57 protein-coding genes and 1 riboswitch (2 of these 58 cut by a window edge) are annotated in these 55,670 nt (G+C 72.5%); of the genes, 25 read left to right on the plus strand and 32 right to left on the minus strand.

Features of this window, described 5'->3' with window-relative positions; all coding sequences use genetic code 11:
• The 5 genes from IF46_RS0113710 to IF46_RS0113735 form a co-directional block, all read left to right on the plus strand.
• Window positions 1-38, plus strand: partial view of a hypothetical protein gene (locus tag IF46_RS0113710; RefSeq protein ID WP_157562985.1) — the 3' portion only. The gene continues 271 nt to the left of window position 1, outside the view; 38 of the gene's 309 nt are visible here — the last part of the coding sequence; the start codon falls outside the window, past its left edge; the stop codon is at window positions 36-38.
• Between the two features lie 38 nt (window positions 39-76).
• Entirely contained in the window at window positions 77-268 is a 192-nt protein-coding gene (locus tag IF46_RS0113715; RefSeq protein WP_030488711.1) for a hypothetical protein, read from the plus strand.
• Between the two features lie 152 nt (window positions 269-420).
• A complete protein-coding gene (locus IF46_RS33790; RefSeq protein ID WP_084597901.1) occupies window positions 421-1,638 on the plus strand; it encodes an Imm21 family immunity protein in 1,218 nt (405 codons plus the stop codon).
• 53 nt (window positions 1,639-1,691) lie between these two features.
• Complete coding sequence (locus IF46_RS0113730; RefSeq protein ID WP_030488713.1) at window positions 1,692-1,967, plus strand: type II toxin-antitoxin system Phd/YefM family antitoxin; 276 nt, start codon at window positions 1,692-1,694, stop codon at window positions 1,965-1,967.
• Window positions 1,964-2,221, plus strand: a complete 258-nt coding sequence (locus IF46_RS0113735; protein WP_030488714.1) for a Txe/YoeB family addiction module toxin — start codon at window positions 1,964-1,966, stop codon at window positions 2,219-2,221. The genes IF46_RS0113730 and IF46_RS0113735 overlap by 4 nt, the downstream gene beginning before the upstream one ends.
• Here IF46_RS0113735 and IF46_RS0113740 read toward each other — a convergent pair.
• From IF46_RS0113740 to IF46_RS0113750, 3 genes are all read right to left on the minus strand, one after another.
• Window positions 2,187-3,413, minus strand: a complete 1,227-nt coding sequence (locus IF46_RS0113740; protein ID WP_051723896.1) for an NAD(P)/FAD-dependent oxidoreductase — start codon at window positions 3,411-3,413, stop codon at window positions 2,187-2,189. The genes IF46_RS0113735 and IF46_RS0113740 overlap by 35 nt on opposite strands.
• 82 nt (window positions 3,414-3,495) lie before the next feature.
• Window positions 3,496-4,440, minus strand: a complete 945-nt coding sequence (locus tag IF46_RS0113745) for an RNA polymerase sigma-70 factor (protein WP_030488716.1) — start codon at window positions 4,438-4,440, stop codon at window positions 3,496-3,498.
• Window positions 4,441-4,527: 87 nt separating this feature from the next.
• Window positions 4,528-5,004, minus strand: coding sequence for a GNAT family N-acetyltransferase (locus IF46_RS0113750; protein WP_030488717.1), 477 nt, complete (start codon window positions 5,002-5,004; stop codon window positions 4,528-4,530).
• A gap of 214 nt (window positions 5,005-5,218) precedes the next feature.
• Here IF46_RS0113750 and IF46_RS0113755 point away from each other — a divergent pair, with 214 nt between their 5' ends.
• The 3 genes from IF46_RS0113755 (at window position 5,219) to IF46_RS0113765 (ending at window position 9,843) form a co-directional block, all read left to right on the plus strand.
• Entirely contained in the window at window positions 5,219-8,041 is a 2,823-nt protein-coding gene (locus IF46_RS0113755) for a S8 family serine peptidase (RefSeq protein ID WP_084597902.1), read from the plus strand.
• Window positions 8,042-8,536: 495 nt separating this feature from the next.
• Window positions 8,537-8,806 (plus strand): hypothetical protein, encoded by a 270-nt coding sequence (locus tag IF46_RS0113760; RefSeq protein WP_030488719.1) that lies wholly within the window; start codon window positions 8,537-8,539, stop codon window positions 8,804-8,806.
• Window positions 8,806-9,843 (plus strand): hypothetical protein, encoded by a 1,038-nt coding sequence (locus IF46_RS0113765; RefSeq protein ID WP_030488720.1) that lies wholly within the window; start codon window positions 8,806-8,808, stop codon window positions 9,841-9,843. The genes IF46_RS0113760 and IF46_RS0113765 overlap by 1 nt, the downstream gene beginning before the upstream one ends.
• Before the next feature lie 94 nt (window positions 9,844-9,937).
• Here the strand turns inward: IF46_RS0113765 and IF46_RS0113770 are convergent, their stop codons facing one another.
• A complete protein-coding gene (locus IF46_RS0113770) occupies window positions 9,938-10,360 on the minus strand; it encodes a hypothetical protein (protein WP_030488721.1) in 423 nt (140 codons plus the stop codon).
• A gap of 161 nt (window positions 10,361-10,521) precedes the next feature.
• Here IF46_RS0113770 and IF46_RS0113775 point away from each other — a divergent pair, with 161 nt between their 5' ends.
• Window positions 10,522-11,232: a hypothetical protein gene (locus IF46_RS0113775; protein WP_157562990.1), complete on the plus strand. Its 711-nt coding sequence runs from the start codon at window positions 10,522-10,524 to the stop codon at window positions 11,230-11,232.
• Window positions 11,229-12,497 carry an FAD-binding protein gene (locus IF46_RS0113780; RefSeq protein ID WP_051723898.1) on the plus strand — a complete coding sequence of 423 codons (1,269 nt, stop codon included), beginning with the start codon at window positions 11,229-11,231 and terminating at the stop codon, window positions 12,495-12,497. Before IF46_RS0113775 ends, IF46_RS0113780 begins: the two co-directional genes overlap by 4 nt.
• On the opposite strand, the gene IF46_RS0113785 is transcribed toward IF46_RS0113780, so the two are convergent.
• Both IF46_RS0113785 and IF46_RS0113790 read right to left on the minus strand, forming a co-directional pair.
• Window positions 12,482-13,627 carry a site-2 protease family protein gene (locus IF46_RS0113785; protein ID WP_030488724.1) on the minus strand — a complete coding sequence of 382 codons (1,146 nt, stop codon included), beginning with the start codon at window positions 13,625-13,627 and terminating at the stop codon, window positions 12,482-12,484. The genes IF46_RS0113780 and IF46_RS0113785 overlap by 16 nt on opposite strands.
• A gap of 181 nt (window positions 13,628-13,808) precedes the next feature.
• A complete protein-coding gene (locus tag IF46_RS0113790; protein ID WP_030488725.1) occupies window positions 13,809-14,663 on the minus strand; it encodes an alpha/beta hydrolase in 855 nt (284 codons plus the stop codon).
• 282 nt (window positions 14,664-14,945) lie between these two features.
• On the opposite strand from IF46_RS0113790, the gene IF46_RS0113795 reads away from it, so the two are divergent.
• From IF46_RS0113795 to IF46_RS0113810, 4 genes are read left to right on the plus strand one after another with little or no spacing between them, the layout of a single operon-like run.
• Window positions 14,946-15,845 (plus strand): ABC transporter ATP-binding protein, encoded by a 900-nt coding sequence (locus IF46_RS0113795; protein ID WP_030488726.1) that lies wholly within the window; start codon window positions 14,946-14,948, stop codon window positions 15,843-15,845.
• A 2-nt stretch (window positions 15,846-15,847) separates the two neighbouring features.
• The gene (locus IF46_RS0113800; RefSeq protein WP_030488727.1) at window positions 15,848-16,597 is read left to right on the plus strand and encodes an ABC transporter permease; all 750 of its coding nucleotides are present in this window, start codon (window positions 15,848-15,850) and stop codon (window positions 16,595-16,597) included.
• Between the two features lie 26 nt (window positions 16,598-16,623).
• Window positions 16,624-17,754, plus strand: coding sequence for a sensor histidine kinase (locus IF46_RS0113805; RefSeq protein ID WP_030488728.1), 1,131 nt, complete (start codon window positions 16,624-16,626; stop codon window positions 17,752-17,754).
• Window positions 17,751-18,383 carry a response regulator gene (locus IF46_RS0113810; protein WP_030488729.1) on the plus strand — a complete coding sequence of 211 codons (633 nt, stop codon included), beginning with the start codon at window positions 17,751-17,753 and terminating at the stop codon, window positions 18,381-18,383. Before IF46_RS0113805 ends, IF46_RS0113810 begins: the two co-directional genes overlap by 4 nt.
• 16 nt (window positions 18,384-18,399) lie before the next feature.
• Here IF46_RS0113810 and IF46_RS0113815 read toward each other — a convergent pair whose 3' ends face one another.
• The gene (locus tag IF46_RS0113815; RefSeq protein ID WP_030488730.1) at window positions 18,400-19,311 is read right to left on the minus strand and encodes a L,D-transpeptidase; all 912 of its coding nucleotides are present in this window, start codon (window positions 19,309-19,311) and stop codon (window positions 18,400-18,402) included.
• A 177-nt stretch (window positions 19,312-19,488) separates the two neighbouring features.
• On the opposite strand from IF46_RS0113815, the gene IF46_RS0113820 reads away from it, so the two are divergent.
• The 4 genes from IF46_RS0113820 to IF46_RS0113835 are packed head-to-tail and all read left to right on the plus strand — an operon-like array spanning window position 19,489 to window position 24,078.
• A complete protein-coding gene (locus tag IF46_RS0113820) occupies window positions 19,489-21,075 on the plus strand; it encodes a ferric reductase-like transmembrane domain-containing protein (protein WP_232234034.1) in 1,587 nt (528 codons plus the stop codon).
• Entirely contained in the window at window positions 21,075-22,538 is a 1,464-nt protein-coding gene (locus IF46_RS0113825) for an NADH-quinone oxidoreductase subunit NuoF family protein (RefSeq protein ID WP_030488732.1), read from the plus strand. The genes IF46_RS0113820 and IF46_RS0113825 overlap by 1 nt, the downstream gene beginning before the upstream one ends.
• Before the next feature lie 53 nt (window positions 22,539-22,591).
• A complete protein-coding gene (locus tag IF46_RS0113830; protein ID WP_157562993.1) occupies window positions 22,592-23,218 on the plus strand; it encodes a redoxin family protein in 627 nt (208 codons plus the stop codon).
• Window positions 23,215-24,078 (plus strand): cytochrome c biogenesis CcdA family protein, encoded by an 864-nt coding sequence (locus IF46_RS0113835; protein ID WP_030488734.1) that lies wholly within the window; start codon window positions 23,215-23,217, stop codon window positions 24,076-24,078. The genes IF46_RS0113830 and IF46_RS0113835 overlap by 4 nt, the downstream gene beginning before the upstream one ends.
• On the opposite strand, the gene serS is transcribed toward IF46_RS0113835, so the two are convergent.
• The 5 genes from serS to IF46_RS0113860 form a co-directional block, all read right to left on the minus strand.
• A complete protein-coding gene (gene serS, locus IF46_RS0113840) occupies window positions 24,075-25,358 on the minus strand; it encodes a serine--tRNA ligase (RefSeq protein WP_030488735.1) in 1,284 nt (427 codons plus the stop codon). The genes IF46_RS0113835 and serS overlap by 4 nt on opposite strands.
• Window positions 25,359-25,454: 96 nt before the next feature.
• Window positions 25,455-26,519: a MerR family transcriptional regulator gene (locus tag IF46_RS0113845; RefSeq protein ID WP_030488736.1), complete on the minus strand. Its 1,065-nt coding sequence runs from the start codon at window positions 26,517-26,519 to the stop codon at window positions 25,455-25,457.
• A 43-nt stretch (window positions 26,520-26,562) separates the two neighbouring features.
• On the minus strand, window positions 26,563-27,744 hold the full coding sequence (locus tag IF46_RS0113850) for a saccharopine dehydrogenase family protein (RefSeq protein WP_030488737.1): 1,182 nt from the start codon (window positions 27,742-27,744) through the stop codon (window positions 26,563-26,565).
• A 49-nt stretch (window positions 27,745-27,793) separates the two neighbouring features.
• Window positions 27,794-28,942 (minus strand): alcohol dehydrogenase catalytic domain-containing protein, encoded by a 1,149-nt coding sequence (locus IF46_RS0113855; protein ID WP_030488738.1) that lies wholly within the window; start codon window positions 28,940-28,942, stop codon window positions 27,794-27,796.
• Window positions 28,939-29,340 carry a hypothetical protein gene (locus IF46_RS0113860; protein WP_051723912.1) on the minus strand — a complete coding sequence of 134 codons (402 nt, stop codon included), beginning with the start codon at window positions 29,338-29,340 and terminating at the stop codon, window positions 28,939-28,941. The genes IF46_RS0113855 and IF46_RS0113860 overlap by 4 nt, the downstream gene beginning before the upstream one ends.
• Window positions 29,341-29,416: 76 nt before the next feature.
• Here IF46_RS0113860 and IF46_RS0113865 point away from each other — a divergent pair, with 76 nt between their 5' ends.
• Window positions 29,417-32,338, plus strand: coding sequence for a LuxR C-terminal-related transcriptional regulator (locus IF46_RS0113865; protein ID WP_030488740.1), 2,922 nt, complete (start codon window positions 29,417-29,419; stop codon window positions 32,336-32,338).
• A 12-nt stretch (window positions 32,339-32,350) separates the two neighbouring features.
• Here IF46_RS0113865 and IF46_RS0113870 read toward each other — a convergent pair whose 3' ends face one another.
• From IF46_RS0113870 to IF46_RS34385, 5 genes are all read right to left on the minus strand, one after another.
• On the minus strand, window positions 32,351-32,899 hold the full coding sequence (locus IF46_RS0113870) for a DsbA family protein (protein WP_030488741.1): 549 nt from the start codon (window positions 32,897-32,899) through the stop codon (window positions 32,351-32,353).
• Window positions 32,896-33,393 (minus strand): redoxin domain-containing protein, encoded by a 498-nt coding sequence (locus IF46_RS0113875; protein ID WP_030488742.1) that lies wholly within the window; start codon window positions 33,391-33,393, stop codon window positions 32,896-32,898. Before IF46_RS0113875 ends, IF46_RS0113870 begins: the two co-directional genes overlap by 4 nt.
• A gap of 95 nt (window positions 33,394-33,488) precedes the next feature.
• Window positions 33,489-34,175 (minus strand): BON domain-containing protein, encoded by a 687-nt coding sequence (locus IF46_RS0113880; RefSeq protein WP_030488743.1) that lies wholly within the window; start codon window positions 34,173-34,175, stop codon window positions 33,489-33,491.
• Between the two features lie 778 nt (window positions 34,176-34,953).
• Complete coding sequence (locus tag IF46_RS0113885) at window positions 34,954-35,352, minus strand: hypothetical protein (RefSeq protein WP_030488744.1); 399 nt, start codon at window positions 35,350-35,352, stop codon at window positions 34,954-34,956.
• Window positions 35,353-35,504: 152 nt separating this feature from the next.
• Window positions 35,505-35,645, minus strand: coding sequence for a hypothetical protein (locus IF46_RS34385; RefSeq protein ID WP_157562999.1), 141 nt, complete (start codon window positions 35,643-35,645; stop codon window positions 35,505-35,507).
• Between the two features lie 386 nt (window positions 35,646-36,031).
• Here IF46_RS34385 and IF46_RS0113895 point away from each other — a divergent pair, with 386 nt between their 5' ends.
• Window positions 36,032-36,394: an STAS domain-containing protein gene (locus tag IF46_RS0113895; protein ID WP_030330302.1), complete on the plus strand. Its 363-nt coding sequence runs from the start codon at window positions 36,032-36,034 to the stop codon at window positions 36,392-36,394.
• Window positions 36,395-36,410: 16 nt separating this feature from the next.
• On the opposite strand, the gene surE is transcribed toward IF46_RS0113895, so the two are convergent.
• Window positions 36,411-37,238, minus strand: coding sequence for a 5'/3'-nucleotidase SurE (gene surE, locus IF46_RS0113900; RefSeq protein ID WP_030488745.1), 828 nt, complete (start codon window positions 37,236-37,238; stop codon window positions 36,411-36,413).
• On the minus strand, window positions 37,235-38,212 hold the full coding sequence (locus tag IF46_RS0113905; protein WP_030488746.1) for a PfkB family carbohydrate kinase: 978 nt from the start codon (window positions 38,210-38,212) through the stop codon (window positions 37,235-37,237). The genes surE and IF46_RS0113905 overlap by 4 nt, the downstream gene beginning before the upstream one ends.
• Before the next feature lie 189 nt (window positions 38,213-38,401).
• Between IF46_RS0113905 and IF46_RS0113910 the strand changes: the two genes are divergently transcribed.
• The gene (locus tag IF46_RS0113910) at window positions 38,402-38,869 is read left to right on the plus strand and encodes a hypothetical protein (RefSeq protein WP_030488747.1); all 468 of its coding nucleotides are present in this window, start codon (window positions 38,402-38,404) and stop codon (window positions 38,867-38,869) included.
• A gap of 6 nt (window positions 38,870-38,875) precedes the next feature.
• Here the strand turns inward: IF46_RS0113910 and IF46_RS0113915 are convergent, their stop codons facing one another.
• The 5 genes from IF46_RS0113915 to IF46_RS0113935 form a co-directional block, all read right to left on the minus strand.
• Window positions 38,876-39,382, minus strand: a complete 507-nt coding sequence (locus tag IF46_RS0113915) for a hypothetical protein (RefSeq protein WP_051723899.1) — start codon at window positions 39,380-39,382, stop codon at window positions 38,876-38,878.
• A 153-nt stretch (window positions 39,383-39,535) separates the two neighbouring features.
• Window positions 39,536-40,603, minus strand: a complete 1,068-nt coding sequence (locus IF46_RS0113920; protein WP_030488749.1) for a hypothetical protein — start codon at window positions 40,601-40,603, stop codon at window positions 39,536-39,538.
• Between the two features lie 5 nt (window positions 40,604-40,608).
• Window positions 40,609-40,740, minus strand: a riboswitch (cyclic di-AMP (ydaO/yuaA leader).
• A 120-nt stretch (window positions 40,741-40,860) separates the two neighbouring features.
• Window positions 40,861-41,778: a cation diffusion facilitator family transporter gene (locus IF46_RS0113925; RefSeq protein ID WP_030488750.1), complete on the minus strand. Its 918-nt coding sequence runs from the start codon at window positions 41,776-41,778 to the stop codon at window positions 40,861-40,863.
• Between the two features lie 106 nt (window positions 41,779-41,884).
• The gene (locus IF46_RS0113930; protein WP_030488751.1) at window positions 41,885-43,999 is read right to left on the minus strand and encodes a HelD family protein; all 2,115 of its coding nucleotides are present in this window, start codon (window positions 43,997-43,999) and stop codon (window positions 41,885-41,887) included.
• A 108-nt stretch (window positions 44,000-44,107) separates the two neighbouring features.
• Window positions 44,108-45,055: an alpha/beta fold hydrolase gene (locus IF46_RS0113935; RefSeq protein ID WP_030488752.1), complete on the minus strand. Its 948-nt coding sequence runs from the start codon at window positions 45,053-45,055 to the stop codon at window positions 44,108-44,110.
• A gap of 92 nt (window positions 45,056-45,147) precedes the next feature.
• Between IF46_RS0113935 and IF46_RS0113940 the strand changes: the two genes are divergently transcribed.
• On the plus strand, window positions 45,148-45,849 hold the full coding sequence (locus IF46_RS0113940; protein WP_420063564.1) for a carbonic anhydrase: 702 nt from the start codon (window positions 45,148-45,150) through the stop codon (window positions 45,847-45,849).
• A 78-nt stretch (window positions 45,850-45,927) separates the two neighbouring features.
• On the opposite strand, the gene IF46_RS0113945 is transcribed toward IF46_RS0113940, so the two are convergent.
• Entirely contained in the window at window positions 45,928-46,257 is a 330-nt protein-coding gene (locus tag IF46_RS0113945; protein WP_030488754.1) for a hypothetical protein, read from the minus strand.
• Window positions 46,258-46,566: 309 nt separating this feature from the next.
• Here IF46_RS0113945 and IF46_RS0113950 point away from each other — a divergent pair, with 309 nt between their 5' ends.
• The 3 genes from IF46_RS0113950 (at window position 46,567) to IF46_RS0113960 (ending at window position 49,180) form a co-directional block, all read left to right on the plus strand.
• On the plus strand, window positions 46,567-47,058 hold the full coding sequence (locus IF46_RS0113950) for a DUF3145 domain-containing protein (RefSeq protein ID WP_030488755.1): 492 nt from the start codon (window positions 46,567-46,569) through the stop codon (window positions 47,056-47,058).
• A gap of 96 nt (window positions 47,059-47,154) precedes the next feature.
• The gene (locus tag IF46_RS0113955; protein WP_030488756.1) at window positions 47,155-48,891 is read left to right on the plus strand and encodes a glycoside hydrolase family 3 protein; all 1,737 of its coding nucleotides are present in this window, start codon (window positions 47,155-47,157) and stop codon (window positions 48,889-48,891) included.
• Window positions 48,892-48,961: 70 nt separating this feature from the next.
• Entirely contained in the window at window positions 48,962-49,180 is a 219-nt protein-coding gene (locus tag IF46_RS0113960) for a hypothetical protein (RefSeq protein WP_030488757.1), read from the plus strand.
• Between the two features lie 48 nt (window positions 49,181-49,228).
• Here IF46_RS0113960 and fabF read toward each other — a convergent pair whose 3' ends face one another.
• From fabF to IF46_RS0113995, 7 genes are all read right to left on the minus strand, one after another.
• Window positions 49,229-50,455, minus strand: coding sequence for a beta-ketoacyl-ACP synthase II (gene fabF / locus IF46_RS0113965; RefSeq protein WP_030488758.1), 1,227 nt, complete (start codon window positions 50,453-50,455; stop codon window positions 49,229-49,231).
• A gap of 2 nt (window positions 50,456-50,457) precedes the next feature.
• On the minus strand, window positions 50,458-50,697 hold the full coding sequence (locus tag IF46_RS0113970; RefSeq protein ID WP_030330276.1) for an acyl carrier protein: 240 nt from the start codon (window positions 50,695-50,697) through the stop codon (window positions 50,458-50,460).
• 85 nt (window positions 50,698-50,782) lie between these two features.
• Entirely contained in the window at window positions 50,783-51,727 is a 945-nt protein-coding gene (locus IF46_RS0113975) for a beta-ketoacyl-ACP synthase III (RefSeq protein ID WP_030488759.1), read from the minus strand.
• Window positions 51,724-52,650, minus strand: a complete 927-nt coding sequence (locus tag IF46_RS0113980; protein WP_030488760.1) for an ACP S-malonyltransferase — start codon at window positions 52,648-52,650, stop codon at window positions 51,724-51,726. Before IF46_RS0113980 ends, IF46_RS0113975 begins: the two co-directional genes overlap by 4 nt.
• Before the next feature lie 78 nt (window positions 52,651-52,728).
• Entirely contained in the window at window positions 52,729-54,030 is a 1,302-nt protein-coding gene (locus IF46_RS0113985) for a PucR family transcriptional regulator (protein ID WP_269639050.1), read from the minus strand.
• Window positions 54,031-54,069: 39 nt separating this feature from the next.
• The gene (locus IF46_RS0113990; protein ID WP_051723900.1) at window positions 54,070-54,771 is read right to left on the minus strand and encodes a response regulator; all 702 of its coding nucleotides are present in this window, start codon (window positions 54,769-54,771) and stop codon (window positions 54,070-54,072) included.
• Window positions 54,768-55,670: the 3' portion of a sensor histidine kinase gene (locus IF46_RS0113995; protein ID WP_036392076.1), read on the minus strand. Its footprint extends 282 nt past the window's final position; 903 of the gene's 1,185 nt are visible here — the last part of the coding sequence; its start codon lies off the right edge, out of view; it ends in the stop codon at window positions 54,768-54,770. Before IF46_RS0113995 ends, IF46_RS0113990 begins: the two co-directional genes overlap by 4 nt.

The following is a 55,670-nucleotide window of genomic DNA, read 5'->3' on the forward strand; positions in this document are numbered from 1 at the left end:
CCGATGGGGCGTCGATGGGTCAGCAACCAGAGGACTGAGCCCGGCGACCTGCGTGGAATCGTGAAACGCTATTGGCATGGCGAAGATGAGCGAACGGACCTGGTTCCGGATGACTCGGAGGCAGCGAGCGATCTTCGTCGTCGGCGGCTGCGTCGCGTTGGTAGGGCTGGTGCTGGCTCTGACGGTTCACACCGCGCTCGGGTCGATCATCGTGGCGGTCGCCGGGTTGACCATGATCGGTGCCCAGATATTCGCTCCGCCCGGGTAACCACTTGCAAACCCGGATTTGTCCGGTGGGGTTTTGGAGGACCAGCGCGGCGACAGGTTGCGCTTCTGGGTGGCGACCGGGTGACGCGGCGCCGCCATGGCGGTCTCTAGGATCGACGGTCTTGACGGCGAAGACGGCTGCTGGAGCACAAGGTGACGATCGAGGCAGAGCGGCCATACGACCGGCTTGCCGACATTCTCGAGCGGGCCGAAGTCGTACTCGTCGACTTTGATGGTCCGATCTGCCGCCTGTTCGGCAGCAGGGCCGCGCCGCGCGTCGCCGCCGACCTGCGTCGGCTGATCCTCAGCCGGGGCGTCGTTCTGCCCGACGAGCTGCGCGACGGCGACGACCCGTTGGAGCTGTTCCGCGCGACCGCTGTGTTCGCACCCGAGCTGGTCGGCGTCGTCGGTGCGGCCTTGGAGGCGGCGGAGATCGAGGCAGCGGCGTCCGCGGAGACCACGATCGGCGCCTTCGACGTGGTCCGGGTGTGCGTCCTCGGCGGGCGACCCCTCGCCATCGTCAGCAACAACTCCGGCGCCGCCATCGGAGCGTTCCTCGGGCGTCGCGACCGTGCCCGCTACTTCGCCGCCGTCATCGGGCGAGGCGAGCATCCTGGACTGCTGAAGCCCAGCCCGGTGCCGGTTGTGCAGGCCCTGCAGGCGTTGCAGGTCGCACCCGATGCCGCGGTGCTGGTCGGTGACTCGATCGCCGACATCGCAGCCGCCAAAGCGGCCGGCGTCGCCTGTATCGGGTACGCCAACAAGCCCGGCAAGGCCGAACGCCTCGCTGCCGCCGGCGCCGACGCGATCGTGACCGACATGACCGACCTGGCCGGCGTCCTCGCTCGTACGCGTCTGCCGGTCAGTCTGCTGCCGTGGGTCGAATCTGGCGGCGGGCCGCTCATCGTCGTGCCGTCGTCGGCGCTCACCGAGTGGAAGGGCGCGTCGGTCGACGAGCCGGATTCCTGGGGTGACTACGACCGGGCCTGCCGGGTCGACGGTGACGTCGGGGTGGTGGACGTCGGCGACGAGCAGGCGCTCGTGCTGGCCGACGAGCCGGCCTCCACCACCTACCTCCCGGACCGGCGGATCTTCGTGCGGTGGCTCTGCGCCAACTCCGAGGCAGATGTCGTCCGCCTCGTTCCCCGGGCGGTCGAGATCGCTGACTGGGAAGACGCGGGTACGTGGACGACCAGCGGGCCAGCCGAGTTGTTCGACTCCGCCTATCACGGCGGTGGGCTGGAGTACACCACCCACCTCGCTGTGGACCTGGCTCGTGGCACCTACCTGATCCGCACCGCCCACGTCGAACCGGACAACGAGACAGCACTGGTAATGGTTCACCTGGTCGAGCTGCCGTCGTCGGCGTGAACGTCGAACGGTCCGACTGAGGTACAATTTTCTGTACCTATCCGGAGGTGATCATGCGGACTGTGAATTTCACCCAGCTTCGGCAGAACCTGGCAGCCGAACTCGACAGCGTCATCAACGATGCCGAGGAAGTGGTCGTGACCCGCTCAGGTCACGAGCCGGTGGTGATCGTGTCGCTGGCGGAGTACGAGTCGATGAAGGAAACCGAATACCTCCTGCGGAGCCCCAGCAACGCTGCAGCCCTGCGCCGATCGATGGCAGAGCTTGAGGCGGGTGACGCGGTCGAGCGTGACCTGATCGACCCGACCGCCGTGCGAGACGTCGCATGAGGTTGGTCTTCACGGCGACTGCGTGGAGCCAGTACCTCAGCCACACTGACCGTAAGCTGGTCAAACGCATCAACGACCTCATCGCGGACGTGATGCGCAACGGTTACGAGGGCATCGGTAAGCCCGAGCCCCTCCGGGGGGAGCTGTCCGGCTTCTGGTCCCGCCGAATCGATCGTGAACACCGGCTGGTGTACCGGGTCTCCAAGGACGACGTCGAGATCATCGCCTGCCGTTACCACTACGGGGAGAGCTAGCGGCTTCGGAAGCAGTCGCGCGGATCTCCGATCGAGTCACGGCGATGCGGTGGCGGCGGACCGGGTACAGGATCGGGTGCGCGAGGCTCCAGGCCGCGCCGGTGCAGACGAACTCCTTGTAGCGGGCCGCCAGCCTCCCCGTGAGCAGGGATGGCTTGGCCCGGTCGTCGGCCGTCACGTACTGGATGATGCCGTCGCGGCGGCCGAGGCTGATGCACTGGTTGAAGTAGCGCAGCGGCGCCTTGGGGAACTTCGCCCGGCCGGTCAGGCGTGCGGCGATGGCGTCGGCGGCCTGCCAGGCCATCGGGATGCCCGAGGCGCAGGACATCCGCAGCGGCTTGCCGCCCGGTCCTGCGGCGATCGCGGCGTCGCCGACGGCGTACACCTCGGGGTGTGAGACCGACCGCATGGTGGCGTCGACGATGATCTGCCCGGTCTCCGCGACCGCCAGGGTCGTGGCGGCGGCGATGGGGTGCACGGCGAAGCCGGTCGTCCAGACGGTCACCTGGGCAGGGATCTCCCGACCGTCGCGGGTGAGGGCACCGGTTGCCTCGACCCGCGCGATGTCGGCGTGCTCGTGGACGGTGATGCCGAGCCGGTCGCAGACGCCACGCAGGTGCTGCTGCGCCTTGTCGTTGAGCCAGTCGCCGAGACCGCCGCGGGCGGCGAGCGCGACGTCGAGGTCCGGCCGGGCCTCCGCGATCTCGGTGACCGCCTCGAGGCCGGTGAGGCCCCCGCCGACGACGAGGACGGTCCCGCCGGCCGCGAGGTGGGCGAGGCGGTCGCGCAGCCGCAGCGCCGACGGCCGGCCGGCGATGTCGTACGCGTGCTCGGCGACCCCGGGGACGCCATGGTCCGCGGCGGCGCTGCCCAGGGCATAGACGAGCGTGTCGTACGCGATCTCGTCGGTGCCGTGGTCGTCGGCGACCGCGACGGTCCTGCGGTCGGCGTCGACGGCGGTGACCCGGGCCAGTCGAACCTCGACGCCCGTGCCGGCGTAGATGCTGGTCAACGGACGGCGCTTGAGGTCCTTGCCGGCGGCGAGTTCGTGCATGCGGACCCGCTCGACGAAGTCGGCGTCGGCGTTGACGACGGTGATCTCGGTGTCGTCGGCGTGCAGCCGCTTGGCGACGCGACCGGCGACGGTGGCTCCGGCGTAGCCGGCTCCGAGAACGACGATGCGGTGCTTCATGGTGGCACTCCTGTCTCGGTGGTGGTCGCTCCCTGAACCGGACAGCGACGCGATTCCTGACAGGAGTGGGCTATGACCTGGGTCACCAGACGTGGAGTGCGGGCTCCCCGTGCTCGGAGGCCGACCACCTGCGGGTGGCGCGGACGAGCTTGTCCGGGTTGACCTGGCTGTGCAGGGCCGCTACCCCCTCGGGCGTCACCTGCACGGACATGACGCCGACGACCCGGTCGTCGATCACGACCACCACCGCCGGAGCGCCGTTGGCGGCGGCGATGTGCACGGCGGGGCTGCCCCCGACCAGGTCCCGCTTGACGTCGGCGGGCTTGAACAGGCCCCGCAGGAACTTCGCCACGGCCAGCGCGCCGACGATCGGTGTGGTCCGAGCCGGGATCTTGCCGCCACCGTCACCGATGCTCGTCGCGTCGCCGGTCAGCAACTCGACCAGTCGCTGGATCTCGCCGTTCTTGGCCGCCGTGAGGAACTCCGCGACGATCTTCCGGGCGGTCGCCTGGTCGACCTCGGCGCGGGCCCGCTCGGCGGTGACGTGCTGCTTGGCACGTCGGTAGGTCTGCTGACAGTTCGACTCGGTGATGCCGAGGATCTCGGCGATCTCACCGTGCGAGTAGCCGAACGCCTCCCGCAGCACGTACACCGCGCGCTCGTTGGGCGACAAGCGCTCCAGCAGGGTGAGCACCGCCATCGAGACCGACTCGCGTTGCTCGGCGGTGTCGAGCGGGCCGAGCATCCGGTCCCCGGCGAGGACCGGTTCGGGCAGCCAGGTCCCCACGTAGGTCTCTCGCCGGGCCCGCGCCGAGGTCAACTGGTTGAGGCACACGTTGGTGAGGACCTTCGTCAGCCACGCCTCGGGCGTCTCGACGTGCGCCCGGTCGGTGCCCTGCCAGCGCAGAAAGGTGTCCTGGACGGCGTCCTCGGCGTCGCTGGCCGAGCCCAGCAGGCGATAGGCGATCGCCTCCAGGCGGGCCCTGGAGTGCTCGAACAGCTCGACCTCGTCCGGACTGAGCGGCATGGTTCGATAGTCAACCACGCGCGCGACCTCGCCGACCGATCGACGGTGTACGCCGACACAGCCCATCCGGTCACGTAGACCGCGCTCTCAGGGCTGCGCCGTCGACGTCCCGGGCGCTTCCGTCGGGTTCGGGAGCCGGACCATGAACACGTCCACCGGGTCCTCGGATTCCAGCGTGAATCCGTGCCGCTCGTACAGCCGCCGGGCCGGGCTGCCCTGCAAGACGTTCAGCCGGACCAGGGTGCCGTCGCGATCGCAGCGGTCCAGCAGCTCGCGCAGCACGGCCGTGCCGATGCCGCTGCCCTGTAGATGCGGGGCCAGGTAGAAGTGCTCCAGCCAGTGGCCGTCCGCGCCGGGCCGCAGCGCCACGCAGCCGGCGAACGCGCCGCCCACCTCGACAACCCAGGTGTACGCCGGTGCGAACCCGTCCCGCAGGCGCTGCCGGACCCGCTGGTCGTCGTACCGCCCGAGCCGCTCCAGATCGGCCCGCAGCACCACCGCCCGCAACTCGGCCACCGCGTCGACGTCCGCCGTCGAGGCTGGCCGAATCTCCCAGTCCGCCATGATCAATAAGCTATCGCGCGCCGGTCAGACATGAGGCCGTCAAGATCGAGAAACACATAGGACACCCAAGATTGTCTATGATCTTGCGGGCTCGTCAAGATCGCAACAGGGTCCCTTGGCGCCCCGGGTGGGGGACGGATTGCACGTCTCGCTGGCTGCGGCATCCAAGGGCCGGGCGAACGGCGGGTAATCCGAGCATCGTGGAAGGGAAACAATGGAATCCACCCGATGGCCACGTACGCGCAGAGTGGTGACCCTGCTCGCCGCGAGCGTCCTCGTCGCCGGATCCTCGGCGACCTCAGCTCACGCGAACGGACCGGCCGAGCCCCAGGCGCGGGCCCTCGCGCAGATCGCTGAGTTGCAGCGACTCAAGAAGTCCCTGTCGGCGGTTGAACGAAAGCTGGACAGCCGGCTCGCGATCGAGATGCGTAAGCGCAGCAACAGGACGGCAACCGACGCGACGCCGAAGCTGCGAACCGGGGTCCAGATCTCGGCGAACGGCACCACGCCGGTCGTCATCCACGCCGACAAGGTCGACGATGGTCTGCTGCGACGGCTGCGTGGGGTGGGTGCGACCGTGCGCTACCCGTCGCAGCGCACGGACACGGTCTTCGTCGACGCTCCGGTGGCCCAGTTGGACGCCATCGCGTCCTGGTCCGAGGTTGGGCGGGTCACGGTGCCGTCCGGCTTCCAGACCTCCCGTACCGATGCGCCCGGACGCCGGGTGGAGATCGGGCCGGCGGCCAAGAGCGAGACCGCGGAACAGGTCGCCAGCGCGCTGCGCTCCGCCCCGGTGTCGGCCAACGCCGTCGGCCAGGGCGCTGTGGTCTCCGAGGGTGACCGCGCGCATGCCGCCGATACCGCCCGGAGCAAGTACAAGGTCACTGGTGTCGGTGTGAAGGTCTGTGCCATCTCGGACGGGGTGCTGTCACTCAACAACTCCGTCGCCGCAGGTGAGCTGCCGGGCGACGTCGACGTGTTGCCTGGACAGGCCGGCCAAGGCGACGAGGGCACCGCGATGCTGGAGATCATCCACGATCTGGCGCCCTCCGCGAAGCTCGGCTTCGCCACCGCGTACGAGACCGAGGAGAACTTCGCCGACAACATCCTGGCGCTGCGCTTCAGCGCGCGTTGCGACATCATCGTGGATGACATCCTCTACTACCACGAGGCCGCTTTCCAAGATGGGCTGGTCGCCCAGGCGGTCAGCCAGGTGATCGCCGATGGGGCGTTCTACTTCAGCTCGGCCGGCAACGACGGCAACACCATGGACGGCTCCACCGGCAACTACGAGGCCGACTTCGTCGACTCCGGGCGGAGCGTGGCCAAGTTCGTCGGCAAGGCGCACGACTTCAACCCCGGGTCGGGTGTCCAGATCTTCAACCCGCTGTCCGCCAGCAGCACCGGCAAGGCGGTCACGCTCTGGTGGAACGACCCGCTCGGCGCCTCTGCCAACGACTACGACATGTACGTGGTCGACGCCGACGGCAACGTGGTGACGGCCTCGCAGGACACCCAGGACGGCGACGCCGACCCGTTCGAGTTCCTCGGGACCGAGTACGCGGCCGGGCAACGGCTGGCCGTCGTCAAGTTCTCCGGCGAAGACCGGTACTTCCAGCTCAGCGCGTTGCGCGGCCGGTTCGCCGACACGACGGACGGGTTGAAGGCATACACCACGCCGGGTGTGACCCGTGGGCACAGCGCCGTGCAGCAAGCGTTCTCGGTCGCGGCCGCGCCGGCGAGCGTGGCGGCGGGCCAGTCGGAGCCCGGCGACCCGGCCAGCCCGGCCGGCCCGTACCCGCAGACGTTCACCCGCACCTCATCGCTGGAGCGCTTCACCTCCGACGGTCCGCGCCGAATCTTCTTCCAGGCGGACGGGACGCCGGTCACCCCCGGCAACCTCACCTCATCCGGTGGTGAGGTCCGCCAGAAGCCCGACATCGCCGCGGCCGACGGGGTGGCCACCTCCGTCTGGGGATTCCAGCCGTTCTTCGGCACCTCCGCAGCCGCACCGCACGCCGCCGCCATCGCGGCCCTGACGCTGTCCGGCAACCCGGGAATGACAAACGCCGAGCTGCGTACGGCGATGACCCGGACCGCGCTCGATCTTGCCCCGGCCGGCGTGGACGCCCGCTCGGGGCACGGCATGGTCCGGGCCGATCTGCTGCTCAAGGACACCGGGGCGACGCCGCAGCCGCTGGTGCAGGTCGGCAAGCCGATCACGACGCCGAAGTCCGGCGACGGTGACCCGTACCTGGAGCCGGGGGAGAAGGCGACGGTGTCGCTGCCGGCGGTCAACGTCGGCGATGGCAAGGCCACCAGCGTCAGCGTCACCCTCGCCACCGACGATCCGCGTGCCAAGGTGACCGCCCCGCAGCGGTACGGCACTCTCGCACCGGGGGCCAGCAAGTTCATGGGCTTCACGCTGACGCTGGCGAAGGACTATCCGGTGGGTCGACCGGTGACCCTCACCGCCAAGGCCACGTTCGTCGGAGTGCTGTCGCCGACGACGGGAAGCCAGTTGGTGGCGACGGGCCAGGTGTCGACCGAAGACCAGGTCTTCGCGTACGCCGGGCCGCCGGTTGCGATCCCGGACAGTGACCAGACCGGTATCACCGCCACCATTGACGTCACCGGAGTCGGGTCGGCGGCCGACATGACCTTCTCGATCGACGGCACGGAATGTTCCAGGGATCCCGAGTCGACGACCGTGGGCCTCAGTCACCCGTACATCGAGGACGTCACCGCCATCCTCACGGCGCCGAACGGCACCAGCGCGCGACTCTTCACCGGGGTCGGCTTCGGCGGCGCGAACATGTGCCAGGTGGTCTTCGACGACAGTGCCGACCAGCCGATCACCAAGGTGCAGTCGGCCCAGGCGCCGTTCACCGGCAGGTGGCGACCCGTCGCCCCGCTCGCGCCGCTCTACGCCGCACCCGTGGATGGCACGTGGACGCTCTCGATGACCGACACAATCGGCGGCTTGGCGGGGACCCTGCGGGCCTTCTCGCTGCACTTCAAGACGTACGAGGCCTGATCCTGACCACCCGCACCGCCCCGAGGTGCCGCACCTCGGGGCGGTGCGGAACCCGGCCGCCCATACCGGTCGGCCTGCCCTGTCGCAAACCGGACAAGACGGTAAAGCCCCTGGTAGAGCACTCTTAGGGCAGGTGGAGGTAGACGGGTGGCGGGCCACATCCCGATCCTCCGGCCCGGTGGGGACAACATCGTCCCTACCGGTGCCGCCCTCACCCAGCCCGGCCTTGATGCCGCGGCGGTCATGGCATAGCTGCCGTGCCGAGCGCGCACACCACAGGCCACGGCTGCCAACGACACCCTGCGGGCGCCCGCAGCGGTGCCTCCGCCCACCGGGACCAGGACGTCAGCACCGTCGGCAGTCAGGCGACGCCGCCCACCGGCCGTGCCATCCGTCCCCGTGCCCCGCCGGCCTTTCGCACTGTGGACCCCGCCGGGGTCCGGCGTTGCTCGACCGCGCGCCGAGCCCTGGCGACCGAGCCAGAAAGGGCCCGACATGGCCGCTCCCACCGCAACCGCAGCCTTGAACGCATCCGTCTTCGCGCCGGGTGACCAGATGCTGCTGACCGTCACCTACTCGGACGCCGACACCAAACCGTTGACCGTCACCATCGTGGTCACCGACGCGCAGGGCAACAGCAGCGCGCCGGTCAAGGTCACCGCGGTCATCGACCCGCTCACCGTGACCATCAGCGACAACTCCGGGCGTACCTGGACCCGGGTCTCCGACAACGGCTCGGTGGCCGTGTACCGGTCGGTGGCGTGATGCCCCGGGTCACCGTCCAGGTCCGCGACGCCGCCGGCAACACCGCGACGGCAACCGCCGACTACAGCCTGGGCCAAACTGTGCTCGGTGGCTACTACCTGTCCGGCGGCGCCGATCCGAGCGCCGACATGGCCGGCGGCAACTTCCGGTCGCTCACCCAGTACCGCAGTTTCGCCGACGGCTACATCTTCCCCGGCTACAACCGGCCCTGGCTGGTCAACCTGGGTAAGGCCGGGGTGCAGATGAACATGGTCCTGGAGTTGAAGAGCTACGGCGCCCCCAACTACGGGCCGCAGAGCTTCGCGGTGGACGGAGTCAGCTACACCGTGCCGGCGCCGTCGATGACCATCCAGCAGCGACCTGGCACGACCTGGCCGAAGGCGTACGGGTACGGCCAGGTGATCAAAGGGCAGTGCGACGGGCTGTTCGCCCGCGCTCTGTCGCAGTACCGGACGCTCGGTTTCGGGGTGAACATCCAGCTCGCCTCGGAGTTCGACACCGACCACGAGTTCGGCACCACCGAGGACGGCAAGGCGTACAACTGGGCCGAGTCGGACGCACGAGCGGTGCAGGCCGTGAACTACATCCTCACCTGGTTCAAGGCGCGCACGTTGCCGGCCGGGACGACGTTCTCGGTGGGGCTGGGCGGCTTCGACCGGGCCTGCTTCCAGCGCACCCACCCGGAGTCGTTGATGTCCCGACTCGACTACCTCCAGTGGAACGCGTACGCCACCAACGCCAGCCACACCGCGCTGGCCCGGTTTCGCCGCACCAAGGACTGGGCGGTGGCGGATCTCGGCCCGGTGGCGTTGTCCCGGCCCGTGATCATCGCCGAGTGGGGGGTGCGGGTGGCGGAGATCCCGAACCAACCAGCCTGGATCGCCACCGTGCCAGCGGCGATCGCCCAGCTCAACGCCGAGGGTGGGCCACGGATCGTCCGCACCAACTACTTCAACTCCGGGTGGGGCACCCTGACGCCGAAGGCGGCCGGGTTGACCGCGCTCCGCGAGGCGTACGCCAAGCGGCCGTACGTCTGAGTGACGCTGGCGGCCCGGTCGGCACGCCGCCGACCGGGCCGACCGGGGAGGAGCACCTCGCCGTCTACGCCGATCCCCAGCAGGGCGCCACCGGTCAGGCCCGGTGCGCGCCCGTCCGGACCGCGTGCGGGTCGCCCAGCACGGTGTCCAGCCGACCGTCGCGGTCACTGTCCACGTAGGTGATGTCCGGGATTCCGTCACCGTCCACGTCGATCTGGACGACGTCGGCGACACCGTCACCGTCGAGGTCGGTGACCACCTCCACCGAACCGTCCAGGTGGCGGGTCACGATCGACTGTGCGCCGGGCGCACGCGGCGGCGGCCCGGGCGTCGGCACCGGCGTCGGGGCCGGCGCGGGAGCCGGCGTGGGTCGGGGACCAGGCGTGGGCGACGGGTGGCTCGGCAACCCGCCGACCGGCGGCGCGCTGGCCTGCTCGACCCCGGTGCCGGTGGGGTCCAGCTCCTCCTCCGACGGGAAGACGTCGCCCCGTGGGGCCGGATCACGGTAGCTGCTCATGGGCGTAGGGTTCCCCGACGATGACGAGAACAACCGTGCCCGATCGACCGGTGTCCTCGGTGCCCGGTTTGGTGGAAGATGCGGGGACCGTCGCCACGGTCATGAACGGGGGTCCGAGCGTGGAATTGCGCCGGAATCGGGGATCCCGTGCGCTCGCCTCGGTGTGCGTACTCGGTGGGGTGCTCTTGTTGGTCTATCCCAGCGACGGCGCCCTGCTTCGGACGGTCATCGCGGTGGGGGCGATCGCGCTCGGCGCGGTGGCGCTGGTCAGCGCGGTGCGGCCGTTCCGGTTCGGGATTCACGCGGAGGGGCTCAGCATCCGGCGGCCGGGCCTGCGCCGGGAGATCCCGTGGGCCGAGGTGGACGTGCTGGTCCTCGACGAGCCGCCCCGACGCGACGGCTACGCGAAACCGCCGAGGCTGCTGCTGGTGCCGGCGCAGGGCGTGCCGCGTGAGCTGGTGACCGCCCGTCACCCGCTCGACGGCCGCCCGGCCATCGAGTTGCTCGTCCTCGACCAGGTCCGCGAGCAGCCCGAGCAGGTGTCCGCCGCGCTCACCAGCTGTGCCGGAGACCGGTTCGTCGACCTACTCGCTCTGCGTCGCGCCGCCTTCGACGCCCCGGACCTTCCGGTTGGCCTGCGTGGCTACCAGATGGACCGCATCGACCGGTTGATCCGACGCGGCCAGGACGCCCTGATGTCCGGGGACGCGTCGACCCGGCAGGCGGCCCAGGGGGAGATCGAACGCGCCACCGCAGCCGGTCTGCCGATCGCCCAGCGTGGCTACAACACGTTCCAGACGGATACGGTTCTGGGCGCCCTCGTCGCCGCGTTGGCCGACGAGCAGACCACCGATCGGGAGACCGCCACATGACCGCGCAGGGACCGAACGCCACGTCGGCCGAGGTGCCGCGCCGCAACTGGGCCGGCAACGTGCGGTACGCCGCGAAGGCGTTCCACCGGCCCACCTCCGTTGACGAACTACGCCGACTCGTCGCCGGCAGCACCCGGATCCGGGCGGTGGGCAGCGGGCACTCCTTCAACCGTTTCGGCGACACCGACGGTGACCTGGTCAGCCTCGCCGGGCTGCCCCCGGTCGTCGACGTGGACCACGAGCGGGGGCAGGTCACCGTCAGCGGCGCGCTGCGCTACGGCGACATCGCTCGACAGCTACACACCCAGGGGTACGCGCTGGCGAACCTCGCCTCGCTGCCGCACATCTCGGTGGCCGGCGCGGTGGCCACCGCCACCCACGGCTCCGGCCCGGCCCACGGCAACCTGGCCAGCGCGGTAGCCGGCCTGGAGCTGGTCACCGCCGACGGCGAACTGGTCCGGGTCGACCGCGACACCGACACGTTCGCCGGCATGGTGGTCGGGCTCGGCGCGCTCGGCCTGGTCACCCGCGTCACCCTGGACGTCGTACCGACCTTCGAGCTGCGCCAGTACGTACGCCTCGACCTCGACCGGGCCGCGCTGGACGAGGCGCTGGGCTCGGCGTACAGCGTGAGTGTCTTCACCGACTTCCGGACGCCCCGGCTGCGCGAGGTGTGGCGCAAACAGCTGGCGGATCAGCCGCCGCCCTCGGCGGACTGGCTCGGCACCACCGCCGCCGACCAGCCCCGGCACCCGGTGCTCGGGATGTCGCCGGAGAACTGCACCCCGCAACTCGGCGAGCCGGGCCCGTGGCACGAGCGGTTGCCGCACTTCAAGCTCGGCTTCACCCCGAGCAGCGGCGACGAGTTGCAGTCCGAATACCACGTCGCGCGTACGGCGGCGGCCGACGCGCTCGCCGCGCTGGACGACGTGGCGCACCTGATCGCTCCGGTGCTGCTGGTGTCCGAGCTGCGTACCGTGGCGGGCGACGAGTTGTGGCTCAGCCCGAACTACCGGCGGGACAGCTTCGTGCTGCACTTCACCTGGGTCGACGACACCGAGGCGGTGCTGCCGGTGGTGGCCGCGGTGGAGGAGCGCTTGGCGCCCTTCACGCCCCGCCCGCACTGGGGCAAGGTCTTCGTCACCGACCCGGCCGAGCTGGCCGCCCGCTACCCGAGGTACGCCGACTTCGCCGGCCTGCTGACCCACCTGGACCCGACCGGGAAGTTCGGCACCGAACTGCTGGACCACTACCTCCCCCGCTGACCGCCCTGGCCGACCAGGGTGCTGCGTTGGACGGCTCGGCTGATGTCGCTGGGGGAGACGATGCCGGTCAGGTGGCCGTCCTCGCTCACCACCAGGGCTCGGCCGTCGGCGCACTCGGTGAGCCGGGGGAGCAGGTCGTTGAGCTGTTCGTCGGGCTGGGCCAGCACCAGTTGGTCAGCTCGGCAGGCCACCTCGGCCAGCGTGGTCGACGACCGCCGCTCGGCTGGCACGCCCCGCACCCGGTCGACGGTGACCAGGCCGGTCGGTCGGCCGTCCTCGGTCAGCGGCAGCGCCGAATGCCGGTACGCGAAAAGGTAGTGGTCGACGAAGTCCGCGACGGTCATCTCCGCCGAGGCGGTCTGCGGCTGCGCGGTCATCACGTCGCCCACCCGAATTCCGCGCAGCGCGTTGCCGGTGCGGGCCTGCCGCTCCTCCGTCCCGGCCGCGCCGATCAGGAACCAGCCGATCAATGCCAGCCAGAGCCCACCGAAGCCGACCCCGGACAGGAACTGCCACAGCCCCAAGCCGATCAGCAGCACACCCAGCACCCAACCGGCCCGGGCGGCGACCACGGACGCGCGGGTCCGGTCGCCGGTGGCCTTCCAGACCGCGGCGCGCAGCAACCGACCACCGTCCAGGGGTGCGGCCGGCAGCACGTTGAAGACGGCCAGCAGCACGTTGATTCCCGCCAGCCAGGCCACCGCCCCGAACAGCAGACCACCCTGCCCGGCCAGTGCCAGCAGCGCGGCGATCGCGCCGAATAACGCCCCGATCAGCAGGCTGACCAGCGGGCCGACGCCAGCGATCCGCAGCTCCGCGCCGGGGTCACGCGGCTCGCCCCGCAACTCGGCCACCCCGCCGAACAGCCACAGCGTGATGCCGTCGACCGTCAGCCCGTTGCGCTTGGCCACCACCGCGTGCGACACCTCGTGGGCGAGCAGCCCGACGAAGAAGACCACCGCCGCGACCAGCCCGGCGATCGCGTACGCCACGGGAGAGCGGTCGGGGTACGAGCGGGGAAACTGGTTGGCGGCCAACCCCCAGGCGATCAACGCGAAGATGACCAGAACGCTCCAGTTGACGCCGACCGGCACCCCCGCGACCCGGCCAAGCCGGAAACTGGCCCTCATCCCGCCGAGATACCCCGCTAGACCGTGGGCATGCCGAGGATCAGCGCACCGTGTGATCAGTCGGCGGTGCCCGGCGGGACGACCCAGGCACTGGGCGATATCAAGATGGCGGGTTTTTGATATCACGCCTCGCCGAGTCTCGCCCTGCTGCTCGAGGGGATGCGGGAGAACTCGCCGGGGTTCAGCGGCGGGGGGCTCCGCTGGCGATTGTCGCTTCTCGGGGTAGCGCCGCCGCTCTGAGCGCCCAGTCCAGCGCGTAGTCGGCGATCCTCTCCCAGCCGTCCTGCCCGACGGTGAAGTGTGATCGACCGGGGAACTCCTCGTACGCGGTGAGGGCGCGGGACTTCTGGTAGAGGCTGGCGTTGGCGCGGACCACCGACGCCGGCACCACGTGGTCGACCTCGCCGGCCATCAGCAGCAGCGGCGCACGGTTGTCGCGCCCGACGTCGACGCGGGCGGGTGAGCGTGGGTCGAGGTTGGCGAACGCGCCTTCGAAGAGCACCCGCCCGGCACCCGGGACGGCGTAGCGCTGCCAGGCCCGATCGGAGTCCTCGCGGCTCATCGCGTTGCCGAAGGCGTAGGCGAAGTCGTCCTTGGTGAACGGGACGGCCTTGTGCCGGTTGGCTGGGTTGCGCAGGATCGAGAACCCCGAGCGCAGCGTGCTCAGTGGCACCTTGAGCACCCCCTTCACCGCCGCGGGGTGCACTCCGACGGCCGCCGCGCCGAGGCCCCGGTCGACGAGGATCTGGGCGAAGAGGCCACCGAACGAGTGCCCCATGATGATCGGCGGTCGGGGCAGCGCCCGGATGATCCGGTCGTAGTGCGCGACGATGGTGGCGATGCTCTGCTCGGCGATCGGGCTGGGATCGTCGCGCAACTGCTCCACCGACTTATCCATACCGGGCCAGGCGGGGGCGATGACGTGCATACCGCGCTCGGTGTACCGCTGGGCCCAACCCTCCCAGCTACGTGGCGTCATCCAGAGCCCGTGGATCAGCACGACCGTGTCGACCCGGCCCTGCGGCGTGGCACCCATCGCGTCCTCCCGGTGTCGCGGCGTTCGGCCGAGCGGTTACCCGCTGCCGCGCCGGGAATTCCTTCGCCGCTGGCTCGACTCGGCGGGTCGCGCTCGGGGGCGGACGTGGCAGTGAGCGTGATGACTCAGGGGCATCGTGATGACTCAGGGACATCACGCTCGTCGCGGTGTTGGCTCGCAGGGAGGTCACTCTCCGTGGCGCCTGGCCCCTGACAAATGTCACGGCCGGGAGGTGACGGCCGCTCCGGGCATCGGGGTACGCGCCGCCGGAGCATTGTCGACATGACCAGTACCCCTCCGGCTGTCGAGTTGGACGGCCTCACCAAGAGCTTCGGCGCGGTCACCGCGGTCGACGGGTTGAGCCTGCGGGTGCAGCCCGGCGAGGTGGTGGCGTTCCTCGGCCCGAACGGCGCGGGCAAGACCACCACCATCGACATGCTGCTCGGTCTGGCCCGACCGGACGCGGGCACCGTCCGCGTCCTCGGCGGGACTCCGGACGACGCGGTGGCCCGGGGCCGGGTCGCCGCCGTACTCCAGACCGGCGGGCTGCTCAAGGACCTCACCGTGGGCGAGACGGTGCAGATGACGGCCCACTTCTACCGGCACACCCGCCCGGTGGCGGAGGTGCTGGAGCGGGCCGGTATCACCAACATCGCCGACCGGGTGGTCGGGCGCTGCTCGGGCGGTCAGCAGCAGCGGCTGCGCTTCGCGCTGGCCCTGCTGCCCGACCCGGACCTGATGGTGCTCGACGAGCCGACCACCGGCATGGACGTCGAGGGACGGCGGGACTTCTGGCAGTCGCTGCGCCGCGACGCACGGGGCGGACGGACCATCATCTTCGCCACCCACTACCTGGACGAGGCGGACGCGTATGCCGACCGGATCGTGCTGGTCCGGCAGGGGCGCATCGTCGCCGACGGCACCACCGCGGAGATCAAGAACCTGGCCGCCGGCCGTACGGTGCGGGCCACCCTGCCCGGTGCCGACCAGGCCGCGCTCGCCGCGCTGCCCGGCGTTGACACCGTCGAGGTACGCGGGGACAGCGTGCTGGTGCGGACCGCCGACTCGGACGGGATCGCCCGGCACCTGCTCACCCGGACCGCCGCCCGGGACGTCGAGATCACCTCCCGAAACCTCGAGGACGCCTTCCTCGCCCTGACCACCGAGCAGACCGGAGCCTGACGATGACCACCCTGAGCGGGTTCTACCCGGGCGTCCTGCGCATCGAGCTGCGTCGGGTGCTGCGAAACCGCCGTACCCTCGCCTTCACGCTGATCATGCCGGGTGTCTTCTTCCTCATCTTCGGCCTGCCGCAGGGCGGGCAGAGCCTGGACAACGGCCGGCCGGTGACCGCGTACGTCATGATCAGCCTGGCGGTGTACGCGGCCATGGTGGCGACCACCAGCGCGGGTGGCGCGGTCGCCACCGAGCGCGCGTTGGGTTGGAGTCGCCAGTTGCGGCTCACCCCGCTGCGCCCGGCGGCGTACGTGGCCACCAAGCTGGTCACCGCGATGTCCCTCGGCCTGCTCGCGGTCGTCGTCGAGTTCCTGGTGGGCGCCGCCGCCGGGGTTCGCATCCCGGCGTACGTCTGGCTGCTGGCCGGGCTGGCCGCCTGGGTCGGCTCGCTGGTCTTCGCGGCGTTCGGCCTGTTCATCGGCTACCTGGTGCCGGCCGAGAACGTCATGCAGTTCATCGGCCCGATCCTGGCCGTGCTGGCCATGTTCGGCGGGCTGTTCGTCCCGGTCGAGGTGCTGCCGGACGTCCTGCAACAGGTCGCCAAGTTCACCCCGGTGTACGGCATGGGTGTGCTGGCCCGCGCTCCACTGACCGGCGAGGGGGTGAGCCTGGCGGCGGTGGCCAACCTCGTCGCCTGGACGCTGGTCTTCGGCGTCGGCGCGGCCCGGCTGTTCCGCCGGGACACCGCACGGGTCTGAGCGTCCGGGCCGCTAGCGTGAACCCGATGGACCTTCCGACCGGGCAGCCCTGGCCGGTGAGCCGCCGTTGGCGGTTCACCGGCTGGCTGCTGGCCGGCGTGTGGCTGTTCTTCCTCAACGTGCCGCTCGACACCGCGCTGCACCAGCCGGAGCCGTGGCGGCGGGCCGTCGGCGTCGCCACCCTGTCCGCCTTCGGCCTCGGCTACGTGGTGTTGTTCCAGTGGGCACGTCACCTGCGCGAACACCTTCGACCGATCCCGCAACGCCGGGCCGGGATCGCGCTGCTGGGGTTGGTCGTGCTGGGGCTGGCCGGCATCCCGGGCACCGCCGGGGACTGGACGGCCACGCTGGTGTTCGTGGCCGCGTCGGCGGTGTTCCTGCTGTCGGCGACGCAGGCGCTGATCATCGTGGCGCTCTGCGCGCTGATCCCGCTCGTGGGGGCCTGGCTGGTGCCGACCTGGACGCAGGAGAGCACTGTCACGTTCGCGGTGCTGCTCGCCTCGTTCGCCATGTTCGGGGTGTCCCGGTTGGCGCAGCGCAACAGTGAGCTCCGGGCGGCCCAGCAGGAGATCCGCCGGCTCGCGGTCGCCGAGGAGCGGGCCCGCGCCGCCCGCGACCTGCACGACATCCTCGGGCACTCGCTGACCGTGGTGGCGATCAAGGCCGAGTTGGCCGGGCGGCTGATCGAGGTGGACCGGGACCGGGCCGCCGTCGAGATCGCCGAGGTGGAGGCGCTGGCCCGGGCCGCGCTGGCTGACGTACGGCAGACGGTCGGGGCGTACCGGGAGGTCACCCTCGGCGCGGAGCTGGCCGGCGCGCGCTCCGCGCTGGCCGCGGCGGGCATCGCGGCGGACGTGCCGGACCAGGTGCCGGACCTGCCGGAGGAGTGGGACCAATTGTTCGGTTGGGCGGTACGGGAAGGGGTGACAAACGTGGTCCGGCACAGCGGCGCGCGGTGCTGCGTGATCCGGGTACACCCGGATCGGGTCGAGATCAGTGACGACGGTCGTGGTCCGTCCACGCCCGACGCGAGCGGGCACGGGCTGGTTGGCCTGCGGGAGCGGGCGCAGCGGCTGGACGCGGTGGTGACCGTCGGCCGTCGACCGGAGGGCGAGGGCTTCCTGCTGCGGGTGCACGCGCCGGGGGAGGCCCGGTGAGCGGCGGGTCCGCGCCGATCCGGCTGCTGCTCGCCGACGACCAGGCGCTGGTCCGGGGTGCGCTGGCCGCCCTGCTCTCGTTGGAGGAGGACCTGACCGTGGTGGCCGAGGTGGGCCGGGGCGACGAGGTGGTGCCCGAGGCCCGACGCAGCACTCCCGACGTGGCCCTGCTGGACGTGGAGATGCCCGGCCTGGACGGGATCGCCGCCACCGCCGCGCTGCGGGCCGCGCTGCCGACCTGCCGGGTGCTGGTGGTCACCACCTTCGGCCGGCCCGGCTACCTGCGCCGGGCGATGGAGGCCGGTGCGAGCGGCTTCGTGGTCAAGGACACCCCGGCCCGGCAACTCGCCGACGCGGTCCGCCGGGTGCACGCCGGCCTGCGGGTGGTCGACCCGACGCTGGCCGCGGAGACGTTGGCCGCCGGGGTCAGCCCGCTGACCGAGCGGGAGACCGAGGTGCTGCGCACGGCGCGGGGCGGGGGCACGGTCGCGGACCTGGCCAGGGCGCTGCACCTGTCCGAGGGGACGGTACGCAACCACCTGTCGGCGGCGATCGGTAAGACCGGCGCGCGCAACCGGGCCGACGCGCTCCGGGTCGCCGAGCAGAACGGCTGGCTGCTCGGCGAGTGACAGTGCGCGGCGGCGCTCAGGCGGTCGGCGGCGGGGCGGTCAGTTGATCGACCACGACGACGCTGCTGCCGGGGCGTACCTCGGCCAGTAGTTCCCGCTGACCGCTGCGGGTCAGCCGGATGCAGCCGTTCGTGGTGTTCTCGCCCAGCTCGTCGTCGTGGTGCCAGGTATGCACCCCGATGTGCGCGCCGCGCAGCCCGGACGGCACCGACTCCGGGTCGTCGGGCACCGAACCGAGGGCGTAGATGTCCACCCCGCCGTAGACCTCCTCCGGCGGTGGGGTGCGGCCCAGGATGAAGGTCCGCCCGAGTGGGGTTTCCTGCCCCGACTGGCCGAGGCTGACCTCCCAGGAGCGCACCGCCTTGCCGGCCCGGTACCAGGTGAGCCTGTGGACCTTGCGTTCCACCACGATCTGGTCGCGCAGCGGCACGGTCTCGAACCCGCCGGGAGGCAGCCAGGCGAGCTGTCGGTTGGCCGAGGGCAGCAGGACGGCGGTCCAGCCGGCACGCCGCTGGGCGATCGGCATGGTCAGCTCGACACCGCGGATCGTCGGTTCGAGGAAGGCGCGCGGACGACCGCCCGGCGCGTCGTACGCGGCGATCCGTCTGGTCGGGTGCGCGCCATCGGTCAGCGGCGTGACGTCCATGGTGGCTGGATCGGCGGGGAACCCTGCGGGTGCCGGGTCGTAGTCGACCACCGGTAGCCCGTCCGGGGCGGGTGCGGCAGGTGGGACCGACTCCTCCGGGCTCTGGTCCACACTGCTCGGAGTCGGGTCGGCTACCACCACGTTGCGGTCGTCGGGGGCCGTCGAGCTCGGGGTGAGGGCCTGGCCGACCAGCAACGCGGTCACCAGCAGCGCGGGTACGCCGATCGCGGCGGCGACCCAGACACCGCGACGACGGTACGGAGTCTTTCGGTCAAACGGCACGAAACCACTCTATGGTGGCTGGCGCTTCGGGGCCCTCGGTTCAGCGAGACCCGCCGTGCGGCTTAACGCCAACGCACGCCCACGCCCCTCGGTTCGATTTCGGCCCAGAAATTTTTGTCGGGTAGTGATCCGCGCGCGCCGCCGGTCCGTACTGGATGGGGGAGCAGGGGTCGGCCGGTGGTACGCCGCCGCGAGACGATCGAGGAGCAGATGGCCCGGGCACAGCAGGACAAGAAGGCGGCGACCGTCCGGACCAGCGCCAGCAGTCGGGGGGTGCGCACCCGGTCACGGTCGGCGACAGCCCTGCTGATCGCGTCGGTGCTCGCCGCGCTCTGGGCGGCGATCATGCTGACCGGCGCCGGCCAGACGGCGTACGCGTACGGCTTTTTCTTCACCGAGTTCTTCGCCGGGGTGGTCTCCCTGGTGTCGTTGAGCCTCACCGTGATGCTCGGTCTACTCGCCACCGACCGGCTGGTGCTGCGCATCTCGCACCGGGTGCTGATGCAGTCGGCGCACCGGGCCACCGGCGTGCTGGCGGTGGCCGGGCTCGGCTTCCATGTCCTCACCAAGGTCGCCACCGGGCGGGCGGGGGCGACTGACGCGCTGGTGCCGTTCGTCGGCGGCCGGGGGCTCTACGTCGGGCTCGGCACGGTGGCCGCCCTGCTGATGGTCAGCGTGATCTGGACCGGCATCATCCGGGCCCGCTTCGCCGGCGTCGGTCCGAAGTGGCTGTGGCGCACGCTGCACTCCACCGCGTACCTGGCCTGGCCGTTCGCCATCCTGCACGGCCTCAACGCCGGCCGGGCCGCGAACTCCTTGGTGGTGCTCAGCTACCTCGGCTGTGTCCTGCTGGTGGTGCTGGCCCTGCTGGTCCGGTTCTCGGTCACCATCGGTCGGCGCAGCCGCGAGCAGCACCAGGCCGCGGTGCGCAACGCGGCGCTGGTCGGGCGGGCCAATGAGACGAGCCGTGGCCGAGCGCTGCTGGCCGGGCTGACCCGACGCGGCAAAGCCGACGCCGACAAGCGACCCGCCTGGGCGAACACCACCACCGCCACGTGGGCCGCGCCGGCCGCCCGGCGCGACCCCGAACGGTTCACCGTCCCGGTGGTGCCCGAGCCCGGTTCGCTCGTTGAGCCGACCCGGCCCAGTCGACGTCGGCGGGAGGAGGAGCCGGCGGCCCGCCGCGACACCGAACGGTCCTCGCGCAGCCGACGCGCGGAGGAAGAGCTGGAGCCGGTGACCCGGCGGCGCGGCTCGCGTAGCCGGGACGAGGCGGTTCCGACCGGCCGGCGACGCGCCGATGAGCCGGCCACCGAGCGGTCTCGCCGCCGGTCCCGCAGCGAGGACGACGGCAGCCGCTACTCGGCGCCTCCACAGCCGACCCTCGACGAGGCCGAGGAGCCGTGGGACAGCCCGCGCCGCTGGCAGGCCGCCGAGCCGATCTCCGCCGGCCCGGTCTCCGCCGAGCCCATCTCGGCCGGCCCGGTCTCCAGCAGCCCGATCTCGTCGGCGCCGCGCAGCGGCAGCGGCCGGCACAGCGTCGAGGACGACCTGCCCGAGGAGCCGGACTACTGGCGCCCGCCGGCCCGGTATGTGCCGGACGAGGTGGAACCGCCGGTCGACGACACCCCGACCCTTGTCGACCTGGCATCCCGCCGGGCCAAGCGGGCCGCCGGCGAGGGCCGGTCCGCCAAGCGCCGCAAGGCCAGCGCGGACGCGGTCGACGGGGCGTACTGGGCGGGTCTGCGGGGTGAGGCGAAGTGATGCGGACCGCCGTGCCACCGGTCGCCTGCGTGGGCGAGCCCCGGCTGACCGCCGGCTTCGCCGAGTACGGCCGACTCGACCTGCTCGCGCACGAGGAGGTGCACGGGCCGATCGGCCCGATGGAGCCGGCGCAGCTGCTCCGGCTCGCCGAGGGCATGCAGCTCAAGGGCAAGGGCGGGGCGGGTTTCCCGTTCGCCCGCAAACTGCGCGCGGTGCTGGAGTCCTGCGAGCGGCAGGACCTCGCTGCCGTGGTGGTGGTCAACGCCACCGAGGGGGAGCCGGCCAGCTGGAAGGACAAGGTGCTGCTGACCCGAGCCCCGCACCTGATCCTGGACGGCGCGGCGCTGGCCGCGTACGCGCTGGACGCCGACGAGATCGTCATCGGTGTGGCGGACGACGGGGTCGGCCGGGACTCGCTCATGGAGGCTCTCGAAGAGCGCCGGATGCCGGTGCAGACGACAATCGTCACCGTGCCGCACCGGTTCATCTCCGGCGAGGGCGGCGCGCTTGTCAACGGGATCAACGGGTTGCCGCACATCCCGCCCGGCACCAAGAAGCGCTCCAGCGACTCCGGGGTCAGCGGCCTGCCCACCCTGCTGTCCAACGCCGAGACGTACGCCCAGCTCGCCATCGGTGCGCGACTCGGCCCGTACGAGTACGCGGCGCTCGGCACCGACGACGAGCCCGGCACCGTGCTGCTCACCGTGACCGGCGCGGCGGGGCGGCCGGCCGTGGTGGAGTGCACCGCCGGCATGCCGCTGCGCGACGTCCTCGACCTGTGCGAGGTCCCGGAGACCCAGGGCATCCTGATGGGCGGCTACCACGGCAAGTGGATCACCGCGGAGGCGGCGGAGACGGCCGAGGTCTCCCGCAAGGGCCTGGCCGCGGTTGGTGGCACCCTCGGCGCGGGCATCATCGTCCCGCTCGGTGTCGACACCTGTCCGCTCGGTGAGGCCGCCCAGGTGGTGCGCTACCTGGCCGGCGAGTCCGCCGGCCAGTGCGGACCGTGCAAGATGGGCCTGCCGGACCTGGCCCGCGCCGTGGACCTGGCCGTCGCCGGCAGTCAACCCGCGGACGTGGTGCGAGCCGCCGCCGGCGAGGTGAAGGGCCGGGGTGCGTGTAGCCACCCGGACGGCACCGCCCGGTTCGCGCTCTCCGCGATCGAGGTCTTCGCCGACGACCTGCGGCTGCACAGCACCGGCGACGGCTGTGGCCGGCGGGTCAAGGGCGTGATGGGGCTGCCGGGCGCACCCGACGCGAACCCGCAGAAGCTCACCCTGGACTGGTCGCGGTGCGACGGGCACGGCCTGTGCGCGCACGTCGTACCGGACTTCATCCGGCTCGACGCGAACGGATACCCCGCCTTCCCCGCCACCCCCGTGCCGACCTGGTTGCGGGAGGGTGCGCTGAAGGCGGTCAAGGTCTGCCCGGAGCTGGCGCTGCGACTCGCCAAGGCCGAGTAGGGCTCAGGTCCAGGAAGGTCCCTTCCGGACCGGAAACGGAGATGCGGATGGGCATGGCGTGGACAGGGGCCGGGCGACTGTGCCGCGCCGCCACCGCCGGGGCGCTCGTGGTGGCCCTGTTCGGCACTGCCGCCTGCACCGGCACCGCGCCGGGCGGGCCCGCCGCCGGCGGGTCGGCCCCGGCCTCGACCGGTGCGCCGCTCACGCCGACCGGGGCACCGACCGGTGCGCCGCCCACGCCGACTGGCGGGCCGCCCGCCGCCCCGGCGCAGGTCCCGGACGTGCTGCGCTTCACCGGGACCACTCTCGGCGGAACCCGGTTCGACGCGGCGCAGCTCGCCGGCAAGCCGGTGGTGCTGTGGTTCTGGGCGCCGTGGTGCCCCACCTGTGCCAGTCAGGCCTGGACGGTGGCCGAGATCGCACCCCAGTACCGGGACACCGTGCCGATCGTCGGCGTCGCCGGGCTAGGTGAACAGCGGGCCATGAAGGAGTTCGTCACCGAGTTCGACCTCGGCGCGACGCCACAGATCAACGACCGCGCGGGTGCGATCTGGAAGCGGTTCAAGGTGACCGAGCAGAGCATCTTCGTGATCATCGACCGGAACGGCACTCTGGTCTACCAGGGATTCCTGGACGGTGAGGCGCTCACCGCCCGGGTCGCCGCCCTGGCCCGGGCATGAGGGCCACACTGCTGCTCGCGCTGACCGCCGGCATGCTCGGCGCGGTCAACCCGTGCGGCTTCGCGCTGCTGCCCGCGTACCTCTCGCTGTTGGTCGCCGGGAAGTCGGACACCCGCGGCGCGGTCGGCCGCGCGCTCACCGCGGCGGCCGGGCTGACCCTGGGGTACGTGCTGGTCTTCGGCGCGTTCGGCCTGGCGCTCGCGCCGCTGGCCGGCTGGCTGCGCCCCCGGCTGCCGTGGCTGACCGTGGCGCTCGGCGTGCTGCTGGTGGTGGCTGGCTGCTGGCTGCTCGCCGGTCGACGGCTGCCCGCCCCCGGCTGGTCCGCCCGGGCACCCCGGTTGACCCGATCCTGGCCGTCGATGGCGTTGTTCGGCGCGGCGTACGCGCTGGCGTCGCTCGGCTGCGCCATCGCGCCGTTCCTGGCGATCGTGGTGACCAGCCTCCAGGCCGGCACGACCGGCCAGGGGTTGGCGCTGTTCGGCGCGTACGCCCTCGGGATGGGGTTGGTGGTCGCGGTCGCCGCGCTCGGCGTGGCGCTGGTGCGCGACGGCCTGGTGGCCCGGCTGCGGGTCGCCGGCGCGCTGGTGCCCCGCCTCAGTGGCCTGGTGCTGCTGCTCGCCGGCACCTACGTGGCCTGGTACGGCTGGTACGAGCTACGCCTAGCCGCCGGCCGCCGAGACGCCCGCCAAGACCCGGTCATCCAAGCAGCGTCAAAGGTGCAGCACACCATGACCAACGCCCTGGACACGGTCGGCCCAGCGTTGCTGCTGACCGCCCTCGTCCTGCTCGCCGTGCTGGGCGTGTGGATGCGTCGACGGGGGCACGGGGTGGACCCGGCCCCCGTCGAACGACCCGGTTAGCGGGGGGTCAGGCGGTCGGTGCCTAGGCGGTCTTGGAGGACCTCGGGGACCAGGACGCTGCCGTCGGCCTGCTGGTACTGCTCCAGGATGGCCGGGAAGAGCCGGCTGGTGGCCAGCGCCGACCCGTTGAGGGTGTGCACGAACCGGGTCTGCTTGCCGCCCGGCTCGCGGTAGCGGATCGCCGCCCGACGCGCCTGGTAGTCGCCGGCCCAGGAGACCGACGACACCTCCTTGTACTTGCCGGTGCTCGGCATCCACACCTCGATGTCGAGCGTCTTCTTCATCGAGGCGCTGGCGTCACCGGCCGAGAGCAGCGTGCGCTGGTAGTGCAGACCCAGCCCCTCGACCAGACCCTCGGCGTGGGCGAGCATCTCCTCCAGCGCCGCGTCGGCCTGCTCCGGCAGGGTGAACTGGAAGATCTCCACCTTGTTGAACTGGTGCCCCCGCACCGTGCCGCGCTCGTCCGAGTGCGAACCGGCCGACTCCCGCCGGTAGCACGGGGTGTACGCGAAGGCCTTCAGCGGCAGCTTCGGGGTCTCCAGGATCTCGTCCTGGTATGCCCCGAGGATCGCCGTCTCCGACGTGGGCAGCAGGAACTGACCGCGCGGGGCGGACGCTGAATCCAGGTGGTAGACGTCGTCGTAGAACTTGGGGAACTGCCCGGCGGCGAAGCCGGCCGAATCCAACAGCAGGTGCGGCGGGAGCAGGAACTCGTAGCCAGCCTTGATGTGCTGGTCGACGAAGTAGTTGAGCAGCGCCCACTCCAGCCGGGCGCCGATCCCCGTGTAGATCCAGAAGCCGGACCCGCCGAGCTTGACGCCCCGCTCGTAGTCGACCAGGCCCAGCGCGCGGCTCAGCTCCACGTGGTCGCGGACCTTCTCGATCACCGGAGGCGCACCGAAGGTCTTCACGACCTGGTTGGCTTCCTTGCCGCCGGCCACGACGTCGTCGCTGGGCAGGTTGGGCAGCTCACTCATCGCGTCGCGCAGCCGAGCCTGCACCTCGTCCAGCTGAGACTCCAGCTCGGCGAGCTGCTTACGCTCGGCCTCCGGCGCGGCGATCTGCGGCTCCTCGCCGGCCCGCTTCGCCTGCGCGTACGCCCGGGCCTCGGCCTTGCGGCGCTGCCGCTCGGCGTCGATCTCCGTGATCAGGGCGCGGCGTTCCTGGTCGAGCCGCTGGATCTCGTCCAGCGCTCGGGTGACCTCGGCGGGATCCAGACGCTTCGCCAGCGCGGTTGCCACCGCCTCGCGATCCTTCCGGATCAACTCCATGTCGAGCATGCTGCTCCGTACGCCTCCGTCCGGGGTTCACTGGTGAACCATCAGATGTTACCGTCGCGCACGTTTCCACCCCGGGACGGGGAGCGCGAGGGATTTCTACAGCCGGATCGGCATGAGCACGGAGTAGGTGTCCGCGTCGTCCGGTCGTCGTACGGCCAACGGGGCGATCGGCCCGTCCAGCTCCAGCACCAGTTGCGGCGCGCCGGCCGCGTTCAGCGCGTCCAGCAGGTAGCCGCCGTCCACCCCGACCCGCAGCGCGTCGGTGCTCACCTCGGCGGCGGGGAGCAGCCGCAGCCCGCCCTCATCGTCGACGCCGAGCACGGTGACCTCCCGGGTCGTGCCGTCGTGGTGGCAGGCGACAGTGGGGGCCGCCGGGTCGGCAAGCGCGGCGCGCAGCGTCGCCACGTCGACCGGGATCCGGCGTGCCCGGGGACGCTCACCGACGGAGCTGCGCAGCAGCCGGCGGTAGTCCGGGAAGTCGTACGGCAGGGCGGTGCCGGTGAGCGTCCGGTCGGCCACCCGCACCCGCAGGTCCGCGCCGGCCAGGCTCAGCCGTACCGGCCAGGGGTCGGCGGTGTCGAGCAGCGGCCGGAGCTGGTCGACGAGCGCCACCGGCACGAAGACCCGCACCGGCGGCCCGTCGACGTCGGCCCCGGCCCGTGCCAGCGCCAGCCGGAACCGGTCGGTGGCGACGAGCCGGACGCCGTCGGGCTCCACGTCGAACAGCACGCCGGCGAGCATCGGCAGCTCCGGGTCGACGCCGACGGCGAAGCGCACCGCGTCGAGCGCGGCGGCCAGGGCGGCGGGGGAGAGCAGGAGCGTGGTGGCCGCCGGCTGGGCCGGGGACACCAGGGCCCGGAGCCGGTCGACCTCGCGGCGGGCGTCGCTGAGCCCGTCGGCGAGCCGCCGCAGGTGCGCGTCGAGCAGCTGGTGCACCGCGGCCGGCTCGGCGCGCACCGCGGCGGCGATCTCCGGCACCGGCATGCCGATCCGGCGCAGCCCGGCCACCAGCCGGGCCGGGGCGATCTGCTCCGCCGTGTACCAGCGGTAGCCGGTCACCGGGTCGACAAGGGTCGGCGTCAGCACCCCCGCCGAGTCGTAGAAGCGCAGGGCGCTGACGGTCAGGCCACTGGCCCGGGCCAGCTCGCCGATGCTGTGCAGGTCGCTCACGCTGGGCATCCTCCCCCCTCGACCCGGTCGAGGGTCAAGCCGAGCGTTCCAGCACCCGGAAGGTGAGGCCGGCCCGGATGAGCCGGTCGAGCAGCGCGTCACCCATCGCGGCGACCGGAGTCAGCTGCCCGGTGGTCGGCGGCAGCTCGTCGAGCGCCAGGCACAGCGCCGACTCGGCGAGCATCTTCGCCGTCTCGTCGTAGCCCGGGTCACCGCCGGCGACCTCGGTGACCACCCGCTGCCCGCCGCCGGTGCCGACGAACCGCACCCGGAACCAGGACGCCGCCCGCTGCTGCGCGGTGGGCCCCTGCCCGGAGGTGAGCCGGCCGAGCAGCCAGCGTCGGCTGGGTGGCAGCTTCACCAGCCCGATCAGCGCGCCGAGCCCGGCCGCGCCGGCCAGCACGGTGGGCAGCCGCTTCACCGCGGCGAAGTGCCGGTAGCGGAAGTCCGGGCCGTACTCCGGGCGGGCCGCCGCCGAGCGACGGACCACCTGCGGGTCGATTGTCGGCAGCGGCACGGTCCAGATGCCCAGCTCCGCCGAGCGGGCCAGCCGGCCGGGCACCGCCCGGACCCGACGGTCGGTGGGACGCGGCTCGACCGCCCGGCGCTCCCGGGCGGCCTGGCTGGCCTGCGTCGTACGGGAGAACGCGGTGAGCGCCGAATGGTAGGTGCCGGCGGAGAACCGGCCGCCGGCGCGCACGTACCCGTCCACGGTGATCGGGGCGTCGGCGGGCAACTGCTTGACGGTGAACCAGGCGCCCAGGTCGTGCGGGACGGAGTCGAAGCCGCAGGCGTGCACCAGCCGCGCGCCGGTGCGGGTCGCCTCGGCGTGGTGGCGCACGTACATCAGGTCGACGAACTCCGGCTCGCCGGTGATGTCCAGGTAGTCGGTGCCGGCTCGCGCGCACGCCGCGACCAGCGGTTCACCGTGGTGGATGTACGGGCCGACCGTGCTGGCCACCACCCGGGTGCTCTCGGCCACCGCCCGCAGCGAGTCGGCGTCGGTCACGTCGGCGGTGAGCAGCGGCAGCTCGGCCCAGCTCGGGTCGATGGCGGCGAGCCGATCCCGTACGGCGGCGAGGCGCTGCGGATTGCGCCCGGCCAGCGCCCAGCGCAGCCCGGCCGGCGCGTGTCGGGCCAGGTACTCGGCGGTCAGGCCGCCGGTGAACCCGGTCGCCCCGAACAGCACCACGTCGTACGTTCGCTCCCCAGTCATCCTCGGAGTCTGCCATTCGTGGTCACCGATCGCGCTCACGAGTTGGGCGTCACGGCGTGAACACGGCCCGTACGCAGCCGTCGGCCCGGTCCCGGAACAGCGCGTACCCCTGCGGGCCCTGCGCCAACGGCAGTCGGTGGGTGGCCAGGTGTTCGGTGCGCAGCTCGTCGCGGGCCATCCGGTCGAGCAGCATCGGCACGTCCCGCAGATCCGGTCGACGGGCGCCGCGCAGCGTGAGCCGTCGCTCGGTCATCGTGCCCAGCGGGAACGCGTCGACGAACCCGTCCGTCCCGCCGAGCACCACCACCACGCCGCCCTTGCGACATGCGTGCACGGCTTCCCGTAGCGCGTCCGGTCGGTCGGCGTACTGGCCACCGAACCGATCGAGCGCCGACCGGGCCGGCGGCGTGCCGACCGCCACCACGCACACGTCCGGCCCGCGTCCACCGCTGCGGTCGCTCAGCTCCGCCGCGACGTCGGTGCGGCGGTAGTCCAGCGGCTCGGCGCCAGAGTGTCGCTCGGCCATCCGCAGCCGCTCCTCGTGCCGGTCCACGATCAGCACCCGGGCGGCACCGCGCAGCTCGGCGGCTCGGGCGGTCAACTGACCCACCGCCCCGGCGCCCCAGATCGCCACCACGTCGCCGGGGCGCACCGCACCCAACTCGGCGGCCAGCCACCCGGTCGGCGCCGCGTCCGCGGCGAAGACCGCCCGGTCGTCGTCGACCGCGTCCGGCACCCGGAACGCGCTCACATCGGCGTACGGCACCCGCACGTACTCGGCGTGACCGCCCGCGAAGCCGCCCGCCGCGCGGGGCCGACCGAAGCAGCCGCCGTCCGCGCGGGCCCAGTCGGGGTCCGCGCTCGCCGGGTCGGCATGGGCGTTGTCGCAGCAGGAGTGCAGGCCCTGGCGGCAGTACCAGCAGCCACCGCAGGCGACGCTCGCGCCGACGACCACCCGGTCGCCGGCGCGGTGTCGGCGGACAGCGGGGCCGACCTCGACCACCTCGCCCAGAAACTCCGCGCCGAGCACGTCGCCGGCCCGCAGCAGCGGGTGCCGGCCGGCCAGCAGCGGCAGGTCGGCGCCGCAGGTGGCGCTGCGGCGGACCTGGACGATGACGTCACGCTCGTTGCGCAGCTCCGGGTCGGGCACCTCGCGTACCGCTAGCTCGCCGGCGGCCGCCCAGCACAGCGCTCTCACCCGCGGGCCCCGGGACGGTCCAGCGCCGAGCGGTCCGCGCGCAGCACCTCACCGGCCTCCACCCGCTGCTTGACCTGGCGCAGTGTCCGGCGGACCAGCAGACCCGGGTCGTCGCCGACCAGGTGCGCGGCGAGCCCGGTGGGCGGGGTGCGGCCGGCCAGCGGCCGGGCCGCCAGCTCGGTGCCCCGGTCGCCGGGGGCCGGGCGGACCCGCACCTCGACCGCGCCGTCCAGGCGGCGCAGTGGCTCCGGCCAGCGTCCGTCGGGAAGCACCTGCTCCGGGGGTCGGTCGACGGTGACCACCTCCCACCGGGCCGGCGCGGCGGGGTCGCCGTCCGCGCCGGTCGGGCCACCCCACCGGGGTACGCGCAGCAACCGCGCCCGCGCCAGCCGTCGCATCGGTACCACCCGTCCTCCCGGTTCACGTCCCCCGATCGTCGGTCGCGCCCGGGTGAAGCGCGCTCGCCCGGAAGGGGTGAACCGGCCCGCGCCGGGTAACCGCTCGCCGACCGGGGGCGGAACGTGGTGGGGGTGGGGCTGGGTGCCGGAACAGAATCGCGTGCGGGTCGAGCCGGCACCGGGGCCACTGCTGTTGGCGTCCCGGCTGACCCCGGCCGTGCCGCCGGAGCCGGTGGTGGCCCGGCCCCGCCTGCTGCGCCGGTTGGACGAGGGCAGTGCGGGCCCGGTCACCCTGGTGGCCGCCCCCGCCGGCTGGGGCAAGACCACCCTGCTCGCCTCCTGGGTACGGCTGGGCGGCGCTCCACCCGACGTCGAGCCGGGTGCGGTCGTGCCCGACTCCGGCGACCTGTCGGTTTCGTCCGCTGCCGACCCGGTCTCGGCGTGGATGTCGGTGGAGGCCGGCGACGACTCCGACCGCCTCTGGGCGTACCTCGCGGCGGCGCTGCGATCGGCGACCGGGTCGGCGGGCGGGTTGGAGGGCGGGCCGGTGCCCGACCGGCCACCGCGGCCCGACCAGCTGGAGGCGCTGGCCGCCACGCTCGCTGCCGCCGACCGGCCGGTGCTGCTGATCCTGGACGACCTGCACCGGGTCGCCGACCCAGCGGCGCTTACCGGCCTGGAGTTCTTGCTGCGCCATGCCGAGCAGCGGCTCCGCCTGGTGATCGGCGCGCGGGCCGGGCTGCACCTGCCACTGCACCGGCTCCGCCTTGCCGGCGAGCTGACCGAGATCGGCCCGGACGAGCTGGCGTTCACCGACGACGAGGTGGCCGACCTGCTCACCGCGCACGGCGCGGCGCTGCCGGCGACCGCCGTGCACCGGCTACGCGAACGCACCGGCGGCTGGCCGGCCGCGCTGCGCATCGCGGCCCTGGCGGTACGCGGGCAGCCCGACCCGGAGCGCTGGGTGGGGCAGTTCGGTGGTGACCAACCGGAGATCGCCGGTTACCTGCACGAGGAGGTGCTGGCGACGCTCGACCCGGCCCAGCAGGACCTGCTGCGCCGTACCGCCCTCGTCGACAACGTCTGCGCCGACCTGGCCGAGGCGCTGACCGGCCGCGCCGATGCCGGGCAGGCGCTGGCCGACCTGGCCGGGACCGGTGGTCTGCTGCACCGGGAGGACACCCGACCGCCCTGGTACCGCTGCGACTCACTCCTCGCTGACCTGCTCCGCGCCGACCTGGCCCGGCTGCCCGTCGACGAGCTGCGTGAGCTGCACGTCCGGGCCGCCGACTGGTACGCGGGCGACGGCCGACCCGCCGACGCTCTGCGGCACGCGCTGGCCGCCGGCCGGTGGGACCTGGCCGGCGACCTGTTCGTCGCGCACTGGCCCGAGTTGACCCACTACGACCGTGACCCGGTGTACGCCCCGGCACCCGCGCCGCCGCCAGCGGAGGTGATCCGCGCCGACCCGGAGGTGGCGTTGGCCTGCGCCGCCGAGCGCGCGTACGCCGGTGATCTGCCGGCCGCCACCGCCCACCTGCACGCCGCCGCCGGGCACGCCCCGGGCCTGCCGGTGCCGCGCCGGGATCGGTTCCTGCGGTTGGTCGCCGCGCTGGAGCTGACCGTGGCCCGCCTCGCCGACGACCGCGCCGAGGTGCGGGCCGCCGCCGCTCGACTGCTGCGCACCCGCCCGGCGCAAGCCTCACCGACCGGGGCTCCGACCGGGCTGGCCAGCTCCGCCCCGACGGCCGGGGGCGGCGGCGCGGCCGACGATCTGGACCTGCGGGCGTTCACCGGCACCGCGCTGGGGCTTGTCGAGTTGGCCGACGGCCGGTTGCCCACCGGCCGGTTCGTTCGGGCCCGATCGGCGGCTCGGGCGGCCGGCCGGGCCCGCACTGAGCTGGTCGCTGCCAGCCGCGCGGCGCTGCTGCTCGCGGTGCGCGGCGAGCTACGGGCGGCCGAGCAGGCGGCCCGTGACGCGCTCGGCATGCCACCCTGTCGAGGCTGGTCCTGCCGGCTCGACTGCGGCTACGCGTACCTGGCTCTCGCCGTGGTGGCGCTGCTGCGCGACCAGCCTGAGGAGGCCACGACCAATCTCGCCCTCGCCGTCGCGGCGCTCGACGTCGCCGGCGGCTGGGCCGGAAGCCCCGACGCGGGCGACGACTGGCTCGCCGCCGCCTCCAGCGAGCCGGTGGCGGTGGCGGTGGCCGCGCTGTGCCGAGCGCAGCTACGCCGCGACTCGGGTGACCCGGCGGCCGGCCAACGGCTGCTCGTCCGGGCTCGGGAGGCGCTGGCCGACCGGCCGTCCGCCGCCGAGTTGACCGACCTGCTGCGAGCCGCCGAAGCTCAACTGCGGGCCGAGCGGGGCGACCTGGACTCCGCCCGTGACCTGCTGGCCGGCGCCGCCGACGACGGGGCCGACCCGGCGCTCGCGGTGACCTTGGCGAAGGTGCAGCTGCTGGCCGGCGACGCCGCCGCCGCCGAACGGACCCGGCCAGACTGGCAGGCGCCGACCGCCACGGACTGGCCCCTTCCGGTACGCCTGGACGCGGGACTGCTGGCCGCGGTGCTGGCCGAGCGCGCCGGGGACGGACGTCGGGCGGGCCGGATCCTGGAGCAGCTCCTGGACCTGGCCGGCCCGCAGGGCTGCCGAAGGGTCTTCACCCGTGCCGAACCGCCCGTGCGGGACCTGCTCGCCGCGCACCTGGACGCGGGCACCGCGCACTTCGCGCTCGTCGGCGACCTGGTGCGGGGTGCGGGGCAGAGCACAGCCGGGCCGGCTGCCGGGCCGAGGGGCACGCTCGACGAGCCGCTCACCGAGCGGGAGCTGACCATCCTGCGCTACCTGCAGAGCATCCTGTCCAACGTGGAGATCGCCAGCGAGCTGTCCCTCTCGGTCAACACGGTGAAGACCCACGTCCGCAACATCTACCGCAAACTCGACGCGACCCGCCGGCGCGAGGCGGTCCGGCGGGCGCGCGAGTTGCGGCTGCTCTGAGCAGCGTGGCGATCAGGCGTTGGCGGCGGCGTCCGCGGCGGCCAACAGATCGGGCAGGTCGTACCCGCCCTCGTGCCGAACACCGTTCACGAACAGGGTGGGGGTGCCGTTCACCCCGCTCCGGATGCCCCCCACGAAGTCCCGCCGCACCCGGTCCGCGTGCGCACGGTTCTCCACCTCGGCGTTCAACTCGTCCGGCGGCAACCCGACCTGCTCGACACCGAGCGAGAGGTGCACCGGGTCGAGCTGGTCCTGATGCTCGTAGAGCCAGTCGTGCATCTCCCAGAACCGGCCCCGGACGGCGGCGGCCTCGGCCGTCTCGGCGGCGCGTTCGGCGTACGGGTGCACGTTGGCGATCGGGAAGTAGCGGTAGACCAGCCGCACGGTGTCGGCCCGCTGCCGCAGCAACTCGTGCAGGTTCGGGTACGCGGCACCGCAGAACTGGCACTGGAAGTCGCCGTACTCGACGATGGTCACCGCCGCGTCGGCCGGCCCCCGGATGTGGTCCGCGGTGGTCACCGGGTCCCGAAGTCGGGCGGTGACCTGCAGTGGCGTGGTCATCCGGCCATCACCTTCCGATCGGCGGCGAGCTGGTCCAGCGCGTCGAAGATGCCGTCGGCACCGGGGTTGACGTCGGGCGGCGACAGGTAGCTCCAGGTCACCGTCCCCGCCGGGTCGAGCACCACCAGCGCCCGGGCCGCCTCGCCCTGTGGCAGGTACGCGCCGTAGCGGCGAGCCACCTCGCCCTTCGGCTCGAAGTCGGCCAGCAGCGGGAACTCGATGCCCCGGCTCTCGGCGAACGCCCGGTGCGACCAGATGCTGTCGACCGAGATGCCGAGCACCACCGCCTGGTACTGGGCGAATACGGGTGCCGCCGACTGGTAGAGCGACATCTGGTCACCGCAGACCGGGCTCCAGTCGGCGGGGTAGAAGGCGAGCACGACCGGCCGGCCCCGGAACTGCTCAGGCCCGATCAGACCCCCGTCCGGGGTGGCCGGCAGGGTGAAACCGGGTGCGGTACGCCCCGGTTGGATCAGCCCGTTCGGATCACTCATGCCACCAGCCTGCTCCCGGGGTGGGTGAGGCGGGCTCACCCACCCCGGGTGGTTCCGCGCTGGCTGGTTCCGCGCGCTGGCTGGTCCGCGCTGGCTCAGCGCAGCACCGGGGCGACCGCGATGTGGTTCTGCACCTCCCGGATGCCCGGCGCGGACCAGGCCACCTGCTCCACCTCGGCCCGCTCGGGCATCGAGTGCACCAGCCCGGCGAGAATCGCGGTGTCACCGTGCACCCGGACGCTGATCCGTTCGGCGTCGGTCGCTCCGGCCCGGGCGAGGGCGTCGACGATCCGGTCGGCCAGGTTGCGCCCGTCCGGTGCGGAGACCGGCCGGACGGTGATGCCGTTGCTCACCCCGCGTACGCCGGTCAGCCGAGCGACCGCGCGTTCGGCGGCCCGGCGCTGGTACTCCCACTCGACGTCGCCGTGCAGCGTCACCCAGCCGGCCGAGACGGTGACCTGGAGCTTCTCGATGGGCACGAACGCGTCCCACTCCAGCCCGTGGCTGGCCGCAGCGGCCAGGTCAGGGTCGGCGCGCTCGGTGCCGCTGGTGAGCTGAACGGCCACGTCGTTGGCGACTGCCCGGACCGAGGCGACCCGGTGGGCGGCCCGTTCGGCGGCCCACTTCTTCGCGTAGCTGTCCACGCGGCCGGTCAGGGTGACGACGCCCTCGGCGACGGTCACGCCGATCTCGTGCGGCTGCACCCGCGGTTCCCAGGTCAGCTCGTCGAGGACGGCGGACTGGATGTCCTGGTCGGTGCGGTTGATCTCCGCGATGGCCATCTGTCCCTCCTCCGCTGTTGCGATGGCGGACCGGGTGGCTGCGCCCCAGGTCTGGCCGCTGCCGAAGGTCCGCCGTGCTGCGATCCTGCCGCCGCCCGGGGTGAGCCGCCCTCGCCCGGACCGGGTGGGGACGCCGCCGCCAGTCTCGCTCCCGACTCCGCAGCGGTAGATCTTGGAAGAATTCGGCCCCTCCAGGGGCATTTTCCTTCCAAGATCTCTTGGCGTTCACGGCGGTTGAGTGGGCAGGCGTACGGACGAATATCGATGATGGGAGCGCTTCCAAAGCGAGCGACTTTCGGCTACGGTTAGTTGCGTTCCTCGATCGCGGGAGCCGTCGCGTCGGGTGGTGGGGCCAGGGCAGCTCCAACCGTCCCCGTCGTCGTGCTCGTCCCCCGGGCCACGGCGTCAGCCCAGACGATCGACCCCGTCCCCCGGGGTTCCCTCCCGAGAGGAACCGCAGATGCGGAGACTCAGTCCGGCGGCCTCCACCAGCCCCGACGTCCACCTCGGCCACCACGGCCTGCCCCATCGACCGACAAATTCCGAGCACTCCGCCGATAGCCACCCAGGCCTGGATACCAGCACCTGCGCGAGCCGCTGAGCAGGTGATCCGGACGGGACCCCCGGATCACCCACATGCACCGGTCCGCCGGGCCGCCTGAGGGGTCCGGCACCCGGCGGACCGGCCCACCCCCACTCCGATGTGGGCGAAGTGGGGTGCGCGACGAGGCCCCGCTCTACCTCTGGGGTCGAGCGGGGCCTGTGGTGGTGCTGCCGTTTAGACGGCGGGGGAGTTGGGGCGGTCGACGTCGACGAACTCCACGTCGTCGATGGCGGGGTCGTCCCGGCTGCCGGCGGCTCGCGCGGCGGAACCGACGGCCCAGCCGACCGCCGCGCCGACGAGCGCCGCGCCGATCAGGAGCGTCCAGGGCAGTGCCGGCTGGCGGCCGGCGAGCGCGTCGAAGGCCAGTGAGGCACGACGTCGCGCCTCGTCGGCGGCGGATTCCACCAGGTCACCGGCCCCGTCGGCGAGGTCGCTGCTGTTGCGTCGGGCTGAGCGGGCGGTGTCCCGCACACTGTCTCCGGCGGTGCTGACGGCGGAGAGCAGGTGCTCCCAGGCTTGCTCCGCGATCCGCTCCGGCTTGCTGCGGCGGTCCAGCAGGTTGGTTCCGAACATCGTGGTTACCTCCTCGGGTGCCGAAGCCGCCGGCCACTTCGGACTTCGGCGTCTTTCCAGCGCGTCACGGTTTCGCCTATCCCGCAGTGCCCCGCGTCGGCCGGGCGCAAACCCGACCTCGCGGAGCACCTGCAGCTCAGCGCACCGCTGGCTCAGCGCACCACGGTCACGGCGATGCCCCGGGCGAAGTCATCGTCGTCATCATCGTCATCGCCCCCACCACCGAAACCGCAGGCCAGGACGAGGGCGAGCAGAACGCCGACGCCGGCCAGCCCGGCAAGTCGCTTGATCATCGAAGATCCTCTCCGTCATGGGGTGTCCCGGCCGATGCTAGGGCGCGTCGGCAACCGTGGGCATGGGCTCGCACCGGCCGGCGGTGGGCGACACGCCGATGGCGCGCGGGGCCGGCGTACGTCAAGGGCCGGTTGTCGGGTGCACCGGCTTCGGACCGCTACCCTGGTTCGGCGGCGCGTCGGTCACGACTGATCGCCGATGGTCAGATAACAAAAAGTCTTGAGTAATCAGATACTGAAAAGTGCGGATATGGGCGGCTTTGTGGGTCGGGATCCGCGAATTGCTCATCCCGAGGGGTGGCGACCGAGGCCGTCGGAGGAATACTCTCGGTCGCGGCCCGCGTACTGATGAGGCGCCCGGGGGACGGGCGGGTGGAGGTGCTCGCGTGAGCCTGTCGATCGTGAAGTCGGTTCTGTCCGGTGGTGTCGTGGAGATCGCCCCGCGGGGCGAGATCGACGTCGACACAGCGTACGAGGTGCGCGAAGCGATCGCGGAGGTGCTGGCCAAGGGCCGCCCGCTGCGCATCGAACTCAACATGAGGCTGGTCACCTTCATCGACTCGGTCGGCATCAGCGCCATGGTTGCCGGCTTCCAGACCGCCGAGGTCAGCGACGTCAAGCTGGTGGTCACCGAGCCGAGCCGGTTCGTGCACCGGCAGCTCTGGGTGACCGGCCTGCTCGGCCTGTTCGGTGCCCCGGAGCCATACTTCGCTGGTGCTGCCACCCCCGAGGTGCTGCCCGGCGCCTGAGCACGCCCGGCACTCGTCACGGCTGCTCGTCCAGTCCGGTCAGGTCGATGTCGGTCGCCTCGGTGACCGCTCGGATCGCCGTCACCGACGCGTACCCGGCGGCCAGCAACGCCACGTCCGTGCCGGGCTGTGCGGCCTGCCCCGGCTCCTCCAGCGAGGTACGGACAAAACCGTGGCCGGATTCGGCCACCGTCATCTGCACCTGACCGAAGCTGGCCAGCGTGCCCCGACGCACCCCGCGCAGCTGCCCGTGCGGAAGGTCCGGGGCGTTCACGTTGAGCACGCTCTCCATCGGCGCTGAGGTCAACCGGGGGAGCAGGTCCAGGGCAACCCGCGCGGCGGTGCTCCAGTGCCGCTCGGCGTCGCGTACCCGGGCGGCGGCGTCCACCGCGGCGCCACCGCTCGCTGCCGTCGCCTCGCCGGCCGAGAGCACGTCGAGGGAGACCGCCATCGCCCGGCAGCCGTTCGTGGCGGCGGTGAACGCGGCGCCCACGGTCCCGGAGTGCAGCACCGCACGGCCGGCGTTGGCACCCCGGTTGACGCCGGAAAGCACCACCGACGGCGGGGGGCCGAACGCCCCGTGCAGGGCGATCAGCGTGATGAAGCCGGGGGATCCGGCGACCCCGTACGCCGGCACACCCGGCAGGTCCGGCAGCGGGTGGTCGTTGACGACGACCCGCCCGTCGCGTTCTACGGCGCTCATCGCGGCGCTGGTGCCGCTCGCCTCCTCCATCGGCGCGGCGATCACCACGTCCAGGCCCCGCTGCGTGGCCGCCCAGGCCAGCGCCTGGATGCCCGGCGCGGCGATCCCGTCGTCGTTGGTGATCAGCACCCGCAGTGTCATCGCTCGGCTACCCGGTCGGCCAGCTCGTCCGGGGTGGTCCGCTCCTGTTGCCGGCTGTCCGCCGGCACCAACTGGACCCGGTCCACCAGGCCGGTGATCGAGTCCAGCCGCCCGGTGCCCAGGCCGTGCCGGGTCACGTTCAGCGCGCCAGCGGCAGCGCCGGTGCGGATGGCGGTCCGGATGTCTCCACCCTTGGCCACGACGGCCGCCACCCCGGCGGTCATCGAGTCGCCCGCGCCGCGCGGGTCGGCGGCCTCCAGCCGGGGCATCTCGACCTGGAACAGCTCCCCGTCGATGAGCGCCAACGCCGGTTGGTCGGCGCGGCTCACCACCACCGTCTCCGCGCCGCCGGCGTGTAGCTCGTACATGGCCCGGGTCAGCTCCAGGCTGTCGTCGCTGCGGGCGCGGCCGTCGCGGATCAACTCCTCGTGACTCACCTTGAGGAAGAACACCCCGCTCTCCAACACCGCACCGAGGTGATCGCCGGAGAGGTCGACCACCACCCGGCCGCCGTTGGCGCCGAGGTCGGCGGCGAAGCGCCGGTAGAGGTCGGCCGGGACCAGCCACGGCTCGTTCGGCCCACTGAGGATGCTCACCGCGGCCCGCAGGCCCTCACCGAGGGCCAGGTTGTACAGCTCGTCGATCTCGTGGCGGCTCAGCGGTTGCCCGGGTACGTCGGCGATCTCCTGCCGGGAACCCTCCCGGCGATCGTGCACGTACCCGCCGCTGCCGGAGTCTCGGACCACCGCCTTGAGGTCCACGCCCTCGCTGATCAGCAGCGGCTCCAGCACCTGGCCGATCTCGCCACCGAGGGCGGCACAGAGCACCACGTCGACACCGAGGGAGATCACCATCCGGGCCTGCCAGACGCCCTGCCCGCCGGGGTGCAGGTGCAGCTCAGGGTGGTCGTTGGGCTGGTCTAGGGTCACCGTCAGCTGTGGTGTTGGCGCGAAGACCATCACGTGCCCACTCATCGTTCGTCGTCGCCGTTCATGCTGGCCGCCCTCCGGCACCGTCCGGTTAGTACTAACCGACCTTAATGGGACAGATAGGGCCAGGGCATGCCATCGGCCCGGTCCGTCGCGACGCTGGGGGGCCGTCGGGCGTTGCCAGCAAGACATCGGTACGGGACGATCGTGCGACCAACGACGGCAGGAGACGGTGTGCTCAGCAGCGATACCTTCAGCTACACCGTCCAGGCCCGGTGCTCACTCGGCGAGGCGGCGGCGCTGCTCAGCGACCTGACCCGGCAGGGTGAGCTGCACCCGCTGATCGTCCGGGTCCGCCGGGTGCCGCCCCGGCCCGGCGCGCAGGCCAGCTACACGATCAACGACCGGTTGGCAGCAGGCCCCCTGCGCTTCCGGACCACCTACCACGCGGACGTGCTGATCAACGAGCCCGACGAGATCGTCATGGTGGCCCGCCAGTGGCCAGCCACCACGGTGCGCAACCACACCCGGCTGCGCCCTGAGCCGGACGGCCTGGTCCGCATCGACGTCGAGATCACCCTGACCGCGCCGACCCCGCTGTTCCGTTACGCGTTCCGCCAGGCCCGGGCCGCTCACCTCGCCCTCGCCACCCGGCTGGGCGCAGCCCTCGACCGCACCGACAACCCGCCACCCCCCGCCTGACCCGCCTCACCCCACGCCGTCCCGCTCATGGTTCGTGCGGACGGGTCTGGCTGTGCGCCGTCGGCCCCACGGCTTGTACGTGGACAGCACCGTCGCAATGATCATCAGGCTGGTCGACACCGCCGGCGCGATCACCAGGTCGGCGCGCTCCCGTGCGGGCAGGGCGGCACCCACCGCTGCGGCGTGCCGCAGGTTCGGGGTGAGCAGAAACAGCACCAACCCGACCATCACCGTGGTGAGTACGAGCTTGACCAGCACCCAGCGGTGGCGCAGCAGGCCCCACGGGGTGAGCAGCGAACTGGCGACACCGATCAGCCAGACCAGGACGCTCAGCGGCGCGAACAGCACCGTGCCGACCAGCGCCATGACCGGATAGACCACTGCCGGGTCGGCGCCGCGCTGCACGGCGATGCCGAGGGTGAGCAGCACCAGGTCGGCGCCGAGCCAGCCGAGCGAGGTGACGAGGTGCAGGGTGAGCAGCGCCTTGCGGGCGGTGGGTCGGATCCGAGGCATGCCGCGATGCTGCCCGCCGGTCGCTGCCGGGTCGTCCGACCGCCGACGACATCAGGGGTACGCCCGGCGACGTAGGCCGGCCCGGACGAGCGTGATGCCTGTGAGTCATCACGATGACTCACAGGCATCACACGCTCTGGGGAACGGGTGGGGTCAGTAGACCGACAGGTGTACGTGGTTGGTGTGGTCGGTGGACGGGGTGCCGTTCGCCCCGCTGTACGACTTCCACCCGCTGCTGGGCAGCCAGATCTGCCGGTACCAGATCACGTAGAGCACGGCGAGCCGGTCCGCGTTGCGGATGAAGTACGCCGCCAGGTTGTTGCCGTACGTCTTGTCGCCGCCGGTGGCGTTTCCGCCGAAGCCGCCCTTCTGCGCCGCGAAGTCGCAGGCCCGACCCTTCGGGTGTTCACCGGAGCCGCTGGGGCGGTGGCAGGAGACGTAGCGGGTGAAGCCGGCGGCCTTGGCCTGGTTGAGCGCGTGCAGGGTGCGCGGGGTGATGCAGCCGCTGGCCGGTGTGGGGTCGTTGACGCTGCACGACTCCGATGGCCAGGAGCCGTCGGAGTTGCGCGGCGCGGCCTGCGCGTTGACGGCGGAGGTGCCCCGGTTGGAGTCGGTGTCGGCGGTGGTGGTCTGCGGCTTGGGTGTGGTGGCCACGGTCAGGGCCCGTTCGGCCTGCTCCTTGCGTTTGGCCATCACCGCGACCTGCTTGCGTTGCTCGTTGATCTCGCCGTTCAGGGCGACCTGGGTGCGGTTGGCCTGTTCCTTGCTGTTCAGCAGGTCGCGCAGCGCCCGGTCCTCGTTGGCGGCCACCGCGTCCAGTGCCCTCGCCCGGTCCATGAAGCGTTCCGGGGTGTTGCTGTTGAGCAGCGCCGACATCACGCCGAGCCGGCCGGTGCGGTACGCCAGTTCGGCGATCTCGTCGACCTTGCCGTTGCGCTGGGCGATCTCGACCTCGATGGTCTTCAGCTGGGTGGCGAGCTGCTGCTGCCGTTGCACGGAGGTGTCCAGGGCGCGTCTCGCGTCCAGGTAGCCCTTGCTGGCCGCCTCGAGTTGGGCACGCAACGCCGGGGTGCCGCCCTCTTCGTCGGAGTCGGGTGCGGCGGCCCGCTGGCCGGTCGGGGGAGCGGCCGAGGCGGTGCCGGCCGGGAGCGCGACGCCGAGGGCGAACATCGCGACGATCAGGGCCGCCAATCGGGCGGCGGGTGGTCGTGCTGGTGCCACTGCGCATGTCCTTCCGTCAGCCGCCGACCGGGTTAGCTGACGGGTTCGGGACGGAAGATCCCTACCGCTGACGCGGATGCACCCCAGGAACATGGTTCCCCGGTTCGCCCAGGTGGGCGATTAGGCGGCGACCGCCACCGGCGCCGGGAGGGCGCCGCCTCGTGGAGGCCGGGACCGAGCTTACCGGTGCCGGTGGGGCGGCTGCAGCGAATGTGACGGACGGTGCGTGCGTCGTCACGAAAAATGACGGCACTCCGTCACCACTCGATGGAGCCGCACGCCCCGGAGGCGGCGCCGGGCTCGATCTGCAACGTCGCGTGCTCAATGCGGAAGTCGTCGTGCAGGGCCGTACGCGCTGCGGTGAGCACCGCGCCGACCTCCGCGCCGGGGGCCATGGTCAGGTGTGCGGAGGCCACGTCCATGCCCGAGGTGAGCGTCCAGACGTGTAGGTCGTGCACCTCGACGACACCGGGGACCGCGGCCAACCGGTCGTGCACGGCTGTCACCTGGAGGTGCTCCGGGGCGGCCTGCACCAGGATGCGGACGGCGGCGCGCGCCAGCCGCCAGGTGCGCGGCAGGATGAACACGCCGATGGCGACGGCGACCAGGGGGTCGGCCCACCACCAGTCGGTGACGGTGATGAGCAGCGCCGCGCCGATGACGCCAAGCGAGCCGAGCAGGTCGCCGAGCACCTCCAGATAGGCGCCCTGGAGGTTGATGCTCTCCCGGGCCCCGGCGCGCAGGAGGGCGAAGGCGGCGACGTTCGCGAGCAGGCCGAGTACGGCCACCGCGAGCATCGGGCCGGCGATGACCTGGTGTGGGTCGCCGAAGCGGCGGATCGCCTCGATCACCACGTAGATCGCGACGCCGGAGAGCAGAACGGCGTTGGCCAGCGCGGCGAGCACTTCGAGTCGATAGAGCCCGAAGGTGCGCTGCGGGTCGCCGGTGGCCCGCCGGGTCGCGGTGATCGCGGCCAGCGCCATCCCGATGCCGAGCACGTCGGTGAACATGTGCCCGGCGTCGGAGAGCAGGGCCAGCGAGCCGGTGTGCAGGGCGACCACCGCCTCGACCACCATCAGGGTGGCGAGCAGCGCGAATGCCGCCCAGAGTCGACCCCGGTGCTGGTGTGCGGCATTGGCGACGGACCCGTGGTGGTGGTCATGACCTGCACCCACGAGAATCACCTTCCGCCGCTGGTCGGGGCCGGGTCAAATGTATGCTCACATCGCTATGTGTGCAAGTGTACGTGCTGCGCCTCTCGCGGGCGGCAGTCCGCGCAGATCAGCCCGTCGGATCGATGGTGGTGAGCCGCTGGGTGGCCCGGGACAGCGCCACGTACAGCGTGCGTACCCCGGCACCCGGATCCGCCCGGATCTCGCTCGGAGCGACGAGCACCACCCCGTCGTACTCCATGCCCTTGGCCTCCAGGCTGGTCACCACCTGCAACCTCGGCGCGTCGAGCGCGTCGAGCCAACCGGCGACCTCGTCGCGGCGGGGGACCGGCGTGATCACGCCGACCGTGCCCTCCACCTCGGCCAGCAGGCTGGCGGCCGCCTGCACGGTCGCGGTCTGCAACCCCGTCGCGGGCACCACCAGCTCGACCGGCTCGACCCCGGTGGAGCGGACGGCGGTCGGCAGTGGCAGGTCGGGGTAGAGCCGGCGGATCTCCGCCGCCGCCACCGCGAAGATCTCCGCCGAGTTGCGGTAGTTGGTGGTGAGCGTGAAGTCGTGTCGCTTGCGCCGGCCCAACGCCTGGTCGCGGGCTCGGTTCAGCTCCTCCGGGTCACCGGTCCACGCGGTCTGCGCGGGGTCGCCCACCACGGTCCAGGAGGCGAGCTTGCCGCGCCGACCGATCATCCGCCACTGCATCGGCGAGACGTCCTGGGCCTCGTCCACCACCACGTGCGCGTACTCCCGGTAGTCCTCCGGGCGTTCCCGGGCCGCCGCGCGGGCGGCCCGCTGCCGGTCGCCGAGGGTGCTCAGCTCGCGGACGCCGCCCGCGAGCTGGAACGGGTCGCGTCGCGCGCGGGCCGGCTGCACGGGCTTACCGAGCAGCGCGTCCAACTCGTCCAGCAGCGCCACGTCGGCGATGGTCAACCCGACCGAGTCCAGATTCCGGTACGCGGCGTTGAGCAGTCGGATCTCCGCCGAGGAGAGGATCCCCCCGGCGTACCGGCGCAGCCGGTCCGGCTGCGCCAGCCAGCCGAGCACGTGTCGGGGGTGCAGCCGAGGCCACCACGCCTTGAGAAACTCCCGGAACTCCGACCGCTCGGCGATCTCCGCCTCGAAGGCCGGCTGCTCCGGCAGTCGGACGCCCACCTCCCGGGCCTGCGCCCAGAGCGCGGCGAACACCCCGTCGAACCCGGCCCGGCGCACCTCGTTGCGCCGTCCGCCACGTTGCAGCACGCGGTCCCGGATCCGGTCCAGCGCGGCCCGGTCCAGCCGCAGCAGCGTGCCCCGGTAGAGCAGCCGCAGCTCACTCGGGCCGCCCGGCACGGCGTCGCGGGCCGCCCGTTCCAGCACTCGGCGCATCCGTAGCGAGCCCTTCACCGCCGCCACCTCGGGCGGGTCGGGGCGGGTGGCGGTCATCCCGGGAAAGAGCGTGCCCAGCGAGTGCAGGGTCGCGGTGTCCTCACCGAGCGACGGCAGCACGGAGCCGATGTACTCGACGAAGACCGACGACGGGCCGACCACCAGGATGCCGCCGCCGGCGTAGCGGCTGCGGTCGGAGTAGAGCAGGAACGCGGCCCGGTGCAGGGCGACCGCGGTCTTGCCGGTGCCGGGGCCGCCCGCGACGATCGTCACCCCGGAGCCGGGCGAGCGGATCGCCTCGTCCTGCTCCCGCTGGATGGTCGCCACGATGTCCCGCATGCCCCGGCCGGTGGCCTTGGACAGGGTGGCCAGCAATGCGCCGTCACCGACGACAGTCATCCCCTCCGGGGCGGCGGTCGGGTCGAGCAGGTCGTCCTCGATCCGGGTGACCCGCTCGGCGCGGGACTGGATCGTGCGGCGCCGCACCACGTCCAGCGGCTGCGCCGGGGTGGCCTGGTAGAAAGCGGCGGCGGCCGGCGCGCGCCAGTCGACGACGAGCGTGGTGGCGTCCTCGTCGCGGATCCCGAGTCGCCCGACGTGCAGCACCTGACGGTTGTGCAGGTCCAGCCGGCCGAAGACCAGCCCCTCATGCTCGGCGTCCAGGATGTGCCGCCGCTGCGCCGCGTGGAAGACCATCGCGTCGCGCTCGACCAGCGCGCCGTGCGTGCCCACCCGGGCCATCCGGTAGCCGTCGCGTTCGGCGCGGACGGCCGACCGCCGCAACTCGGCCAGTCGGGCGTACACCCGGTCGAGGTGTCGTTGCTCGACGGCGATCTCCTGCTCGAGGCCGGTCTGGTCGGTCAACGCACGCTCCTTCAAAGGTCGCCGGCAGGCGGCGGAAACCGCGCGGGCCAACCGCAGAAGGGTACGGCCCCGGGCCCGACCCGCCGCGCCCGAGGTGCGGGAACGCGCTCAGGCACCCGTCTCGGCGGGTGTTCCGGCACGCTGGGTCGGCGGCGTTTCGGTGAGCACCCGCCGCACCACGCCGGTGAGCGCGGCATTGACCTCGTCCGGGCGTTCCATCATCAGCATGTGCCCGGCACCTGGGCAAACGGTCAGCTCGGTGGCCGGCAGAGCGGCCGCGATCGACTCGGCGCACGGCGGTGGGGTCAGTCGATCCCGGTCGCCGACCAGCGCGGCGGCCGGCAGGTGGGCCAACGCCGCGAGGGTGTCCAGACGATGTTGGGTGCCGATGGAGGCGCGGAACCCGCCGATCGAACGCAGTGAGGCCCGGGCCACCGCCGACGTCACCAGGCGGATGTCGGCCGGCTCACAGCGGTCACCGAAGAGCATCCACCGGATGCTCGGCTGCAGCGCGTTCAGCAGTGCCCGGGGCGCCCGCCACGAGCCACACCGGGCCAGCACGCCGGCGCCTGTCGTCTCGGCCAGCCGGATCAACCGGGCGATCCGCGGTGAGAGCCCGTAGACGGTGTGCGCGTGCCCCTCGGCGGTGGTCGAGACGAAGACCAGCCCGGCGGTACGGGCGGCGAAGTGCGCGGGGTGGCGGTGGGCGTACTCCATGATCGTCATGCCGCCCATCGAGTGCCCGACCAGCACCACCGGGCCGGTCGGCGCCACCGCGTCGAGCACGGCGGCCAGATCGTCGCCCAGCTGGGCCAGGGTGGCCGTGGGCAGCGCCATGCAACTGGAGCGGCCGTGCCCTCGCGCGTCGTAGGCGACGACCCGCACCGCCGGGCCGAACGATGCGCCGGTGAGCGCGTCGACCTGCCGATGCCAGGCGCGCCGGTCCAGCGTCCAGCCGTGCAGCAGGATGGCGGTGACCTGGGCGTCCGTCGGGCCGCTCGCCTCGACGTTGAGCCGTACGCCGTCCGGCAGGCCGACCTCGAACCGCTCTGGCATCGCCACCTCCCCAGGGCCGCCCGGCATCACCAGCACCTCCGATACCCGCCGGTAACACCGGCTACCCGTCATGACACCACGCCAATCGCGCCGTGGCGAACATTCCCGACCGCGCCCGTGCTGGGCGGCGGCGGGCCAAGCTGAACGGCATGGGGTCGTCGGGAACGCCGATGGGTGCGACGCCGGGGCAGGAGCGGCAGGCCGGCGGTACGCCCCGCGCCGCGCTGGCCGACCTGCTCGCCGGTAATCGGCGGTTCGTGAGCGGCCGACCGGTGCACGGGCACGACGTCACAGCCGCGGCCGCGGCCTCCGGTGACCAGCAGCCGTACGCAGTGGTGCTCGGCTGCATCGACTCCCGGGTGCCGCTGGAGGCGATCTTCGACCAGACGTTCGGCGCGATCTGTGTGATCCGTACCGGGGGGCACGTGCTCGATCGCGCGGTGTGCGGCTCGATCGAGTACGTGGTCGGGCAGCTCGGCGTACCGCTGGTGATGGTCCTCGGCCACGAGCGGTGCGGCGCGGTGGCTGCCACCGTGGAGGCGCTGCGCACCGGGCAGCGTCCCGGGGGGTCGCTGGCGCACCTGGTGGACGAGATCGCCCCGGCGGTGACCGAGGCGGGGATCGACGATCCGGCGGTGCAACCGCTGGCGATTCGCCGGCACGTCCGGCGCACGGTGCGCATCCTGCGCGAGGACGATCTGCTGGCGGGGCCGGTGGCCGCCGGCCGGGTGGCCGTGGTCGGCGGCCTCTACGACCTGGCCACCGGCGAGGTCGCCCTGCTCGATTCGGGCTGAACCGGCGGCCCTGGACGCGCGAAACCGCCCGCCGGGAGATCCCGACGGGCGGTTTCAGGTGATGCGGTGGGGGAGGGCTCAGCCCTCGAAGACACCGGCCGCGACCAGGCGCTTCTCGGTGGCCTCCCAGCCGTCGCCCGGGTAGGACGCGGCCAGGTTGTTGATCTCCGCCCGGATCTTGGCGGCGTGGCCGGCGGCGGCCAGCACGCGGATCTCCTCGACGAAGGCGTCGGAGTCCGTGCGCAGGTGCGCGGTCTTACCGTTGGTGAGGTTCCGCACGTAGGCGTGCTTGCCGCCGTTGAGCGGGATGAGGTACTTGAACTCGCCCAGCACGCTGAGGGCGCCACCCTGGCCAGCCTGGCCGGCCCGGACGGACGCGCGCGCGGTCTTAGAGGTGTTGCTCGCCACGGAGGTACTCCTTGCAAGACGTACGGGAGGACTGGACGTCCGGGGGCTGTGTGCGGGTCGTACTTGACTCGACCCGCGAAGGTGTAACGCGGCATAAGCCGCCGGTGGAACTGTACAGGACCACGACATCATGCTGGTCGTCGCGGTGTCCTGAGGGGTAACCGCAGCCACCCGTCCGGCTATTCCACCCGGCGTTTTTTCCGATTCCCTGGCGCACCACGCGTCACACAAGTCATCATGTGTTGCAGCAGCCACCTGGGTGGACGAGGTCGTAGGGGAAGACGCACCTCGCTCTCCCGGGAGGTCACCGTGCCAACGCGTGGCGTCGTATACGTCCACTCGACCCCGCTCGCCGTGTGCTCACACGTCGAGTGGGCGATCGCGCGCGTCCTAGCCGCGCCGGTCAACCTGCAGTGGACGGCTCAGCCCGTCGACCCCGGCGCCCGCCGGGCCGAATGCGGGTGGACCGGTCGTCCGGGGACGGGCGCCGAGCTGGCTGTTGCCCTCCGGCAGTGGCCCATGATCCGTTTCGAGGTCACCGAGGAGCCGAGTCCCGGTGCCGATGGTGAGCGCTTCATGTACGTGCCGGCCCGTGGCCTGTTCCGGGCCACCGTCGGCGTGGCCGGTGACATCCAGCTCGGCGAGGACCGGCTCCGGGCGCTGATGGCGGCCTCCCGGGCCCCGGAAGCGCTGGCGCACGCTCTGGACAAGGCGCTCGGCACGGCGTGGGACGCTGACCTGGAGCCCTACCGGTACGCCGGCGACGGTGCCCCGGTGACCTTGCTCACTCGGGTTGGCTGATCCGACGGCCGGCGAGTTGGGTGACGTGCACGCGCGCCGCCGATGAGGTGTGCGGGCGGAAAGGTCAAGTTGCCCCGATAAGGGGGAACTGATGGGATAGGCGGCGTGTCGAATCGCCCGTGGCGAGCCTGTGTCGCTGTCGCCGCCCTGACCGCCCTGCTCGCCTCCGGCTGCACGGGCGGCTCGCCCCGCAACGCCCCGACGCCCAGCCCCGGCGCCACCTCCGCCGGCCCCAGCGTCCCTGCCGCGCCGCCGGCCGGCGACCCCGCCAGCCGCGCCGCCGCGCTGGTGGCGACGCTCTCCGACGAAGACCTGGTCGGCCAGGTGCTGATGCCGTACGCGTACGGCGACTCGGCGACGAAGGTCTCCGCCGGCTCGGCGGCCGGTAACCAGGCTCTCGCCGGGGTCGACACTCCCGCCGACATGATCACCAAGTACCGGCTGGGTGGCCTCATCCTGGTCGGCTTCAGCGCCGACGACCCGACCAAGGGCAACCAGGAGACCACGAACGTCGACAACCCCAAGCAGGTACACGAGCTCACCACCGGGCTGCGTACCGCCGCCGGCCGGCTCGCCGCCGGTCCCGCGCCGCTGCTGATCGGCACCGACCAGGAGTACGGCGTCGTCACCCGGGTGACCGACGGGGTCACCGTGCTGCCCAGCGCCCTCGCGGCCGGCGCGGCCGGCGACCCGAAGCTCACCGAGGCCGCCTGGCGGGCCGCCGGCGCCGAGTTGGCCGCGATGGGCATCAACCTCGACTTCGCCCCGGTAGCCGACGTGCTGGCCACCCGCAGCACCGTGATCGGCTCCCGGTCGTACGGGGCCGACCCGAAGCAGGCCGCCGCGCAGGTCGGCGGCGCCGTCCGTGGCCTTCAGGCGGTCGGGGTCGCGGCCACCCTGAAGCACTTCCCCGGCCACGGCCACAGCGCCGACGACTCGCACCAGGATCTGCCGGTGCTCACCCAGTCCGCCGCGGCGTTGCAGAGCGGCGCGTGGCCGCCGTTCACCGCCGGAATGGACGCGGGGGCGATGGCGGTGATGTCCGGTCACCTGGACGCGCGCGCGATCGACCCGGGGACCCCGGCGACGTTCTCGCACAAGCTCCTCACCGACGTGCTGCGCGGCCAACTCGGCTTCAAGGGCGTGGTGATCACCGACGGGATGAACATGCCGCCCGCGAAGCGCTGGGCTCCCGGCGAGGCGGCGGTCCGGGCGCTCAACGCCGGAAACGACCTCATCCTGATGACCCCGAACGTGGGTCAGGCGTACGACGGGCTGCTCGCCGCGCTGCGCGGCGGATCGCTGCCCCGGACCCGGCTCGTCGAGGCGGTCACCCGGGTGCTGACCATGAAGTTCCGGCTCGCGGAGTCGCCGGTGGCGCCGATGTCCACGCTCAACACCCCGGAGCACCGGGCGGCGGCCGACGCGCTCGCCGCCGCCGCCGTCACCGTGCTGCGGGGCGCCTGCGGGGCAGCGGTGAAGGGGCCGGTCACCGTCACCTCGTCCGGCGGTCGGGACGGCACCCGAGCCACCCTCACCGCCGCGCTGACCGCTGCCGGGGTGCAGGTCAAGCCCAGCGGCGGCACGATCGTGCACCTGGTGGGCTACGGCGACGCCGCCAGCGACCTGCGACCCGACGCGGCGGTCACGGTCGCCATGGACACCCCGTACGTGCTGAGCGGAGCGAAGTCACCGACCCTGCTGGCGACGTACTCCTCCAGCCGGGCGTCGATGACCGGCCTGGCCGCCGTGCTCGCCGGCAAGACCCGGCCGGGCGGCCGGTCCCCGGTGGCCGTCCCCGGCCTACCCGCCACCACCTGCCCCAGCAGCTGACCGTCTGCGCGGATCGCGTGCGATCGAAATCCCCTCGCCTCGCCCCTGGTCGGTCTGCCAACCTGCACGGATGGGAGCGGCAGAAGGATTCCGGCACGTGCAACGGGCGGACGGCACGGTGGTGATCACCCACCACGGACGGGTCGCCGGCACCCTGCGCGGTGCTCGGGCAGCGGAGTTCCTGGCCGAGGTCGACGACGACCCGCAGTTGGTGATGGCCCGCTGGACCGGCAACTACCGCCACGGCAACGAGCGCACCGCGAAGCAGCACCCCCGCAACCGGGGCTGAACGGCGAAAGGCCCCTCCTCGACGAGGAGAGGCCCTTCGCGCAGGAACTCAGGGGCGGGTGAAGACGAGCGCCACGTTGTGGCCGCCGAAGCCGAACGCGTTGTTCAACGCGGCCGGGATCTCCATGTGGCGAGCCTTGTGCGCGGCGACCTCCAGGGTGAGGCCCGGCTCCGGGTCGTCCAGGTTGATCGTCGGAGGAACGACACCGTCGCGGATCGCCAGGATGGTGGCGATCGACTCCAGCGCGCCGGCCGCACCGAGCAGGTGACCGGTCATCGACTTCGTCGCGGCCAACACCGGGTGGTCGCCGAGCGCCTTGTGCAGCGCGCCGATCTCCAGCATGTCCCCGACCGGGGTCGAGGTGGCGTGCGCGTTGACGTGCACGATGTCCTGCTTGGCCACGTCCGCGTCGGCGATCGCCTTGGCGATGGCCCGGATGGCGCCCTCACCCTCGGCGTGCGGCTGCACGATGTCGTACGCGTCGGAGGTGACGCCGGCGCCGGCGAGGCGCGCGTACACCCGGGCGCCCCGGGCGGCAGCGTGGTCGGCCCGCTCCAGCACGAGAACGCCAGCGCCCTCGCCGAGGACGAAGCCGTCCCGACCCTTGTCCCACGGGCGGGAAGCCCGCTCCGGGTCGTCGTTGCGGGTCGACATGGCCCGCATCGAGCTGAACCCGGCGATCGGCAGCGGGTGGATGACCGCCTCGGTGCCGCCGGCAACCACCACGTCGGCGCGGCCGGAACGGATGATGTCCAGGCCCAGGGCGATCGCCTCGGCGCCGGTGGCGCAGGCGCTGGCCACCGCGTGCACGCCGGCCTTGGCGCCCAGCTCCAGCCCGACCCACGCGGCCGGACCGTTCGGCATCAGCATCGGGATGGTGTGCGGGGAGACCCGCCGCGGCCCGGACGCCTCCAGGATGTCGTCCTGGGCGAGCAGGGTGGTGGCACCGCCGATGCCGGAGCCGACACTGACAGCCAGCCGCTCCCCGTCGAGGTCGGAGCCGGCGAGGCCGGCGTCCGCCCAGGCCTGCTGCGCCGCGATGATCGCGATCGCCTCGGAGCGATCCAGGCGGCGCAGGCGGATCCGGTCCAGCACCTCGGACGGCTCCACAGCCAACTGGGCGGCGATCCGGACCGGCAGTTGCTCAGCCCACTCCTGGGTGAGGGCACTCACCCCGGAGCGGCCGGCGAGCATTGCGTCCCAGGTGGACGCGACGTCCCCGCCAAGCGGGGTCGTCGCGCCGAGCCCGGTGACGACGACGTCTGGACGAGTCATGATCAGGACTGCGCCGCGATGTAGCTGACAGCGTCACCGACGGTCTTGAGGTTCTGCACCTCGTTGTCCGGGATCTTGACGCCGAACTTCTCCTCGGCGGCGACCACGACCTCCACCATGGAGAGCGAGTCGACGTCGAGGTCGTCGGTGAAGGACTTCCCCTCGGCCACGTCGTCCGGGTTCACCCCGGCAACCTCTTCGAGGATCTCGGCGAGGCCGGTGGTGATCTCGTCACGGGTCATTGCGGTTGGTTCCTTTCATCGGGGTTCTCCGGCGGACGGCGTCGCCGACCGCCACTCCTCGACGCGTACGCGCCCGAGGGGGTCATCAGGGGCAGCGGACGACCTGACCGGCGTAGGTCAGGCCACCGCCGAAGCCGAACAGCAGCACCGGTGCGCCCGAGGGCACCTCCCGGCGCTCGACCAGCTTGGACAGGGCCAGTGGCACGCTCGCCGCAGAGGTGTTGCCGGACTCGACGATGTCCTTCGCGATGATCGCGTTGGGGATGTTGAGTCGCTTGGCGATGCCGTCGATGATCCGGGAGTTCGCCTGGTGCGGCACGAACGCGGCCAGCTCCGACGGGTCGACCCCGGCCCGCTCGCAGGCCTGTAGCGCGAGCGGTGCCAGCGCGGTGGTGGCCCAGCGGAACACCGCCTGCCCCTCCTGCTGGATGTACGGGCGCCAGCCCTCGATGCGGACCGCGTCGCTCTTCTCCGGCACCGAACCCCAGACCACCGGGCCGATCCCGGCCGGCTCGTCGTCGGCGGTGGCGGAGACCACCGCGGCGCCAGCCCCGTCCGCGAAGATGATGCAGGTGGAGCGGTCGGTCCAGTCGGTGAAGTCGGAGAGCTTCTCCGCGCCGATGACGATCGCGTTGCGCGAGGCCCCGGCCCGGATGGCGTGGTCGACGGTGCCCAGCGCGTACGCGAAGCCCGAGCAGGCGGTGTTGACGTCGAACGCGCCGGGGGCGGTGATGCCCAGCTTGGCGGCGACCCGGCAGGCCACGTTGGGGCTGCGGTCGATGGAGGAGCAGGTGGCGACGACGACCAGGTCGATGTCGGCGGCGGTCAGGCCCGAGTTCGCCAGCGCCTTGCCGGCGGCTGCGGCGGCCATGTCGGCCACCGTCTCACTGTCGGCGATCCGCCGGCTGACGATGCCGACCCGGTCGCGGATCCACTCGTCGTTGGTGTCGACGAGCTTGGCGATGTCGTCGTTGGTCACCACCCGGGAGGGCTGGTAGTGCCCCATCGAGACGATGCGACTGCCAGTCATGAACGACCTCCGATGCGGGCGATCAGGTCCCGTGCGGCCGGCAGGTCGTCCGGGGTGTTCAGGGTGACGATCTCCGGGGCGCCGTCGCCCTTGAGTTCCCGCTTGACCAGGCCGGCGAGGGTGCCGGCCGGGGGCAGCTCGATCACGCCGGTGACCCCGAGGTCGGCCAGCGTACGCATGCACAGGTCCCAGCGCACCGGCGCGGTGACCTGACGGACCAGGCGCTGCACCATGGCCGGACCGTTGTAGACCGCGGTGCCGTCGAGGTTCGACAGCAGGGTCCGGGCCGGGTCGGCGGGGGTGATCTGCGCGGCCTCCGCGGCGAGCGCGGTCTCGGCCGGAGCCATGTACGGGGTGTGGAACGCGCCCGCCACCTGGAGTCGAATGATCCGGGTTCGGGCGGGCGGCGCGGCGGCGAGCTTGTCCAGCCCGTCCAGGGCCCCAGCGGCGACGATCTGCCCGGCACCGTTGCGGTTGGCCGGGTAGAGCCCGTTCGCCTCGATCGCGGCGATCACCTCGTCGGGATCGCCGCCGAGCACCGCGGCCATCCCGGTCGGCTCCAGCGCGCACGCGGCGGCCATCTCCCGGCCGCGTACACCTGCGAGGGTGATCGCGGCGTCGGCCGTCAGCACACCGGCCAGGGCGGCGGCACCCAACTCGCCGACGCTGTGGCCCGCGGTGAGCGAGACGCCGTCCAGCGGCAGGTGCTCGGCCGCGAGCAACGCCGCGGCGACCAGCAACGGCTGGGTGCGGGCGGTGTCCTTGATCTCGTCGGCGTCGGCGGTGGTGCCCAGGTGCAGCAGGTCGACCCCGGCCAACGCCGACCACTCGCGCAGTCGCGCCTCAGTGCCGGTCAGGTCGAGCCAGGGGGTCAGGAAGCCGGGTTTCTGAGAACCCTGGCCGGGACTAAGTACGGCGAGCACACCTATGACTCTCCCGGATGCGGGCTGGTAACGCTGTGCCGCCTTCGACCAAACCGCACTAGAACCTTTAGAGGTTTCCTACAAAGATCGGCGGGGATCATCCTCGGTTTGGGGGGATTTCCGGGTGGCCGGGGTCATTGTCTGAGTCGGGACGGTCGAGGTGAGCGGGGCGACCGGATCCAACCGGCCCACGGTCAGCGCGACCTGAAGGGCGAACGCGTCCCGGGGAGACAGCGGCGAGAACCCGGTCACCTCGGCGATCCGGCGCAATCGGTAACGCACCGTGTTCGGGTGCACGAACAGCGCCCGGGCCGCGCTCTCCAGCGTGCCACCGGCAGCCAGGAAGGCGTCCAGGGTCGCCAGCAACTCCCCACCGGCGCGCACAAGCGTCGCGTACACATCATGGCGTAGCCGCCGCCGGGCCTCCGCGTCGCCCGCGAGGGCCCGCTCCGGCAGCAGGTCCGCGGCCGGCACCGGCCGAGGCGCGCCGGGCCAGGCCGGCGCGGCCCGGAAACCGGACAGCGCGGCCCGGGCCGACTCGGTCGCCTCGTCCAGGCTCGGTACGGCCGGACCGACCACCACCGGGCCGTCCCCGAACGCGCTCAGCAGCTTCGCGGTGGCGGTCAGCGGGTCCGGTGCGCCGCCCAGCACGATGACCAACCGGTCGCCGTGCACGCCGCCGATCACCTCGACCCCGATCCGGCGAGCCTGCCGGTAGACCACGTGCAGCACCGCGGAGACCTCGCCGCCGGGCGACCGGCCGACCGCCACCGCCACCGGCGGCGCGTCCGTCCAGCCGAGCGCGGCGGCCCGACTGGCCAGGACGTCCGGCGAGTCACCGCGCAACAACGCGTCGACAAGCAGCGCCTGCAACCGGGCGTCCCAGGCGCCGCGCGACTCGGCGGCCCGCGCGTACACCCGGGCGGCGGCGAACGCGATCTCCCGGGAGAAGCGCAGCACCGCCTCGCGCAGCTGCTGCTCCTCGCCTTCGGCGGCCAGTTGCGACACCTGCTCCTCGACCACGTCGATCATCACTTTGATCAACGCCACGGTCTGCTGGAGGGTGATCGACCGGGCCAGCGCCTGCGGGGCGGCGTCGAAGACGTCGTCCGAGACCTCCTGGGTGCTGTCCGCCGTGCCGCCGCCATCGCGCAGCCACTGCACCAGCGACCGGGCGCCCGCCTGGGCGACAAGCATCACCCAGGAGCGCTGATCGGCCGGCAGTGCCCGGAACCACGGCAGCGTCTCGTCCATCCGGGCCACGCTGGAGGTGGCCAACGCCCCCGCCGATCGTTCGATTCGGCGCAGCGTGGCCGACAGCTCCCCACCGCCCGGCGTGCTCACCGTCCTAGCCTGACACGTCGTGAGCAGGCCATCCACGTCGGCACCGGTCAGCGCGGCGAGCCCAGCGGGTCGGTCTCACGGGTGCGGGGGAGTGGGCAGGCCCAACTCCTGGGCCAGGATCGCGGCCTGCACCCGGCTGCGCAGGTCCAGCTTCGCGAGGATCCGGCTCACATGGGTCTTGGCGGTGCTCTCCGCCAGCGTCAGCCGATCGGCGATCTGCTGGTTGGAGAGGCCCAGCCCGAGACAGGCCAGCACATCCCGCTCGCGCGGGGTGAGGGTGCCCAGCGCGGCCCTGGTGTCCGCCGAGGCACCCGGCGCGGTGGCCGCGAACGCGGTGATCAGCCGGCGGGTCACCGCGGGGGCGATGAACCCGTCGCCCCGCGCCACCGTCCGCACCGCGCTCACCAGGCCGTCGGCGTCGGTGTCCTTGAGCAGGAACCCGGCGGCACCGGCCCGCAACGCCCCGAAGACGTACTCGTCGAGGTCGAAGGTGGTGAGCACCAGCACGTCGGCGAGGCCGTCGGCGACGATCGCCCGGGTCGCGGAGATCCCGTCTCGGCGGGGCATCCGCACGTCCAGCACCGCCACGTCCGGGCGCAACTCCCGACACAGTCGCACCGCCGCGTCGCCGTCGGCCGCCTCGCCGACCACCTCGACACCCGGCGAGCCGCTCAGGATCAGGGCCAGACCGGCCCGTACCGCCGGTTGGTCGTCGGCGAGCACCACCCGTACCGTCGCTGAGCTTGCGTCGCGCGGTGGCCGCGCCGGCCCGGTCACCCGCCCTCCCCGGTGGGCAGGGCGGCCCGCACCTGCCAGCGGCCGTCGCGTGGCCCGGCGGTGAACCGGCCGGCCAACAGCGTGGCCCGCTCCCGCATACCGATCAGCCCAGCCCCGGCGCCCGGCAACCCGGCCCCAGCCCGGCGCACCGGGTTCTCCACCGTCAGCACCACCTCGGCCGGCCGGTACGCGATCGTCAGCTCCGCCTCACCCGTGCCGTGCTTGAGCGCGTTCGTCAGCGACTCCTGCACGATCCGGTACGCGGCGAGGTCCACCCCCACCGGCAGCTCCCCCGGCGTGCCGTCGGTACGGACCCGCACCGCGAGGCCGGCCGCCCGGATCCGCTCGACCAGTCCGTCCGCCTCGGCCAGCCGGGCGGTGACCACCTCCGGCGCGGCCGGGCCCGCGCGGGTCCCGGGCTCCCGCAGCACCTCGATCATCTGACGCATCTCCGCCAGGCCCTGCACGCTGCTCTCCCGGATCACCCGCAACGCCGACTCCACCTGGATGCGATCCAGCCCGGGTACGGAGAGCACGGCGGTGGCGTGGATGGCCACCGCGCTGAGGTGGTTCGCGACGACGTCGTGCAGCTCACGCGCCATCCGGGCCCGTTCCGCGCTGACCGCCTGCCGACGGTCCAACTCGACCAGCCGGGCGGTCTGCTCGGCCCGGGCCCGCTCGGCGGCGGCCTGGTCGCGGTACTGCCGCACACTGATGCCGGTCAGGACCGGCAGCACCCCGGCGAGCACCACCAGCACGCCGAGCGCCGCTCCGCGCCATTGGCCGTACCCGACCACGCCGACGACCACCCCGGCCAGGCTCAGCGCCACGGTGACCCGCAGCAGCCACCGCCACAGCCGGGGCGGTCCGTACACGCAGGCGTCGTAGAGCACCTGCGT

The sequence above is a fragment of the Micromonospora chokoriensis genome, assembly GCF_000718555.1.
Classification (GTDB): domain Bacteria; phylum Actinomycetota; class Actinomycetes; order Mycobacteriales; family Micromonosporaceae; genus Micromonospora; species Micromonospora chokoriensis_B.

Coding starts and splice junctions, on each gene's coding strand:
- IF46_RS0113715 (WP_030488711.1), top strand. CDS start 77: ATGGCGAAGATGAGCGAACGGACCTGGTTCCGGATGACTCGGAGGCAG.
- IF46_RS0113730 (WP_030488713.1), top strand. CDS start 1,692: ATGCGGACTGTGAATTTCACCCAGCTTCGGCAGAACCTGGCAGCCGAA.
- IF46_RS0113735 (WP_030488714.1), top strand. CDS start 1,964: ATGAGGTTGGTCTTCACGGCGACTGCGTGGAGCCAGTACCTCAGCCAC.
- IF46_RS0113740 (WP_051723896.1), bottom strand. CDS start 3,413: ATGAAGCACCGCATCGTCGTTCTCGGAGCCGGCTACGCCGGAGCCACC.
- IF46_RS0113745 (WP_030488716.1), bottom strand. CDS start 4,440: ATGCCGCTCAGTCCGGACGAGGTCGAGCTGTTCGAGCACTCCAGGGCC.
- IF46_RS0113750 (WP_030488717.1), bottom strand. CDS start 5,004: ATGGCGGACTGGGAGATTCGGCCAGCCTCGACGGCGGACGTCGACGCG.
- IF46_RS0113755 (WP_084597902.1), top strand. CDS start 5,219: ATGGAATCCACCCGATGGCCACGTACGCGCAGAGTGGTGACCCTGCTC.
- IF46_RS0113760 (WP_030488719.1), top strand. CDS start 8,537: ATGGCCGCTCCCACCGCAACCGCAGCCTTGAACGCATCCGTCTTCGCG.
- IF46_RS0113765 (WP_030488720.1), top strand. CDS start 8,806: ATGCCCCGGGTCACCGTCCAGGTCCGCGACGCCGCCGGCAACACCGCG.
- IF46_RS0113770 (WP_030488721.1), bottom strand. CDS start 10,360: ATGAGCAGCTACCGTGATCCGGCCCCACGGGGCGACGTCTTCCCGTCG.
- IF46_RS0113780 (WP_051723898.1), top strand. CDS start 11,229: ATGACCGCGCAGGGACCGAACGCCACGTCGGCCGAGGTGCCGCGCCGC.
- IF46_RS0113785 (WP_030488724.1), bottom strand. CDS start 13,627: ATGAGGGCCAGTTTCCGGCTTGGCCGGGTCGCGGGGGTGCCGGTCGGC.
- IF46_RS0113790 (WP_030488725.1), bottom strand. CDS start 14,663: ATGGGTGCCACGCCGCAGGGCCGGGTCGACACGGTCGTGCTGATCCAC.
- IF46_RS0113795 (WP_030488726.1), top strand. CDS start 14,946: ATGACCAGTACCCCTCCGGCTGTCGAGTTGGACGGCCTCACCAAGAGC.
- IF46_RS0113800 (WP_030488727.1), top strand. CDS start 15,848: ATGACCACCCTGAGCGGGTTCTACCCGGGCGTCCTGCGCATCGAGCTG.
- IF46_RS0113805 (WP_030488728.1), top strand. CDS start 16,624: ATGGACCTTCCGACCGGGCAGCCCTGGCCGGTGAGCCGCCGTTGGCGG.
- IF46_RS0113825 (WP_030488732.1), top strand. CDS start 21,075: ATGCGGACCGCCGTGCCACCGGTCGCCTGCGTGGGCGAGCCCCGGCTG.
- IF46_RS0113830 (WP_157562993.1), top strand. CDS start 22,592: ATGGCGTGGACAGGGGCCGGGCGACTGTGCCGCGCCGCCACCGCCGGG.
- IF46_RS0113835 (WP_030488734.1), top strand. CDS start 23,215: ATGAGGGCCACACTGCTGCTCGCGCTGACCGCCGGCATGCTCGGCGCG.
- serS (WP_030488735.1), bottom strand. CDS start 25,358: ATGCTCGACATGGAGTTGATCCGGAAGGATCGCGAGGCGGTGGCAACC.
- IF46_RS0113850 (WP_030488737.1), bottom strand. CDS start 27,744: ATGACTGGGGAGCGAACGTACGACGTGGTGCTGTTCGGGGCGACCGGG.
- IF46_RS0113860 (WP_051723912.1), bottom strand. CDS start 29,340: ATGCGACGGCTGGCGCGGGCGCGGTTGCTGCGCGTACCCCGGTGGGGT.
- IF46_RS0113870 (WP_030488741.1), bottom strand. CDS start 32,899: ATGACCACGCCACTGCAGGTCACCGCCCGACTTCGGGACCCGGTGACC.
- IF46_RS0113875 (WP_030488742.1), bottom strand. CDS start 33,393: ATGAGTGATCCGAACGGGCTGATCCAACCGGGGCGTACCGCACCCGGT.
- IF46_RS0113880 (WP_030488743.1), bottom strand. CDS start 34,175: ATGGCCATCGCGGAGATCAACCGCACCGACCAGGACATCCAGTCCGCC.
- IF46_RS0113885 (WP_030488744.1), bottom strand. CDS start 35,352: ATGTTCGGAACCAACCTGCTGGACCGCCGCAGCAAGCCGGAGCGGATC.
- IF46_RS34385 (WP_157562999.1), bottom strand. CDS start 35,645: ATGATCAAGCGACTTGCCGGGCTGGCCGGCGTCGGCGTTCTGCTCGCC.
- surE (WP_030488745.1), bottom strand. CDS start 37,238: ATGACACTGCGGGTGCTGATCACCAACGACGACGGGATCGCCGCGCCG.
- IF46_RS0113905 (WP_030488746.1), bottom strand. CDS start 38,212: ATGAGTGGGCACGTGATGGTCTTCGCGCCAACACCACAGCTGACGGTG.
- IF46_RS0113915 (WP_051723899.1), bottom strand. CDS start 39,382: ATGCCTCGGATCCGACCCACCGCCCGCAAGGCGCTGCTCACCCTGCAC.
- IF46_RS0113935 (WP_030488752.1), bottom strand. CDS start 45,055: ATGCCAGAGCGGTTCGAGGTCGGCCTGCCGGACGGCGTACGGCTCAAC.
- IF46_RS0113960 (WP_030488757.1), top strand. CDS start 48,962: ATGGGAGCGGCAGAAGGATTCCGGCACGTGCAACGGGCGGACGGCACG.
- fabF (WP_030488758.1), bottom strand. CDS start 50,455: ATGACTCGTCCAGACGTCGTCGTCACCGGGCTCGGCGCGACGACCCCG.
- IF46_RS0113970 (WP_030330276.1), bottom strand. CDS start 50,697: ATGACCCGTGACGAGATCACCACCGGCCTCGCCGAGATCCTCGAAGAG.
- IF46_RS0113975 (WP_030488759.1), bottom strand. CDS start 51,727: ATGACTGGCAGTCGCATCGTCTCGATGGGGCACTACCAGCCCTCCCGG.